General features: G+C 38.3%; 53 protein-coding genes (2 of these 53 cut by a window edge). 21 read left to right on the forward strand and 32 right to left on the reverse strand.

The annotated features are described in order from the left end of the window. Window positions 1-314, reverse strand: partial view of a hypothetical protein gene (locus IQ226_RS01485; protein WP_193891186.1) — the 5' portion only. Its footprint begins 61 nt before the window's first position; only the first 314 of its 375 coding nucleotides appear in the window; the start codon lies at window positions 312-314; its stop codon lies off the left edge, out of view. A 269-nt stretch (window positions 315-583) separates the two neighbouring features. Between IQ226_RS01485 and clpS the strand changes: the two genes are divergently transcribed. Continuing rightward, window positions 584-865 (forward strand): ATP-dependent Clp protease adapter ClpS, encoded by a 282-nt coding sequence (gene clpS / locus IQ226_RS01490; protein ID WP_168643381.1) that lies wholly within the window; start codon window positions 584-586, stop codon window positions 863-865. 203 nt (window positions 866-1,068) lie between these two features. Further along, a complete protein-coding gene (locus IQ226_RS01495) occupies window positions 1,069-1,914 on the forward strand; it encodes a CPBP family intramembrane glutamic endopeptidase (protein WP_193891188.1) in 846 nt (281 codons plus the stop codon). A gap of 248 nt (window positions 1,915-2,162) precedes the next feature. Here the strand turns inward: IQ226_RS01495 and IQ226_RS01500 are convergent, their stop codons facing one another. The 3 genes from IQ226_RS01500 to IQ226_RS01510 form a co-directional block, all read right to left on the reverse strand. Then, on the reverse strand, window positions 2,163-3,419 hold the full coding sequence (locus IQ226_RS01500) for a folylpolyglutamate synthase/dihydrofolate synthase family protein (protein WP_193891191.1): 1,257 nt from the start codon (window positions 3,417-3,419) through the stop codon (window positions 2,163-2,165). Window positions 3,420-3,539: 120 nt separating this feature from the next. Next, window positions 3,540-3,665, reverse strand: coding sequence for a photosystem II protein Y (locus IQ226_RS01505; RefSeq protein WP_193891194.1), 126 nt, complete (start codon window positions 3,663-3,665; stop codon window positions 3,540-3,542). A gap of 431 nt (window positions 3,666-4,096) precedes the next feature. Beyond that, window positions 4,097-4,600 carry a gamma carbonic anhydrase family protein gene (locus tag IQ226_RS01510; RefSeq protein ID WP_193891197.1) on the reverse strand — a complete coding sequence of 168 codons (504 nt, stop codon included), beginning with the start codon at window positions 4,598-4,600 and terminating at the stop codon, window positions 4,097-4,099. Between the two features lie 239 nt (window positions 4,601-4,839). Between IQ226_RS01510 and IQ226_RS01515 the strand changes: the two genes are divergently transcribed. The 5 genes from IQ226_RS01515 (at window position 4,840) to map (ending at window position 10,521) form a co-directional block, all read left to right on the forward strand. After that, window positions 4,840-5,355, forward strand: coding sequence for a TIGR02652 family protein (locus IQ226_RS01515; protein ID WP_193891200.1), 516 nt, complete (start codon window positions 4,840-4,842; stop codon window positions 5,353-5,355). Window positions 5,356-5,505: 150 nt separating this feature from the next. Next, window positions 5,506-5,934: a VOC family protein gene (locus IQ226_RS01520; RefSeq protein ID WP_193891203.1), complete on the forward strand. Its 429-nt coding sequence runs from the start codon at window positions 5,506-5,508 to the stop codon at window positions 5,932-5,934. 185 nt (window positions 5,935-6,119) lie between these two features. Further along, window positions 6,120-8,951 carry a pitrilysin family protein gene (locus tag IQ226_RS01525; RefSeq protein ID WP_193891206.1) on the forward strand — a complete coding sequence of 944 codons (2,832 nt, stop codon included), beginning with the start codon at window positions 6,120-6,122 and terminating at the stop codon, window positions 8,949-8,951. A 228-nt stretch (window positions 8,952-9,179) separates the two neighbouring features. After that, entirely contained in the window at window positions 9,180-9,578 is a 399-nt protein-coding gene (locus tag IQ226_RS01530) for a plastocyanin/azurin family copper-binding protein (RefSeq protein ID WP_370567063.1), read from the forward strand. Between the two features lie 115 nt (window positions 9,579-9,693). Next, window positions 9,694-10,521, forward strand: coding sequence for a type I methionyl aminopeptidase (gene map / locus IQ226_RS01535; protein WP_039200540.1), 828 nt, complete (start codon window positions 9,694-9,696; stop codon window positions 10,519-10,521). Window positions 10,522-10,577: 56 nt separating this feature from the next. Here the strand turns inward: map and IQ226_RS01540 are convergent, their stop codons facing one another. Continuing rightward, window positions 10,578-11,135 (reverse strand): peptidoglycan-binding protein, encoded by a 558-nt coding sequence (locus IQ226_RS01540; RefSeq protein WP_228039188.1) that lies wholly within the window; start codon window positions 11,133-11,135, stop codon window positions 10,578-10,580. A gap of 639 nt (window positions 11,136-11,774) precedes the next feature. Further along, entirely contained in the window at window positions 11,775-12,869 is a 1,095-nt protein-coding gene (cax, locus tag IQ226_RS01545; RefSeq protein ID WP_193891209.1) for a calcium/proton exchanger, read from the reverse strand. 509 nt (window positions 12,870-13,378) lie between these two features. Between cax and IQ226_RS01550 the strand changes: the two genes are divergently transcribed. Next, a complete protein-coding gene (locus tag IQ226_RS01550) occupies window positions 13,379-14,818 on the forward strand; it encodes an MATE family efflux transporter (protein WP_228039189.1) in 1,440 nt (479 codons plus the stop codon). A gap of 404 nt (window positions 14,819-15,222) precedes the next feature. Here IQ226_RS01550 and IQ226_RS01555 read toward each other — a convergent pair whose 3' ends face one another. Both IQ226_RS01555 and IQ226_RS01560 read right to left on the reverse strand, forming a co-directional pair. Continuing rightward, window positions 15,223-16,065, reverse strand: coding sequence for a class I SAM-dependent methyltransferase (locus tag IQ226_RS01555; protein WP_193891212.1), 843 nt, complete (start codon window positions 16,063-16,065; stop codon window positions 15,223-15,225). 63 nt (window positions 16,066-16,128) lie between these two features. After that, window positions 16,129-19,365, reverse strand: a complete 3,237-nt coding sequence (locus tag IQ226_RS01560; protein ID WP_193891215.1) for a non-ribosomal peptide synthetase — start codon at window positions 19,363-19,365, stop codon at window positions 16,129-16,131. Between the two features lie 626 nt (window positions 19,366-19,991). On the opposite strand from IQ226_RS01560, the gene IQ226_RS01565 reads away from it, so the two are divergent. Continuing rightward, window positions 19,992-22,643 carry a DUF3536 domain-containing protein gene (locus IQ226_RS01565; protein WP_193891217.1) on the forward strand — a complete coding sequence of 884 codons (2,652 nt, stop codon included), beginning with the start codon at window positions 19,992-19,994 and terminating at the stop codon, window positions 22,641-22,643. 128 nt (window positions 22,644-22,771) lie between these two features. Here the strand turns inward: IQ226_RS01565 and IQ226_RS01570 are convergent, their stop codons facing one another. From IQ226_RS01570 to recO, 4 genes are all read right to left on the reverse strand, one after another. Continuing rightward, entirely contained in the window at window positions 22,772-23,395 is a 624-nt protein-coding gene (locus IQ226_RS01570; RefSeq protein ID WP_193891220.1) for a transposase, read from the reverse strand. A 106-nt stretch (window positions 23,396-23,501) separates the two neighbouring features. After that, entirely contained in the window at window positions 23,502-24,650 is a 1,149-nt protein-coding gene (locus IQ226_RS01575; RefSeq protein ID WP_193891223.1) for a glycosyltransferase family 4 protein, read from the reverse strand. A gap of 598 nt (window positions 24,651-25,248) precedes the next feature. Next, on the reverse strand, window positions 25,249-26,868 hold the full coding sequence (locus IQ226_RS01580; RefSeq protein ID WP_193891226.1) for an MFS transporter: 1,620 nt from the start codon (window positions 26,866-26,868) through the stop codon (window positions 25,249-25,251). Further along, on the reverse strand, window positions 26,852-27,781 hold the full coding sequence (gene recO / locus IQ226_RS01585; protein WP_193891229.1) for a DNA repair protein RecO: 930 nt from the start codon (window positions 27,779-27,781) through the stop codon (window positions 26,852-26,854). Before recO ends, IQ226_RS01580 begins: the two co-directional genes overlap by 17 nt. A 112-nt stretch (window positions 27,782-27,893) precedes the next feature. Between recO and IQ226_RS01590 the strand changes: the two genes are divergently transcribed. Next, window positions 27,894-28,232, forward strand: coding sequence for a transporter (locus IQ226_RS01590; RefSeq protein ID WP_193891233.1), 339 nt, complete (start codon window positions 27,894-27,896; stop codon window positions 28,230-28,232). Between the two features lie 329 nt (window positions 28,233-28,561). On the opposite strand, the gene IQ226_RS01595 is transcribed toward IQ226_RS01590, so the two are convergent. The 3 genes from IQ226_RS01595 to IQ226_RS01605 form a co-directional block, all read right to left on the reverse strand. Next, window positions 28,562-29,083, reverse strand: coding sequence for an SET domain-containing protein (locus IQ226_RS01595; RefSeq protein ID WP_193891236.1), 522 nt, complete (start codon window positions 29,081-29,083; stop codon window positions 28,562-28,564). A 339-nt stretch (window positions 29,084-29,422) separates the two neighbouring features. Continuing rightward, window positions 29,423-30,109, reverse strand: a complete 687-nt coding sequence (gene deoC, locus IQ226_RS01600) for a deoxyribose-phosphate aldolase (protein WP_193891240.1) — start codon at window positions 30,107-30,109, stop codon at window positions 29,423-29,425. Window positions 30,110-30,222: 113 nt separating this feature from the next. Then, window positions 30,223-31,341, reverse strand: a complete 1,119-nt coding sequence (locus IQ226_RS01605) for a DNA cytosine methyltransferase (protein ID WP_193891243.1) — start codon at window positions 31,339-31,341, stop codon at window positions 30,223-30,225. Between the two features lie 811 nt (window positions 31,342-32,152). Here IQ226_RS01605 and IQ226_RS01610 point away from each other — a divergent pair. After that, entirely contained in the window at window positions 32,153-33,496 is a 1,344-nt protein-coding gene (locus IQ226_RS01610) for a DEAD/DEAH box helicase (protein WP_193891246.1), read from the forward strand. A gap of 168 nt (window positions 33,497-33,664) precedes the next feature. Here IQ226_RS01610 and IQ226_RS01615 read toward each other — a convergent pair whose 3' ends face one another. The 6 genes from IQ226_RS01615 to IQ226_RS01640 all read right to left on the reverse strand — a co-directional run bounded on the left by IQ226_RS01615 (window position 33,665) and on the right by IQ226_RS01640 (window position 42,051). Continuing rightward, entirely contained in the window at window positions 33,665-34,483 is an 819-nt protein-coding gene (locus tag IQ226_RS01615; RefSeq protein WP_228039190.1) for a hypothetical protein, read from the reverse strand. Further along, on the reverse strand, window positions 34,461-38,765 hold the full coding sequence (locus IQ226_RS01620) for an AAA domain-containing protein (RefSeq protein WP_193891249.1): 4,305 nt from the start codon (window positions 38,763-38,765) through the stop codon (window positions 34,461-34,463). The genes IQ226_RS01615 and IQ226_RS01620 overlap by 23 nt, the downstream gene beginning before the upstream one ends. Before the next feature lie 69 nt (window positions 38,766-38,834). After that, entirely contained in the window at window positions 38,835-39,158 is a 324-nt protein-coding gene (gene grxD, locus IQ226_RS01625; RefSeq protein WP_193891252.1) for a Grx4 family monothiol glutaredoxin, read from the reverse strand. Window positions 39,159-39,245: 87 nt separating this feature from the next. Then, entirely contained in the window at window positions 39,246-39,497 is a 252-nt protein-coding gene (locus tag IQ226_RS01630; RefSeq protein ID WP_193891348.1) for a BolA family protein, read from the reverse strand. A 77-nt stretch (window positions 39,498-39,574) separates the two neighbouring features. After that, window positions 39,575-40,186: a hypothetical protein gene (locus tag IQ226_RS01635; RefSeq protein ID WP_193891255.1), complete on the reverse strand. Its 612-nt coding sequence runs from the start codon at window positions 40,184-40,186 to the stop codon at window positions 39,575-39,577. A gap of 176 nt (window positions 40,187-40,362) precedes the next feature. Beyond that, window positions 40,363-42,051 carry an NAD(P)H-quinone oxidoreductase subunit 4 gene (locus IQ226_RS01640; protein ID WP_193891257.1) on the reverse strand — a complete coding sequence of 563 codons (1,689 nt, stop codon included), beginning with the start codon at window positions 42,049-42,051 and terminating at the stop codon, window positions 40,363-40,365. 201 nt (window positions 42,052-42,252) lie between these two features. Between IQ226_RS01640 and IQ226_RS01645 the strand changes: the two genes are divergently transcribed. Further along, window positions 42,253-42,711 carry a DUF29 domain-containing protein gene (locus IQ226_RS01645; protein ID WP_193891260.1) on the forward strand — a complete coding sequence of 153 codons (459 nt, stop codon included), beginning with the start codon at window positions 42,253-42,255 and terminating at the stop codon, window positions 42,709-42,711. Beyond that, window positions 42,686-42,877 carry a hypothetical protein gene (locus IQ226_RS01650; RefSeq protein WP_193891262.1) on the forward strand — a complete coding sequence of 64 codons (192 nt, stop codon included), beginning with the start codon at window positions 42,686-42,688 and terminating at the stop codon, window positions 42,875-42,877. Before IQ226_RS01645 ends, IQ226_RS01650 begins: the two co-directional genes overlap by 26 nt. 366 nt (window positions 42,878-43,243) lie before the next feature. On the opposite strand, the gene IQ226_RS01655 is transcribed toward IQ226_RS01650, so the two are convergent. The 5 genes from IQ226_RS01655 to thrS form a co-directional block, all read right to left on the reverse strand. Continuing rightward, window positions 43,244-43,579, reverse strand: coding sequence for a XisI protein (locus IQ226_RS01655; RefSeq protein WP_193891264.1), 336 nt, complete (start codon window positions 43,577-43,579; stop codon window positions 43,244-43,246). A gap of 3 nt (window positions 43,580-43,582) precedes the next feature. Then, complete coding sequence (locus IQ226_RS01660) at window positions 43,583-43,864, reverse strand: XisI protein (protein ID WP_255539948.1); 282 nt, start codon at window positions 43,862-43,864, stop codon at window positions 43,583-43,585. 41 nt (window positions 43,865-43,905) lie between these two features. Continuing rightward, a complete protein-coding gene (locus IQ226_RS01665) occupies window positions 43,906-44,322 on the reverse strand; it encodes a XisH family protein (RefSeq protein ID WP_193891269.1) in 417 nt (138 codons plus the stop codon). Window positions 44,323-44,360: 38 nt separating this feature from the next. Continuing rightward, window positions 44,361-44,609 carry a hypothetical protein gene (locus tag IQ226_RS01670; RefSeq protein ID WP_193891272.1) on the reverse strand — a complete coding sequence of 83 codons (249 nt, stop codon included), beginning with the start codon at window positions 44,607-44,609 and terminating at the stop codon, window positions 44,361-44,363. A 63-nt stretch (window positions 44,610-44,672) separates the two neighbouring features. Further along, window positions 44,673-46,493: a threonine--tRNA ligase gene (gene thrS, locus IQ226_RS01675; RefSeq protein ID WP_193891275.1), complete on the reverse strand. Its 1,821-nt coding sequence runs from the start codon at window positions 46,491-46,493 to the stop codon at window positions 44,673-44,675. A 394-nt stretch (window positions 46,494-46,887) separates the two neighbouring features. Here thrS and IQ226_RS01680 point away from each other — a divergent pair, with 394 nt between their 5' ends. Continuing rightward, window positions 46,888-47,202 carry a DUF2605 domain-containing protein gene (locus IQ226_RS01680; RefSeq protein ID WP_193891278.1) on the forward strand — a complete coding sequence of 105 codons (315 nt, stop codon included), beginning with the start codon at window positions 46,888-46,890 and terminating at the stop codon, window positions 47,200-47,202. Between the two features lie 243 nt (window positions 47,203-47,445). Next, window positions 47,446-47,766: a DUF2973 domain-containing protein gene (locus IQ226_RS01685; protein ID WP_193891281.1), complete on the forward strand. Its 321-nt coding sequence runs from the start codon at window positions 47,446-47,448 to the stop codon at window positions 47,764-47,766. Between the two features lie 88 nt (window positions 47,767-47,854). Here IQ226_RS01685 and IQ226_RS01690 read toward each other — a convergent pair whose 3' ends face one another. After that, window positions 47,855-48,289, reverse strand: coding sequence for a SufE family protein (locus IQ226_RS01690; RefSeq protein WP_193891284.1), 435 nt, complete (start codon window positions 48,287-48,289; stop codon window positions 47,855-47,857). Window positions 48,290-48,516: 227 nt separating this feature from the next. Between IQ226_RS01690 and psaK the strand changes: the two genes are divergently transcribed. The 3 genes from psaK (at window position 48,517) to IQ226_RS01705 (ending at window position 51,164) form a co-directional block, all read left to right on the forward strand. Continuing rightward, window positions 48,517-48,777 (forward strand): photosystem I reaction center subunit PsaK, encoded by a 261-nt coding sequence (gene psaK, locus IQ226_RS01695; protein ID WP_193891287.1) that lies wholly within the window; start codon window positions 48,517-48,519, stop codon window positions 48,775-48,777. A gap of 408 nt (window positions 48,778-49,185) precedes the next feature. Beyond that, on the forward strand, window positions 49,186-50,529 hold the full coding sequence (locus tag IQ226_RS01700) for a protein kinase (RefSeq protein ID WP_193891290.1): 1,344 nt from the start codon (window positions 49,186-49,188) through the stop codon (window positions 50,527-50,529). Window positions 50,530-50,669: 140 nt separating this feature from the next. Further along, a complete protein-coding gene (locus IQ226_RS01705; protein WP_193891293.1) occupies window positions 50,670-51,164 on the forward strand; it encodes an ureidoglycolate lyase in 495 nt (164 codons plus the stop codon). A gap of 56 nt (window positions 51,165-51,220) precedes the next feature. On the opposite strand, the gene IQ226_RS01710 is transcribed toward IQ226_RS01705, so the two are convergent. Then, the gene (locus IQ226_RS01710; protein ID WP_193891296.1) at window positions 51,221-51,628 is read right to left on the reverse strand and encodes an NUDIX hydrolase; all 408 of its coding nucleotides are present in this window, start codon (window positions 51,626-51,628) and stop codon (window positions 51,221-51,223) included. 240 nt (window positions 51,629-51,868) lie between these two features. Between IQ226_RS01710 and IQ226_RS01715 the strand changes: the two genes are divergently transcribed. Next, a complete protein-coding gene (locus tag IQ226_RS01715) occupies window positions 51,869-52,609 on the forward strand; it encodes a cytochrome c biogenesis protein CcdA (RefSeq protein WP_193891298.1) in 741 nt (246 codons plus the stop codon). 3 nt (window positions 52,610-52,612) lie between these two features. Beyond that, window positions 52,613-54,001 carry a cytochrome c biogenesis protein gene (locus tag IQ226_RS01720; RefSeq protein WP_193891301.1) on the forward strand — a complete coding sequence of 463 codons (1,389 nt, stop codon included), beginning with the start codon at window positions 52,613-52,615 and terminating at the stop codon, window positions 53,999-54,001. A 49-nt stretch (window positions 54,002-54,050) separates the two neighbouring features. Here the strand turns inward: IQ226_RS01720 and hisG are convergent, their stop codons facing one another. Then, window positions 54,051-54,695, reverse strand: coding sequence for an ATP phosphoribosyltransferase (gene hisG, locus IQ226_RS01725; protein ID WP_193891304.1), 645 nt, complete (start codon window positions 54,693-54,695; stop codon window positions 54,051-54,053). A 75-nt stretch (window positions 54,696-54,770) separates the two neighbouring features. Between hisG and rppA the strand changes: the two genes are divergently transcribed. Continuing rightward, the gene (rppA, locus tag IQ226_RS01730) at window positions 54,771-55,463 is read left to right on the forward strand and encodes a two-component system response regulator RppA (RefSeq protein ID WP_193891307.1); all 693 of its coding nucleotides are present in this window, start codon (window positions 54,771-54,773) and stop codon (window positions 55,461-55,463) included. 99 nt (window positions 55,464-55,562) lie between these two features. Here the strand turns inward: rppA and IQ226_RS01735 are convergent, their stop codons facing one another. The 3 genes from IQ226_RS01735 to IQ226_RS01745 all read right to left on the reverse strand — a co-directional run. Then, window positions 55,563-55,976 (reverse strand): secondary thiamine-phosphate synthase enzyme YjbQ, encoded by a 414-nt coding sequence (locus tag IQ226_RS01735; RefSeq protein ID WP_193891310.1) that lies wholly within the window; start codon window positions 55,974-55,976, stop codon window positions 55,563-55,565. Window positions 55,977-56,062: 86 nt separating this feature from the next. Then, window positions 56,063-57,136 (reverse strand): glycosyl transferase, encoded by a 1,074-nt coding sequence (locus tag IQ226_RS01740; protein WP_193891313.1) that lies wholly within the window; start codon window positions 57,134-57,136, stop codon window positions 56,063-56,065. A 344-nt stretch (window positions 57,137-57,480) separates the two neighbouring features. Next, window positions 57,481-57,671 carry the final stretch of an aminotransferase class V-fold PLP-dependent enzyme gene (locus IQ226_RS01745; RefSeq protein WP_193891316.1) on the reverse strand. It continues 961 nt past the right edge of the window, so 191 of the gene's 1,152 nt are visible here — the last part of the coding sequence; its start codon lies beyond the right edge, outside the window; its stop codon occupies window positions 57,481-57,483.

Consider the following 57,671-nt stretch of genomic DNA (forward strand, 5'->3'; position numbering starts at 1 on the left):
ATAAATAAATTAAATTGTTGTTTAGCTACTAAATCAGGCTCAAATTTTAGTTCTTTAGGAAAAAGTTGCCCTAAAAAGGCAATAACTTCTGTATCTAAAGCCGGTCTAAACAAATCTAGTGGCCAGAACAAATCTGATACACCTTGTAAATCAATTATAAGTGGTAATTCTGAGTTAGAGTTCACAAGCAGTAAAGGACGCACCCAGCACAATTGTCGGGAAACGACGATTTCAATGACTTCTGCATAAAGATGCTGATGGCTATAATCCAAGGATACAATTTGTCCCGGTTGAAATTTTGGGCTGATATCCATAACTATCTAGAGTAACTTCTGTGTGGCAGTTTCCTTAATTTTAATAATTCCCGTTGCCAGTGATGAGATAGAAAATAAGGGAAAATTTTTCTGTCCCAATTATTAATGTCAATTTCTTGTGTTTGTGCTATGATGTTATAGGAAAAACTTCTCAGTAACGCCAAAGGTATTTTAAGATGGAAATACGGCAATGCAGAAGTCAATAACTGTTAGGCAAATGCTGAACAGGATCATATTGTAGTAAATCAACGATAAAAGAGCAAAGAACCGTGTCAGTCGAAACCATTGAGAAGCGTTCTACATCCCGCAAGCTTGCGCCTCAGTATCGCGTCTTGCTCCATAATGATGATTATAATCCGATGGAGTATGTTGTACAAGTGCTAATGACTACTGTTAATAGCATTACCCAACCGCAAGCTGTTAGTATTATGATGGAAGCTCACCATAATGGGTTAGCTTTGGTTATTACTTGCGCCCAAGAACACGCTGAGTTCTATTGTGAAACCCTCAATAATCATGGTTTAAGTAGTACGATTGAACCAGAAGAATAGTTGTTATTCATTGGTCATTGGTCATTGGCAGAAATATATAATTAGGACTAATGATGATTGACTAAACTCTATTAGGACTTACGCAAGTGTCACACCAAAAATCTGTTGTAGGGTGCGTCAGACTGCATAAATCCTGCAAATAAACAGATTGTTGATGTCTGACGCACCCTACCAATGTGCCAGTTGCGTAAGTCCTGTCTATAATGAAAATTAATTTAGCCCAAATTGCCCAAAGTCCCGCCCCTATCAGGGTGGGCTGTTTTATCTTGTGTTTATTACTGTTATGGCTACCCCTGGCTTTACCAATTTATTTGCTAGTGGAAGATACTAATTTAGAAAGTATTTTGACTCTGGTTATATTATATGTAGAGTTTATTTTTCTGCTCAATATTTGGGGTAATCGAGTTTATCAACAACCAAAAATATTCAGCTATTATGGGTTAGAATTTACGCGCCTGAATGGAGTAAATGTGTTGCAGGGGTTGGCTATTGGACTAACTAGTGTTTTAGTTTTATTTGGTTTGGAAAGTGTGCTAGGTTGGTTGGTATGGCAGCAACCACAAGTGTTTTTGGGAAGAATAATTTTAGAAGGTTTATTAGTTAGTTTGGGTGTGGGTTTTGCAGAAGAATTATTATTTCGGGGTTGGTTATTGGATGAGTTACAACGAGACTACAAATTAAATATTGCTATGAGGATAAATGCAATTTTATTTGCTGTATCCCATTTTATTAAACCTTTGGAGGCAATTATTCATACTTTACCCCAGTTTCCGGCTTTGGTGTTGTTGGGGTTAACGCAGGTATGGGGAAAACGTTGGCGACGGGGACGTTTAGGCTTACCCATTGGTTTGCATGGTGGGTTGGTTTGGGGTTATTACATCATTAATGTGGGACAATTGACAAAATATTCGGGACAAGTTCCTGACTGGGTGACTGGTGTGAATAATAATCCTTTACAGGGGGTTATGGGGGTATTATTTATGGGTGGGTTGGCTTGGTGGATAGGTGGTCAGCAGGTGACAGGGAACGGAGAACAGGGAAGAGTATAGAATTTGGAGATTGACATTCCCCAAATGTAAATGAATCAAAGGTTTGAGGTTGATAAAAAGGAAAATAGGATTAATCTTTAACTCCCTTGGTGGTGCAGAAAACCCCTGAAACACCTATAAATAAAGGATTATACCCGAAACAATGGATTTGGGATTTCTCAAGACATCGAACGAGGTCATTGGGTTTCAGCTTCTATTTTAACCCTTCAGGCTTTTCATTGTGAAACTCAAAAAAGTTTTCTGCACCACTACGCTTTAACTCCTGACAAAAAATAACCAATTAAATACAAAGAACCACATAAAACAACTTGAGTATCTGTGTTTATAAAAGCAGTATCTAAAGCTGAAAATACATCTGAATAGGAATTACAAAAGTTCAAATCTGGGCAAATTGATGTTGCTAACTCAGTTAATTCTACCAAATCTGCTGAATTGCTATCGGGTACTGGCACTAAATATAATTTATCTCCTGGTTTGAGAAGTTCCTGAAAGATATCACCATGATCTTTAGTCGCCAGCATTCCCATTACCCAAGTGATATTTTTGGTATTGAGACTATCTACATAATCTCGCAAAACTTTTGCTGAGGCTGGGTTGTGTGCGCCGTCAATGAGGAGTTTATGACTTTTCCAAGTTGTCCATTGCATTCTCCCTGGCCACTTGGTTTTAGCCATACCATTAATCATAGCTTCCTCGGAAATTTGCCAATTTTGTTTTTGCAAAATTTCTAAAGCTGCTAATGCTAAAGCTGAATTATGTAATTGAATTTGTCCTTGTAATGGTAAAGGATATTTGATTGTTTCTGGACTGGCTATTTTTTGATATTCTGCCCAATTTTGATTAATTTGATCAGATGGTTGTGGGGTAAAAATCGGGCATTGTAATTCTATACTACGGGATTTTACCACATTTTCCGCATCTGCTGGTAATGAACCCACCACCACCGGACATCCTGGTTTGATAATTCCGGCTTTTTCTCTGGCAATATGGGCTACAGTTGGTCCAAGTTGCTGCCAATGTTCTCGACTTATAGAAGTAATGACTGTTACTAAAGGATGATCACAAACATTTGTGGCATCTAAACGCCCGCCTAATCCTACTTCAATCACTGCAATATCAACTTGTTGCTGGGCAAAATATAACCAAGCCGCAGCGGTAATGACTTCAAATTGAGTGGGTGATTCTTCGTCTGGATTAATAGCGGCTTGAACTTGGAGTATTAGTTCACACAGATTATCACTATCAATTGGCTGTTCATTAATACAGATTCTTTCTGTCCAATCTATTAAATGGGGGGATGTGTAGCGTCCGGTTTTATAACCAGCCTCAGTAAGTACCGCAGACAGGTAAGCACAAACAGAACCTTTACCGTTAGTTCCAGCTACATGAATAATTGGCACTTGGTGATGGGGATTTCCCAAGGTTGCCAGTAATTTGACAATTCGAGACAATCCCAAATTCACACCAAAGTGCTGAAAGGGTTGGAGTAGGGAATTTACGTTCATGGGTGATTGGTAATTGGTGATTAGTAATTGGTAATTGGAATAAACTTCTTACCTGTCCCCGTGGCGTAGCACCTGTAACCTGTAACCTGTAACCTGTCCCCTGTCCCCTGTCCCCTAAAATTACACTTCTTTGCTCAAAAAGTTTTGTACTTGTCTAAGGGCAGCAGCACCGATATTGAAAACAGCCCAACCCGCAGCGATCGCTACAGGTGCTAGAACAATTAGTACACGATTATCAAAGTCCATATCTAGAAATCCTCTCTAAATTCAAAAATCTTAAGTTTTATCAACAGTTCTCAACTTTTATTGTGATCTGAAGTGGGGAATTTTTTCAAGCTTATATGTAAAGTTTGATTAAAAGTCAGGGAAAAGGTGACAGGTGACAGATTACAGGTGACAGGTGACAGGTTACAGGTTACAGGTTACAGGTTACAGGGAGCAGGTTGCAGGTTACAGGTTACAGGTTACAGGTTACAGGTTACAGGTTACAGGTGACAGGTTATAGGTTATAGGTTACAGGTTACAGGTTGCAGGTTACAGGTTACAGGTTGCAGGTTGCAGGTTACAGGTTACAGGTTACAGGTTACAGGTTACAGGGAGCAGGTTACAGGGAGCAGGTAAGAAGTTTATTCCAATTACCAATTACCAATTACCAATTACCAATTACCAATTACCAATTACCAATTAGCAGCATGAAGAAGGGCTAATTGGTGGTATTTTTCGGCGTGTTCGATGAGTTCGGTGATTTCGGTGTCTGAGAGTTGACGGACTACCTTACCGGGAACACCCATGACTAGAGAACCGGGGGGAACGTTTTTTGTGACTACTGCACCTGCGCCGATAATGCTACCTGTGCCGACTCTGACGCCATTTAAGACGATTGCCCCAATACCAATTAAACAACCACGCTCAATGTGAGCAGAATGTACCACAGCGCGATGACCGACAGTGACGTGATCTTCTAAGATTGTGGGGACACCAGGATCACCATGAAGAATGGCCCCGTCTTGAATATTTGTACATTCGCCAATTTTAATTCGTTCTACATCACCTCTAACCACAGAGCCATACCAAATGCTGGCCTTGGCTGCTATGGTGACAGAACCAATAATAGTGGCGTTTGCTGCCACAAAAGCAGCTTGAGAAAATTCTGGAGATTTCCAGCCAGAAGAGATAGACACGATAGAATATGGATATGGTACCCAGGAACACTGGAGGAACTCCAACCTTTAGGGCTGGCGGCAAAACCAGAATATCACGACGTTGACCTTCTATCGTTAGGCGGTTGTGAAACTTGTTCTCAAGCACTATCTTCATTTTATGTAGCATTGAGCAAGTTATTTAAAGTAGTGGAACAGGAGTGTAAAGTTAAACCTACTGGTGCTGGCAAAAAACACAATATTATGTTTATACGCACTTCATGATAAATCCAGGCTTTCAGTACCCGATATTTGGCCCTGAAATACAGTGTCCTCACTGTCGCCAAACTATTTCGGCCTTGACATTGACGGATACTTATTTGTGTCCTCGTCATGGCGCATTTGAAGCTGAACCCAAAACGGAGGAATTGGTTCATTTACAGTCTGGTCGTCATTGGCGCAGATGGGATGGAGAATGGTATCGTCAACATACCCATCCTGATGGGATTCGGTTTGAAATTCATGAAGCTTTGGACAAGCTTTATACTCAGGGTTATCGGGCTACGAGGATTATTGTTGCTAACCGTTATCAGGAGTTGATGAGTGGCTATTTAGAAAGGAGTACACCTTGGCGTGCTGGACAAGGGGAAGTTGCTACAGGGGCGCGATTATATGGCTTACCTGTGGAGTTTAGTCCCGATTCCACTGCCGAACCTTGCTGGGAAGTAATTAACTTTGATTTGGATAAAGAACCTGGTGTGCCGGTGCGTTATCCATATTTTCGGTTGTTTGAGTAGGTAACAAGGCAAGAGGCAAGAGGCAAGGGGCAAGAGAGAAGAAAGTCTAAATAAATATCTTACTGTTCCCTGTTCCCTGTTCCCTGTTCCCCAATTTGGGTTTTAGATTGTAGATGAATCCAAAATCTCAAATCCAAAATCCAAAATTCTATGCACCATGCTTCTATTAGAACGGCAAATATCCATTTAGCGATCGCTTTTTATGAGCAGTTAGGGTTTACGGTGGGCGATCGCTTCACTACCGGTTATACTCTAGCTTGTTGGATGGAAGGTTTAGGGACTCGAATTGAACTCATCCAAATTCCCCAACCTAAACCAGCCCCAGATGCTTTTGATGATGAACATTATGTAGGCTATTATCATCTGGCGTTTGATGTGACGCAGATCACACCGGATTTACCAACTTGGTTGGAAAGGTTAAAAACACGGTTAGCAATAATAGAAAATCTACCACCCCTGAAAATTCTTTTAGAACCTACACAGCAGCAAATTGGCGATAACATTTTAGAAGTTGCGTTTATCGCTGATTCTGACGGGTTGCCTTTGGAATTTTTGCGGTTTTTGCACAAATTAACTTGAAAAGGGAACAGGTAATTGGTAATTGGTAATTGGTGAAAACTATTCTGCTTTCTTCTTCACCCTGAAATTCTGACTCCTGAACTCCTGACTCCTGACTCCTTCCATGAGGTACAGAAACATTTGCTCAATTTTCTCAGTCAATCAAAATATGTAACTTAAATTACATATAGCTATTCGCCAAAGATATGTCTTTTTTCTCTATCGCACAACGACATCGCTTTTCCTTATTCATCTTGAGTATCTGGGTAATAGTGGCTTTTATCTGCCATCAAGATGCTGGTTTTAGCGGAGAAAAGGCGGATTTCTCTCCCCGTCTCCACAACTTCGACTCAGAAAAATCTCATAAAACACTAGTCGCCAAGGAAACACCAAATCTCGCTATTACAGCAAATATTCGGAAAACAGTCCTTGATAATGGGTTAACTGTTCTCACTAAAGAGGTTCATAATGCTCCTGTGGTGACAGTACAGGTGTGGTACAAGTTTGGCTCAGGTCAAGAAGCACCTGGGGTAAATGGTATTGCCCATCAATTAGAACATTTGATGTTTAAAGGTACTAGCAATCGTCCTATTCAATTTGGGCGGTTATTTAGTGCTTTAGGCAGTGATTCTAATGCTTTTACCAGTTATGACCAAACCGCATATTACAATACGGCAGAACGGGATAAACTCACCGCTCTGTTGACGTTAGAAGCTGATAGGATGAAAAACTCGCTGATAGATCCTCAACAGTTAGCTAGTGAGAAGCGAGTGGTTATTTCTGAATTACAAGGTTATGAAAATAGTCCAGAATATCGTCTTAATCGCGCTGTGATGATGTCGGTTTTTCCTGATCATCCCTATAGATTACCGATTGGTGGCACTAAGGCGGATGTGGAAAAATTCACAGTTGCACAGGTAAGGGAATATTACCAAAAATTCTATAGTCCTGATAATGCTGTTTTGGTAATTGTGGGAGATTTTGACACCGCACAAACTTTGAAAAAGGTACAAACTTTTTTTGGTAAAGTTCCTAAACGTCAATATTCACCCCATAACCTCATAACTCCATCCCCAGCCGCTACTCCTGCACCTGTAATTAAATTACAAGAACCGGGGGGAAATCCATTACTACAACTAATTTACCCACTTCCTCAAATCAATCAACCAGATATCCCCGCGCTGGAAGTCATGGATTATATTTTGACTGCGGGTAAAAATTCTTACTTGTATCGGGAGTTGGTTGAATCGGGTTTAGCTAATGATGTTTCGGCAAATGTCGCTAGTTTACGCGCGGGTGGTTGGTATGAAATATTGGTGACATCTGCGGGAGGTCAGGATTTGACTAAGCTTGATGCAGCGGTAATCAAGGCTCTGGATAAACTTGCTAAAGTCGGTTTGACAAAGGAACAGGTAGAACGAGCTAAAACTCAATTAACGGCTTCAGTGATTTTAAATAACCGTGATATTACCAATCAAGCAATGCAGTTGGGTAATGATCAAATCACGACGGATAATTACCAATATACAGAAAATCACTTAGTAAATATTCGTAAGGTTCGAGTTACTGACGTGATTAATGTTATCAATAAATATTTGCAGCCAGCAGCGCGGAAGGTGGGATTTTTTGAACCGACTAAACAAGTAGTAACAGTTCAAAGTTCATCCTATTCAACCCCAACACAAGAAAATTTTGGTACTGATGTGGCTGTAGTTCCTGCGGAGGTTCAGCAATATTTACCACCTTTAGATATATTACCCAAAGCGGAGAAGAGACAAATACCCCAGCAATTACAACTTGCTAATGGGTTACGCATATTACTGTTACCGGACAAAACTACGCCAACAGTGACTTTAAGCGGCAATATTAAAGCGGGAACAGAATTTGAGTCCGATAATCAGGGAGGATTAGCTTCTTTAGTGGCAGCAAATCTGATGAATGGCACGAAAACTCAAGATATGCGGACTATTGCCCAAGGATTGGAGGCAAAGGGCGCAAATCTGAATTTTGAAGCTTATCGTGAAGGTGTGCGGATTAAAGGTAGTAGTTTGGCGGTGGATTTACCCATTTTGCTGGGGACTTTGACGGATGTAATCAGAAATAGTACATTTCCTGAAAAAGAGTTTGCTCTGGCGCGTCAACAAGCTTTAACTTCCTTAGATTCAGATTTAGATGATCCTGATAAGGTTGCAAATCGGATCTTTGTGCAGTCTATTTATCCGAAAAAACATCCGTTACATACCTTCCCGACTGCGGAGAGTATTAGTAAAATTCAACGTCAAGACGTGATAGGTTTCAGAGCGCAACATTATCGCCCTGATACTACAGTTTTAGCCATTGTTGGCGATTTTGATGTTAACAAAGTGCGATCGCTCATTCAAGCGAAATTAGGAGATTGGCAAGTTAAAGGCAAACCACCAAGGGTAAAATATCCCAATGTGGGGATGCCGAAAAATGTGGTTAATGTTAATCCGGTTGTTCCTGGTAAACCCCAAGCGATAACTTATATGGGTTATACCGGTATTAATCGTCAAGATAAACGATTTTATGCGGCAATGATCTTGAATCAAATTCTCGGAGGTGATACATTATCCAGTAGACTAGGGGCAGAAGTGCGCGATCGCCAAGGTTTAACCTACGGGATTTATAGCAATTTCATCACAGGTAAAAATGTTGGTACATTTCTCATTGAAATGCAAACCAGTCCAGAAGACGCACCCAAAGCGATTTCTAGTACCCGCAACCTTCTCAAACAAGTTCATCAACAAGGTGTTACCCCTATTGAAGTAGAAACAGCCAAACGCAATTTAATCAGCAATTATAATATTTCCTTAGCCAATCCCGAACAATTAAGCCAAAAAATGGTCATGAATGAAGTTTACGGCTTAAATCAGGTAGAATTGCGATCGTTTACCAGCAAAATAGAGCAAGTCAACCTCAATCAAGTCAATCAAGCTGCCCGTGAATTACTTCATCCTGATAAAATTGTGGTTGTCACCGCAGGTCCACCAATTCTTGCCCATAAAAAGATTAAATAAATCTTAGTCATGGATGATACAGCAGGAGTCAGGAGTCAGGAGTAAAACTGGCTTTTTGTATGGGTCTCAATTGAGATTCTGTACTTCCTAACTACGTAATCTGCCGCAAGAATAGATGTGATTTGCAAATCAAATATCTATTTAGCCATGAGTAACTTCTTAATTAAGGTCTACTACAATCTACCTCGCATCATCTGTATATTTTCCCTGCTAATCAGTCTGGTAATCATGGGTGTATCTCCAGCAACAGCAGAGAACCTATCTAATAATTTACTCAAACAACCAGCTATAGAAATTACAGTTAGCTTGGGTAATTCTAGGAACGAATTAAAATTTGAGCCAAATCATTTAGAATTTATCCCCGGCAACCGCTACAATCTCAAATTAAGTAATCCTAGTTCACAAAAACATTATTTTACAGCCAAAGACTTTGCCGATGCAATTTGGACGCAAAAAGTTGAAGCCGGAAATGTCGAAATTAAAGGTAATATTCACGAATTAGAACTCAAACCCGGTGCAGAGGCAGAATGGGTATTTGTACCTATGAAACCAGGCAAATACACTTTACGATGTACTATTGCTGGACACACAGAAGCAGGAATGAAAGGAGAAATTGTGATTAGGTGATCATCTATCCCTAGAGGCGCAAAATAAGTTAACTTAAAATATAGATATTTTTGGCAATAAATCTCAACAAATTCACACCTAATCGGTAAAGCGCCGCTAACTCCTAAACTTCATGATGAATATTTTTACCAACCTACTTTCCCAACCAGCACAGCCAAAACCCGAAAAACAACAACGCCGAGGGATTGAAATTAAATCAGCCCGTGAAATCGAAATTATGCGGCAATCAGCCAAGATTGTGGCAACTGTTCTTAAAGAAATTTCTGAGTTAGTGCAACCAGGAATGACAACGGCTGATTTAGACGCTTACGCCGAAAAACGCATCCGCGAAATGGATGCCACTCCCAGCTTTAAAGGGTATCATGGCTTCCCCGCCTCGATTTGCTCTAGTATTAATCATGAAGTTGTACATGGAATTCCTAGCCCGAAAAAGGTAATTCGGGCAGGAGATGTATTAAAAGTTGATACAGGTGCTTTTTATCAAGGCTTTCATGGTGATTCCTGCATTACTATCGCGGTGGGTAATGTAACAACTGAAGCCGCAAGACTGATTAAAATAGCGGAAGAATCTTTATATAAAGGGATTGAACAGGTAAAAGCTGGTGTACATTTGACGGAGATTGCCGGTGCAATTGAAGATCATGTCAAAGCCAATGGTTTTACAGTGGTGGAACAATTTACTGGTCATGGTGTAGGTAGAAATCTACACGAAGAACCAGCGGTATTTAACTACCGAACTCGTGAGATCCCCAATGTGAAATTGCGCTCAGGGATGACGTTAGCAATTGAACCAATTTTAAATGCTGGTTCTAAGAATACCCGAATTTTAGCTGATAGATGGACTGCGGTAACAGTTGATAATGCTTTATCTGCCCAGTTTGAACATACTGTATTAGTGACAGATAGTGGGTATGAAATTTTAACTGATAGAACTCATCTTTAACTATGATTCTTGTGATTTAGATGACAACTAACAACTGACAACTAACAACTGACAAATTACATTGTTAATTCCCACCAAGTTTTTTGACCAACTACACCATCTGTTGATAGACGGCGACGATTTTGAAAAGCTTTGACAGCAGTTTCGGTGACTGGTCCAAAAACTCCATCAATAGTTATTCCATAACCGTTAGCAATTAAAAGTTTTTGTAAAGCTCTTACAGATATACCTGAACTACCAAAACTAATCACCGGCATGGGTTGGTTCTGGGTTCTAGGGTATCTTGTGGATACCGGAATACCTGTTTTTTTTGTGATGGGGATATTACCAGCATCAGCTACTTCATAAGAAATGAGGGGCATCTGTTTTTGGGTTATTTGCTCAAAGATTTTGTGCCTTCGGAATGAGAGGATTGAAAGATGATTTGGGGAAGTTATACCGATTTGAGTAAATTCTGGCGGTGTAATTTGAGGGTAAACAACTAATTTATTGGATTGATGATTTGTTAAACCCATACCATTCTCTCTGGGAAAGATTTTCTGTGAGAGAAAATGGGGTATATTTAGTGGTTTTGGATTCAATATACCCATCATCAGCAGTCCGATTTCAGTCATTTTATTTTATCGCTGTGCTTATTTATAAAGTAGTAAATAGCAAAAGAAAAGTAGAGGCAATGTAGAATGGTACTGAGTTATTTAGAAAATTAAATATAATACCTGTATACAGGTATCCGAGCAAAGTTAATTGAATATCTGGGGAATAAATGGGAACAAATAAAAATCCCTATCCCCCACTCTCTTTTTTGTAATGATTCTCACAATAAATCTATAGTAATCCTATTTGAGTTATGAACTAGTTCTTTTAACGAACCACTCCAGACACAGAGGACACAGAGGTGGGAAAATAAGAGATGTGATACCTACGGCACGCTTCGCGAAGACATTTAATTTAGGATTGCTATAGTACACTGCGGCTTAAATAACCCAGCCATTCTCACTCGCTAAAAAGCTTATGACCTATTGCTTTTGATTTTTGACTTCCGCCTGGCGGTACTAGCGGTTGATATCGGAAGAATGATCTGATTTGAGACTATAATTATTATGAATTTTATTCATCTATCTTAAGGGAGTTAAAATTATCGAAAAAATACTTAGGTCTTGGTAAAGGATAAAAAATCCCAATTGATGAGATTGGGAATATCAAATCTTGAATAAATTTGTTGGGGTATTTGTCAGCACGGTAGCATAGTATAATTAACCCATCCCATTAGCAACTGGATGGAAGTAGAAGGCAAAACCCAAGACAGTATAAGCTGCTAGAAGTAATGTTCCTTCTAACCAATTGGACTTACCATCAGAACTAATGCTATTAGCAATTAAAACTGATACAGCAACAGCTACTAATTCAAAGGGGTTAAAATCTAAATCCATTGGTTGCCCAAATATCCAACCGGCAATTACTAAGACTGGGGCAACAAACAGGGCAATTTGCATACTTGAACCTACAGCGACAGACATAGCCAAATCCATTTTGTTTTTCATGGCTACGGTGACGGCGGTGGCGTGTTCAGCAGCGTTACCGATAATGGGAACTAAAATGACCCCGGTAAATAGTGCGCTTAAACCTAGTTTAGATGTGGCGACTTCTAAGGAATCAACTAGCAATTCTGACTCCCAGGCAACTAACAGGGTACAAACTAAGAGTACACCAGTCCATAACCAGACATTTGGTTTTTCATGGATAACTTCGTCGTCTTCTTCTATTTCTGCTACGCCAACTTCATACAAATAAGCATGAGTTTTCATGGAAAATAGTAGTGTTAAGCCGTAAACCAAAATTAAGACGATGGCTACAGCTAGGGAGAGATTTTGCACAGTTGCTTCGCTAATACCTATGGAGGTATAGTTCATGGCTGTTGGTAGCAAAATCGCAATTACCGCCAAGTTCATAGAGGAAGCATTCACTCGCGCTACAACGGATTCAAATGTTTGTTCTTTGTAACGAATACCCCCTAGTAGCATGGATAAGCCCATGACTAGAAGTAAGTTACTGATAATTGAACCTGTGATACTGGCTTTAACGACATCAATTAAGCCTGCATTGAGGGCAACTAAGGCGATAATCAATTCTGTGGCGTTGCCAAAGGTCGCGTTTAAAAATCCGCCTATTCCTGGACCGACGACTACGGTGATTTCTTCGGTAGCTGTACCCATCCACGCTGCTAGGGGGAGAATCGCTAATGCTGCGGTGATGAAAACTATTAAGTCTCCCCATTCTAAAAAGTGGGCTGCTAGGGATATGGGTATAAACAGCAGCAGCACGGTGAAAATAATGTTCTTGATTGACATTTTTACCTTTAGTTGAGGGGATTTTTACACAATGTCTAAAATATCATGTGCATTTGAATACCTATCATAAGCTGTTACGCAGCTAAATTTAATATTTTGTTAGAGTCTTTGCAGTCAGGCTTGGCGATGAAAAACTGGACTTCATAACAGCAGAAATTGCTGTATCTATCTGAGATGGTAATTGGTTATTGGTAATGGGCAATGGGCAACGCCGGAAAATTATACTCAACACGGCTTAAATCCAGGTTTTTCGTGATTTTACAAAAGTCCATGTCCTAACCGTTTTGAGTATAAATAAACAATTTCAATGCTTATTCGTTGCACCTAATTCACTTTTTTAACCCGGCAACTCTTAATATATCTAGGTTTTCGGTTGATATGTCCATAGCTTTAATGTTGTATTTTATTGATGCCACACGGACATTGTGTGTTATTGTTGTTATAGTAGGAATGGTAATCAACCTGGATGAAAGACTGATAAACTAAAAGTGTGGAAGTATTATTAATCAATGTCAATAAATACTACAGTAGTTAATTGGATGCGATCGCCGTCACCATTCCTGTCAGAAATTCGTAACACTCTGCAATTAGCAGTTCCTTTAGGAGGTATTCAACTAGCAGAAGCATCTATTGGTTTTATCAATACTGTAATGATGGGATTATTAGGTGTTCAGTCCCTCGCTGCTGGTGCCTTGGGTGCGATTACCTTTTATACCCTAACTTTGATTTGCATGGGAGTGGCCGAAGGAGCTAGTCCACTTGCAGCAGAAGCTTTCGGTGCCAACAACCTAGAGCGTATTCCCCGACTTCTTGCTCAAGGGATGTGGTTGGTTGTAATGGTTTCTTTACCCATGATGTTGCTTACTTGGAATTTAGACTCCATCTTAATGCTGTTGGGTCAAGAAAAGAATATTGTAGCTCTAAGTAGTACCTATTTAAGAGCCATTGTTTGGGGTTTTCCGGCGGCAACGGGCTTTTTTATCATGAAAGAGATTGCCACTGCTCTTAATCGTCCTCAGTTGATTAGTGCGATCGCGTTAATTAGCATTCCTTTAAATATTACGGCTAACTATCTTTTAATTTTTGGTAGACTAGGTTTACCCGCTTTAGGATTAGCAGGAATTGGTTGGGCTAGTGTATGTGTATTCTGGGTAAATTTCCTAGCTGCTACTGCCATACTGGGATTCCATCCCTGGTTTAGGGAATACAAAATTTTTAGTTCTTTAGGGTTCGATAGAGCCTTATTTGCCGAACTTTGGCGCAATGGTTGGCCTATTGGCTTGCAATACGCATCATCTTTATTAGTATTTACCCTCATTGCCTTGATCAGTGGTTATATGGGAACAACTCTGTTGGCTGCCAATGAAATTGTTGTGCAAATTCTAGAAACATCACTGATTGTACCCATAGCAGTTTCTTACGCTGCTATGACAAGGGTTGGACAAATGTTTGGTATGAATGACCTCAATGGGGCAAAAAGGGCAGGATTTGCATCAATTACTATTGGTTTAGGGGCAATAACCTTGGTTGCTGTTGCTTTATGGCTTTTTCCCCAACAAATTGTATCAATCTATTTAGATAGTAATGAGATAGATCATATCACCGCAATTAAGTCTGCAATCTCCCTGCTGAGAGTTGGGACATTTTTTTTAATGGCTTATGGCATTAATGTCATTGCTATGGGCATATTGATGGGAATCCAAGATACTCGCTTACCTTTATTGATTAACATAGGGTTTGAGTGGGGTATTGGCATTATAAGTGGCTATCTACTTTGTTTTCACCTAAATATGGGAAGTATAGGTTTGTGGTTAGGTTTAACGTTAGGTGTCACCCTCGCAACAGTGTTTTTAATATATAGTTTTTACCGTTCTATTTCTGAGATGATCCAATCTAGTGAAGATGAACAGGGGTTAAAGGAAACCCATATCTTAAATTTATTTTCTTAGTCTTTCTCACCAGATTTAACCAATAGACATCTCCAGAAATGAGGTTTTCGTCTAAAAAGTTAAGGGTTTTAGATTCTTTTTCGGAGATGTCCAATGAATCTTGAATTTCTTGAACGAAATTTCGCCCAACAATTTTGCATAAAAAATTCATATCTCATTCCTGGAGATGTCTAATATAACGCACATTTCGCACTCCCCAGTGTCACAATCGGTAATTATGGCTAACGCCACGCTCCGCTATCGGATTTTTGAAGACATTCGAGGATAATTTTGATACAAAATGATCTAAATTTTAGGTAGCGATAGCGAAGCGCTGCTGCAAGCAGTTCGCCAATCTCAAATCCCCAAATGACCATTTTTCGTTGTGTGACAGTTTAGGGTGCGGAAGGTGGGATATAAAGCCGTTATTCGCAACGACAAATTAATAATTGTCGTGGTGATTGGGAAGTAAAAGGTGTGAAATCATAATCACCATAACAATGTTCAATTGTAAACCCGTTATACTTTAAAAGCATTTCTAATTCTTTGGGAAAATATAACTTAATCTTTGTTTCTTCCAGAATTTCTTTTTTTCCTCCTGCTAATTTAAAAAATAACTTCCAAGTCCATATTTGTTGAGGCCAATCTACCTCATTTTCATTAGTTACTATGACAGTACCTTTTCCGTCTGGATCTTCATATATTGAATATAAATTACGAGTTTTGGATAATAAAAATTCTAGATAATCTTCACTCAAGTAATTTTCTAAATCAATAATAAATCTACCCTCTGGCTGTAAATGTTTACGCACCATACTCAAACAATTCTCAACTGATGGGAAATCCGCAAGATGTCCCAGGGAGTTAAGAGGAAAAATAATCAGGGAGAACTGCTGATCAAGGTTAAAATTTTGAACATCAGCCTGTATCCATTTTACTGAAGAGCATTTTCTTCTAGCATCTTCTAGCATAGATTGAGAAATATCAATTCCTGTTACCTGCCAACCTTTTTCTACTAAAGGAATAGCAATTCTACCATTACCACAACATAATTCTAAAATTGGATCACCATAGCGACTTGCCATATCTATCCAAAAAGGAATATCAGAAACTAAAAAATCGGGTTCAAGATAGTTCTTTTCATAAACTAGATTGTAATGTCTACCATCATAATGGATGGACTCATTATCAGAAATCTTGCTCACACTTTCAGAATCATTGTCAAATCTATCGAAAGTTGATGAAACTTGGTTTTCTTGACTACTCATTTGTAATTAGCTCCTGTTTTAATTGATGAAAATTTGCGATCTGAAATAGTTAAATTTGTCTGATTATATCTCAAATTCAGAAATCAATATTTCTGGTTTTGTAACAAGTTGTTGGATAACTTTCTGGAAACCACTAAAAAACTGCTCTATGGTTTCATCTGTTAATAAATTGGTGCTATAACATCCTAAGATTTTGATTTTTTGGGAGTCTTTATAGGGAGGAAGAATATAAAGTTCGAGGGGATCGGTATTTTCAGCCCAAAGTTCACCTTGATCCACAAATGATATCGGTTCTAATTCAAAGATTTCACCTTGCCAAGGCAGGGGAGGAGTCATACTAATGGATACGCTTTGCACAAATTTAAGGCTATCAGTCTGAGAATACAATCTGTGTATGGGAACTTTTTGATGAGTTATTGCTTCATGCAGAGTCTGTTGAACCTGTTCTAAAAGAGTCATTCCTGTTTGTGTGTTGTCAACATGAGAATACAAATAAAGGTCATTAATAAACCAACCCAGTATTTTCTCAATTGTGGGTGTTCGCCGATTAGCAATTGTTCCTACCACAATAACTTCCGTTTGTCCACTCAATTTAAACAAAAGTATCTTCACCACAGTGAGGATCATCACAAAATAGGTGACTTTTTGGGAAAGACTGAAGGCTTTAATTGCACTTCCCAGACTCTCTGATAAATCCAAAGAATATAAAGATGCATACCCCTTTTTTTTGTTTTGTCCTGGCTGTTTGGTGGGTAAAAGAGTGAGGGGTGTGGGGAGATTAGCCAGCTTTTTTTGCCAATAAACCAGATTTTTTTGGATTAGGTCTTCATTTAACCATTTTTGCTCCCAGAGAGTAAAATCCCCATACTGAACAGAAGGTTCAGGTAAAGGTGAAGGCTTACCCATAGAGAATGCACTATAGATGGTTCTTAATTCAGAGAGAAAAATGCTAATTGACCAGCCATCAATAATCAGATATTGCATGGTGATGACTAACTTAGATTCCTCTGGAGTTAATTGTAACAAGGTTGTATCCATCAGAGGACCAATTGCTAGGTTAAAATCGTACCTGGCTTTTTGCTCAAAAATTCTCTGAACTTGGTCATCTCGTTCTGGTTGGGATAGATTTTGTAAGTTAACGATATTTATGGGTAGGGTGAGGAATGGAGTAACAATTTGTACAGGTTCATCATCCACCACAGTAAAGGTAGTTCGCAAAATTTCGTGTCTGCGAATTATCTCATTGATGCTTTGTTCTAAAACCTTCAAAGAGATAGATCCCTTCAAACGGAGAGTAAAACAACAGTTATGATTGCAACTGTTTGGATTCAACTCTAATACCTCCCATAGCCCCTGTTGTGATAGAGATAGGGGTATAGGTTGGTCTCGATGAATAGGTATCAAAGGTGGTAAAAAAACATCCAGAGATCCACCTTGACTAAGATTTTCAATCTCCTGAGCGACTAAAGCAATAGTAGATGTTGTAAAGAGATAGTTTAGGGGGAGTTCTACCGAAAAAGCCTCCTGAATGCGGGAAATTATAGATATCGCCAATAAGGAATTCCCCCCCAATTCAAAGAAGTTGTCGTTAATACCTATTTGTTGCAGTCCTAAAACTTCACCCCAGATTACAGAGAGAATTTGTTCAGTTGGGGTACTAGGTGGGACAAAATTTTCTGCTAGTTCTTGGCGTATATTGGCTGGTACAGGTAAATTGATGCGATCTATCTTGCCATTAGGTGTTAGGGGTAGGGCGTTTATCTGAATTAAAGCACTAGGTATCATAAAATCAGGTAACTTTTGCCGAAGATAATCCCGCACTGTCCTATAAGACATTTTCCCTAAATCAGAGTTAGCAACAACATAAGCAATGAGCCGCTTATCACCGGGAATATCTTCTCTGGCAACAACTACTGCCTGTTCTACTTGGGGATGTTGTCTGAGTGCTGCTTCAATTTCCCCAAGTTCGATGCGAAAACCGGCAATTTTAACTTGATGGTCGATGCGTCCAAGAAACTCAAGCTTACCATCAGGTAAATAGCGAGCCAAATCTCCTGTTTTATATAATTTTGACTTTTGACTTTTGATTTCTGATTTGTCAAAAGGGTTAGGAATGAATTTTTCAGCCGTCAACTCCGGCCGATGCAGATAGCCTCTGGCTAAACCCACTCCTCCTATGTGCAGTTCTCCAGCTACACCAATGGGTACAGGCTGTAATTGTTGATCTAGTACATATATTTGGATATTAGCAATTGGTCGTCCAATGGGGATTTTTTGGTCACTAGGAACGCATTGGTTTACAGTCGCACAAACAGTGGTTTCTGTTGGACCATAAGCGTTAAAGAAACGTCGCCCGGTAGCCCATTTTTGAACCAAGTCAGCAGTGCAAGCCTCTCCTCCCACAATTATCGTTTCTAATGTCGGTAGTTCCTCTACAGGCATTACTGCTAACGCTGATGGTGGCAAGAGAACATGAGTAATCCGATAGTTGTGTAATCGCTTAATTAATTTCAACCCAGGGAGTAAAGCATCTTTAGTTCCTAAATACAGTGTTGCTCCTACTCCCAAAGCCATGAAAATTTCCCAGATGGAAGCATCGAAACTCAAGGAAGCAAATTGGAGAACACGACTATGAGAACCCAAGCCAAATATTTCGATTTGAGACTTTGCTAAGTTGTATAGTCCACCATGTTCAATCATCACACCTTTGGGTTTACCTGTTGACCCCGATGTGTAAATTACATAAGCCAAATTACCAGTTGATACTGTATTGACGAGATTTTCTGGTGGATATTCAGCTATTGCTTGCTCTGTCTGTTCCAGGAAAATAATTTGCGCCTTATGTTCAGGTAATTTCTTAGTTAATCGCCTTTGTGTCAAAAGCAGAGATACCTGGGAATCTGACAAAATATAACCTAGACGTTCTGGGGGATAATCTGGATCAAGGGGTACATAAGCACCTCCTGCTTTGAAAATACCCAATATTCCTACTATCATTTCTAAAGAACGTTCTACACAAATACCCACCAGTTCATCTGGTTTTACCCCCAAATCTTGCAGGTAATGTGCTAATTGATTGGCTTGATTATTCAGTTCTTGATAAGTTAGCTGTTCCTGTTCAAAAACCACAGCTACTGCTTCTGGTGTTTGTTCTACTTGAGTTTCAAATAGTTGATGAATACATTGATCCTGCAAATAATTCCGATGTGTATTATTCCATTCTACTAATATTTTTTGTCGTTCCGTTTCTGTTAAAGCTTGTTCTTCATAAATTTGCCCTTTAAGATGATTAATTAGCATTTGTTTTGGATTTACTTTGGTATTACTGGTACTTTAATGTTGATATCTTATATAAAGGTGTCAAAAGTGTCAAGGAATATTTGGAAATTCTCATCTAATTGGTTACTATAAGTCGCGGCTCTACGGACAAAACTCGCCTATTTCTTCTGTTCCGTAACGGATAGATGGGTTTCAAAACCTTAATTTTTTGTTAGTCCACACAGGTGGAATTTGCTTGTGTAGTAGGACTTTTAGGCGCACAAAACTTTTGAAATATCCTCTTAAGTGTTGATTAAAACTACCTAGCTCAATCCTAATGAGGTATAAATGATCTGGAAACCAAGATTATGTAAGTTTTAACCTCATCCAGTACAAAAAAATACGGATAAGATGCCATCCTTGTCTGTAGTTGTTTGAAAGTGATATTCAGAAAATTTAGTTTTGTTTCTTATGTGTTATTTCAATACCTTGGTCAAAACCCTGAAACCCTATTGATATCGTAACGATTTTATTGGGTTTCAGACCTGTATTGGGACAATTGACTAAGGTATTGTTATTTATAACTGATTTTGTGAGACAACAATTGTAAAAAGGTATATATAGTAAGAATATTCTGCAAAATTACACATTTATTCGGATAAAAGTATATGACTTTGGCAGCGGAAATACCAAGTAGTTATGACTCAATATTACCATTAGATCAAGAGGCTAAATCCAGTCCTGAACATGATCCCCTGAAAAATGCTCAGGGTGTTTATGTGACGGTTCATGGGCATTTTTATCAACCTCCTAGAGAAAATCCTTATCTTGATGCGATTGAACGTCAACCTAGCGCTAGTCCTTTTCATGACTGGAATGAGCGGATTCATTGGGAATGCTATCGTCCTAATGCTTTTGCTAGGGTCTTAAATGACCGAGGCGAGGTTGTGAAGATTGTGAATAATTATGAATATATGAGTTTTAATATCGGTCCAACGCTGATGTCGTGGTTAGAACGCTACGATGGGTCCGTTTATCAGCGGATTTTAGAGGCTGATGCTAAAAGCTGCGATCGCCTCAATGGTCATGGCAATGCGATCGCTCAAGTCTATAATCACATTATCCTGCCTCTAGCCAATGAACGGGATAAACATACACAAATTCGCTGGGGTAAGGAAGATTTCCGTTCTCGCTTTGGTCGTGACCCTGAAGGAATGTGGTTAGCGGAAACAGCCGTAGATTATGCCACCTTAGAAGCATTGGTAGGGGAAGACATTAAATTTATCATTTTAGCCCCTTCTCAAGCCCAGCGTTGTCGTCCAATCCCCACAGGAGATGATTCTGGTGGTCAATGGCATGAGGTGGGTGGTAATCAGATTGATCCAACTCGTCCTTACCGTTGTTATTTGGATAGTGACGAGTCTGCTAAAACATCAAATGCCTATATTGATATCTTTTTCTACGATGGTCCAATTTCGCGGGATATGGGTTTTAGTGATGTTGTTTACAATTCCCATCATTTTGCGGGACGCATTGGTGCAGCTATTCGTGGAGATCATCGTCAGTCTCAATTAATTTCTGTAGCTACAGATGGAGAAACTTTTGGACATCATAAAAAGGGTACAGAGAAGACTTTAGCCTATGCCTTTATTGGTGAGTTTCCCCGTCATGGTTGGACTGTCACCAATTTTGCCCATTATTTGAGTTTAAATCCTCCTTCTTGGGAAGTAAAATTAAAGTCGGTGACGGCTTGGAGTTGCGCTCACGGTGTGGATAGATGGCAAGATGATTGTGGTTGTGGTGGTGAAGGGGGTGTGTGGCATCAAAAATGGCGGCGACCGTTGCGTAATGCGTTAAATTGGCTGCGGGATCAGTTAATTGATGTCTATGAGGAATATGGCGGTACATTATTCCGTGATCCTTGGCAAGCAAGGGACGAATATATTCAGGTCATGGGCGATCGCACTCCCGCTAATATTCACCGATTTCTATCTCACCATCAAACTCGCAAACTCCAAGCTGCTGAACAGGTAGAAGCTTTGCGCTTGTTGGAAATGCAGCGTCACTCCTTGCTAATGTTCACCAGTTGCGGCTGGTTTTTTGAGGAAATTTCCCGTCCAGAGGGAACACAGATTTTGCGCTATGCCTCTCGCGCTTTAGAATTAGCAGGAGATGTGGCAGGTGTACAATTAGAAAAAGGTTTTCTTAAACGTTTAAATTTAGCTCCTAGTAATGTGGAAGAGTTTAAACATGGGGGAGAAATATATCGTCAGTTGGTGCTAACTGCCCAAATTGGCTTCAAAGAAGTTGCTGCCCATTACGCCATTACTTCCCTCTTTAATCATCACAAAAATACTGTTCCTCAACAACAAAACGATGAACATCCCCATAGTCATCATCAGCGTGTCTATTGCTATAATGCCCATGAGTTAGATTATCATAAGCAAAGCTTGGGTCCATTAACTATGGCAGTGGGGCATTTGCAGCTAGTGTCAGATATTACTTGGGAAAGTGAAAATTTAGTTTTTGCGGTTTTGCATTTGGGTGGTTGGGATTTTCATTGTTGTATTCAGCAGTTTGCCGGACGACGTAATTATAGTCAAATCAAGGAAAAGCTGTTTACGTCCCTACAACAGGCTAGTATCGCTCATGTAATTTTGGTGATGACTCAATTATTTGGGGACGATACCTTTAGTTTACAGACTTTATTTGCGGAAGAACGTCACCGGATTATGCGGTTGTTGAGTCAGGATACACTGGCACGATTAGACCAGTTATATACTCAGGCATATCGTGACAATTACGGTGTGATTATGGCTTTTTATCGAGATGAGTTGGAAGTACCACGAGAATTACAGGTAGCGGCGGAAATTGCTTTGGGGTATCGTTGTTTGACGACGTTGAAATCTTTAGAACAAGATATTACTGAATTGCAATTAAGCTGGAATTTGATGGGAGAATTGGAGGCGATCACCACTGAAGCTAAACATCTGCGTTGTCAATTAAATATACCCGATGGTAATCGAATTTTAGAACAATTAATAGTCCGGTTATTGTGGCAATTATTGTATGCTGACAATAGCAAGATAGATGCAGATATTCAGCGTTTAGAACGATTAATTGATATTGGTCATGAATTACATCTCGGCATTAATTTAAACCATTCCCAAGAACTCTATTGGACTTGTTTACACAGTCAAATATTGCCACGCATTACCAGTATTGAAAGTGAAGTAGAAACTATCCAATGTCGTCAATTACTAAAACTAGGGCAAAAATTAGCTGTTGATGTCAGTCCTTATTTGGATAAGTTGCCGTAAATTTGTAGGGTGGGCATTCCCCACCATTGCATCATTATTAAATTAGCTTACTAATTTACTGATTGCGCTTATGCACTCAGGATAGTTCTTCCTCATCGGTTTCATAATAACAAATTTTTCGCTTCGTGTCAATAGCTTTGACTCAATTTACGGGGGTGATGAGGATCTTTATCCCAACGGAAAGGATTTTGAAAAATATATTGACGAGCAAGTTCTAAAATTTTTTCATGACGAATAATACGATCATAATAATTGCGTTGCCATACACGCACTCCAGGGGTATCATCAACTTGATTAATAATTTTCGTTGTTTGATATTTGTAATAAGCAATAACCTGTCCCAATGTCGTTTTCCGTAGGGGCGGGGTCTCCCCGCCCTCTGTATTGTTCTCCCCGCCCTCTGTATTGTTCTCCCCGTCCTCTGTATTGTTCTCCCCGTCCTCTTCGTGATTTTGTTGATGTTTCCCACCTTCATGAAAATTATCATTAATCACAATAATCCCATGAACATGATTAGGCATAACAATAAATTCGTCTAATTCAACATTAGGAAAATGGTCAGGTATTTTTGACCAAAATTCATCAATAATAAAACCCCTAACTGTGAATTTCATTTCCCCATTCATGATTTCGCCCAAATTACATTCACGATTTTGGGTACACAGGGTAATGAAATATGCTCCCGGTTGTGAATAATCATAACCCCGTAGGCGAATTGATTGGCGATGATGAATTTTGGGGTTATATTTCATGGGATGAAAGAATAATACCAAAGAGATACAAAGGGCGGGGAGATTTATAGATAAAGGGCGGGGAGATTTATAGATAAAGGGCGGGGAGACCCCGCCCCTACGGGGTTTAAATGCCCCAACTTAATGTTAATGGGCGCTGGGCAAGAACTTGACTATAAAGTTCTTCTAATTGGGTGATATTATCATTCAGGGTATAGCGCTCTAAAACTCGCTTTCTGGCTTTTTCTCCCAACAAGGTGGTTAACTCTGGATGATCTTGGCATAGTGGTAAGAGGGTTTTTAACTGCGATCGCACACTGCTTGTATTAATAGCTACGCCAGCACCCTTTTCTAAAACTTCCCCGTCAGCACCCACATCAGTTGCTAAACAAGCTACACCACAGGACATCGCCTCTAACAAAGATAGGGATAAACCCTCTACCAAAGAAGGTAAAATAAATACATCTGCCCCTCGTAAAATTTCGATGCGACGATTTTCATCGGCGATAAATCCTAACCAGATGATGCCATGTTCTCGCCCATAGAATGACTCTAGCGAAGGCTTTAATGGACCATCACCGACAATCAATAATTTGCTATTAACTCCCATTTCTGACTGCTTCCAAGCCCGCAAGAGAGATTCAACGTTTTTCTCTTGGGCGATTCTCCCTTGATAAACAAACAAACGTTCAGCCCCAAATTCGGCTTTAACCTGAGAAACACCGGGAGAATACTTAACAGGATCTACACCATTAGGAATCACAGCAATTTTGCCTTCCCCCACCCCCATACTTGAGAGTAATTCCCGTTGAATTTGGGAAAAAATAATTACCCGATCATAATGATCTAAAAAAGGAGCGTAAAGTTGATAAGCTAAAAGTTGGGTACTAGATATTAATTTTGCGCCCTTCCCGGCAAATGGAGTGTGGAAAGTGGCAATGAGGGGCAAATTTAACTCTTCGCAAATTTCTGGTAAAACAAAATCTAAAGTTGATAGAGTCAGAGAAGCGTGGACTATATCCGGTTTAATTTCCCGTAGGGAATCTTTCAAAACCTTAGTTGCTTTAAAAGAGGGAATTGTGTAAACCTGAGACTTGTAGATAAATGGTAAAGGAACTTCTTGAAAATTAGGCCAATTGTCAGTTGTCGCCTGTTCTTGGGCAAAGTGCAGAAAACTAACCTCGTGTCCTCTGTCTAGGAGTCCGTTGGTAATTTCTCGACTGTAGGTGACGTTACCGCAAAAGGGTGTTTTTTTTCCAATCCAAGCTATACGCATTCTTCGGTTATCTATAAAAAAGCGAGGGTAAGATATACTGTTTTTATTATGGAGTTGTTATAGCCGAATTTTTGGTGTTCACAAAAACTCAGATATCTCTAACTTTAAAACCTAAATAATCTGGGCAATTAAACAATTAATAGCTTTATTGATAATGCTATTAATTTATAAAATTTTTAACTTGATTACAAATTAATATGCTGATTATTTAGTTGATTCCTAGCAAGTATTTTCCATCTTGCTGGATTAAGTTTAGCACGAAACCCAATAGTTTGATGCAGTTATTCCGGCGAATATAACTCGCTACTATACAAACAAAGTCCACCTGCGTGGACTAATGAAAAGTCAAGGCTTTTGAACCCAGGTATCCCTTACGGGACCGAAGGAATACCTGAGTTCGGTGTTAGGAGTTTCTCCTTCGGAGACGCTACGCGAACGGAGTTATGATTTTTTCAACGAGATCATAAGGGTTTGAGACTCATACTTGGGGCAGTTTTCCACAAATTATCTTATGTCGAACTCAGGTAAGGAATAGGTGGGTTTTGTCTGTGTAGCCGCGTTCGCGTTAGCGAGACGGGGGCATCTTTCCAATCGCTTTTCAAACAACCTCTGAGGATTTCCCAGAATTATACCAAGTAAAGAGACCGCCAACTAAGACGATCGCAGCTAAGGTAAAAAATACTGCTTTTAAGCCGATAAAAGTTTCCGCCACACCAGCTAAAGCCAAGGGGAGAGAAAGGGCAATATTAATCACGTTATTTTGCAGTCCAAATACCTTACCTCGCATAGCTGGAGGTGTTTCGGTTTGGATTGCAGTTTGCATAGGGATACCCACCAAAGCCCCAAATATTCCCAAGGAAGCTATAAATAGCAGCACGGGTAAAAGTTGCGTGGTGAACAGTGATAAACCAATTAAAGATCCTGCCATGCCTAGACAACCCCAAAAACTCAGTTGTTTATAGGAAAAGCGTTGTCCAAATTGTCCGAGAATTGTCGCCCCAATTGCCACACCAACACCGGCAGATGCTAATAGAAAGCCGAATTGAGAGGCTTTCATATTCGGGATAATTTCTGCCATACGAACTGCCAGCACAGTTAGGGCAGCAAAGACAGAAAATAGGATAATTAGTTGTAATAAAGCATTGCGGATGCGATGATTTTCTTGGAGGTAACGGAACCCGTCGCGCAAGTCGGAGAAAACATGAGGAAATTCTGTTTCCGGGGGATGGGTTTTTTCATTAGTTTGGAGTAGAAATAATATTAACCCAGCGATCGCATAACTGCCACCCACCAAAATTTCCTTACCCAATCCCCCACCACCACCTAACTGCGTCCACAGTCCATCTGCTAATGCCAAAACTGGTTCTCCTACCGCAAAACCCACAATCACCGAGGCCATCATTGTCGTTGTATAAAGGGAATTAGCCGAAAGCAAATCCTGTTCTTTGACTATTAAAGGAATAGCCGATTGTTCTGCCGGCGCAAAAAATTGTGTTAGGGTAGAAACCAAAAAAGTCACACCTAAAATAATCAAAAAACCCACTGGTAAAACACCCACAGGCCGCCAATCATGGGTTAACCATAATAGAGTAGGAAGAAGTAAAACCAGAATACCACGCCAAATATTTGATGCTACCAAAACAACTTTTTTTGACCAACGATCTACAAATACCCCCGCTACAGAACCAAATAATACGGCAGGAATTGTAAACGCCATCATTAAAGCCGAAACCCACCCGCTAATACTTTGATCACTAGCTTGAAACTGACTATTAATCAAAGCAATCATCAATACTAAATAAACCTTATCTGCTAGTTGACAGAAAACTTGACCCGCCCAAAGAGCGAGAAAATTAGGGTTTTTTAACACAGGTAAAAACCCCGCCTGTTGATTGTTTGTAGAATCCGTACCCCCAGAATCGGCATCCATTAATGGCAATGTTTCCGGCGTTAAATCCGTCGTTAATTTACCATTCGATTCCGTACCTTTTAATAATGGATCAGATTTTATTTCTGAGGCTGGAGCAATATCAGTTAATGGAATTTCTGCTGGACAATTCCCATCTTCAGAAACATCTTTGAGTGACATTTCTGGACTATGAATATGACTAAGTGTAGGAACAGCAGCAACATTATGATCTAATGCTTTATGCTTTTTTTTAGCGTCGCTAGGTGAGTGAGTTCGGCTTTTTTTATCTAAATCAGACGATTGTATCATGGTTGGCGGCAAAATAGGAGTCAATCAAAGTGGCAGAGCGAATAGGTTGTCCTAAATGATACTGAACATACTGGCGTAAAATTTGCTCAACAGCTAACCATCCAGAATAGTCGGCTACATCTATTTGTATTATCTCTGTTTCCGCCAGGTGTTGAAGCATAACCAGTTGTTTCCCATTTAACCGACGAGAAATAATTGGTAACTCCTGCTGGTGAAAAACCGTTTCGTAGCTAGGATTAGAGTCCCAGAACAGGGAATGGGAAACATTTGTCTTGCTTATTTCCTCCATTTCCCTATTTTCCCGTTTCTCCTGCTCTATTTCTGTTCGCAAGGTTTTCCAAGCGTCTAAACAAATTATGCCACCAGAAGGGATGCTAAATCCAACTTGCCAATGGGGATTTGTCCAGTCTGGGGTTAAAAGCTGTTGAGTTAAACAACAAGACTCTACTTGTGGTGTTAGTCCCGCTAAGGATAAAAGTTGAAACACAGCTTGCACTAAATAAGCAATTACAGAGTTTACTTCTGATTTGGGTATATCCTCTAGCCGTTGCAGATGCTCATTAAATAACTCATAAAGTTCTGTTTGCGGTTGTTCGCTTAACGCTTGACACAAAACCATTTCCGCTAAATACTGACTAGCCGCTAATTTACCCAAATGCTTAGATAAACCTGGATACGTCTTGATAGTTTCAGCTTGAGTAATTCTATCGAGATTTCGTCCTTGGGAAATGAGTAATTCATTAATCACAAACATCCCCATTCTCCCCCCCAAGCTGGAGTTTTGTTTCCGCACTCCTGTCGCAACTGCCCGAATTAACCCAAATTCTTGAGTTAAAATTGTAACTATTTGATCAGATTCGCCCAATGCTTGCGCCTTGAGATTAATACCAGTTGCTTTATAGGTTTTACTCATTTCCCTGCTTTCAACCACCCTAATTATAAATGATACTCATTTAAGTAAAAAACTGGTATACTATATAAATATCCGGTGCGAACAGCACTTAATTTCCAATCGTTCCAATCTTATGAACCAAACAGGTATAGCTGTTTTAGCCGTGATTGCTTTAAGCTCACTTGGTGTTATTGGTGATTACTTTCTGAAAGTTGCTAGTAACAATGAAATCTCATTAAAAACAAGTTGGTTTTTTATTGGACTACTTATTTTAGCTTCTACATCTTTTGGATGGGTATATGTAATGAAGCACATGAAACTAGCCACATTAGGCGTAGTTTATTCCGTTTCTACAGTTTTATTACTAGCATTTGTAGGTGTTATTTTTTTTCAGGAATCTCTCAATGCTTATGAAATTAGCGGGATTGTTTTGGCGATCGCCGCGCTAATTTTACTTTCAGCATTTTCTTAGTAGCCTGTTATCACAGGAGTCAGGAGTAAAAACCTGTTGTGGGCGGAGTTTCATGAATACTTACGGTACGTTGACACGAACAATTCATGCTATCACCCAAAAATGAAGAGATCCGAAACTAGGAAAAGCAGGAGAAAAATATAGGCTTTTTGTCTATCATTAGTTAGGGTTTGCTGAATAAGTTTTTTAGTGATGATAGAGGGAAGTTTTTTTATCCGTCAAACAAAAATGCTTTCTTTTGTAAACCTCTCCTAGCCAAAACCTTGCACTTTATTGATGTATTATCTGTGATTATTTCTACCTTTTTCAGCAAACCCTAATTATCTTTATTAAAGTTGATTATTAAAGTTAATTTTGCTCATTAACTCATGTTCAGTGACAATGAATTTCTGTACTATACCTAGTTCTAGATATTTTTGTTTAATACTTGATGGCAAATAATGAAAATCTTTCACTATTTTTCGACAATTAGTTGCGGAACAGCCACATTCCATTGTCCATGAATTCTCACTCATAGTAGTAGAGTAATCGTAGAAAATCTCCTCACCCTTACAAATATCAATCAAAGCTACTAGTGTATATGTATTGATAATTCCGGCATTGGGATTGCAATGATGATTGACAATCACACCAGGTTCTTCTATGTCTATATATGTTTTAGTATCTATTTGCAATGGATTACCTGATTTTTCTCCCTTTGATAAAGCTTCATCCAGGGTAATTATCCTACCAGAGAAGGTGAGAATCACTTCGCCTTGAGCAATATTCTCAGCAGCAAACACTCCCCTGCCAAAACTGCATTTGTCAATGAAAATATTTAGACAATTACTACTTGGTGTCTTCAGTGTCATATTCTTTGAGTATTTGTTTGCTAACTACAGGATTATGTATGAATTTATATATAACCCTCTTCCGGGAAACTGGGAATCAAAAAAATAAGTTCCTAATTTTTAAATTCATATATAGAAATAATATTTGATTTTTGAAAATGATGGAAGAGGGTTACATAGTGTAACCAGGACAAATCTTACAATAGAAACTAATTATTGTCTAGTCAATTTGTGAAATTACCTGATCATCCAGTAGGTAAGCTGTTGTGCATTTAGTTTGTATAATTCTAGCGGGCAAGATGCCCGCACTACAAAGTTCAAGTAAATTATGGTTATCAAATTTAGCTGCGTAACAGCTTATCAATTAATTATTTCTTTATCCGGGTAATTGCGTTGACGAAGTAAATCCACACCGCGGGATGTGCCTAATCTAGTTGCACCAACCATAATTAACTCTAAAGCATCATTATGAGTGCGAATACCTCCTGATGCTTTGATGCCTACACGATCTTTTGCTATCTCTTTTAAAAGCTTCACATCAGCTACAGTTGCGCCACCATTCCAACCTGTACTAGTTTTTAAGAATGCAGCGCCAGCATCCATAGCCAGTTCCGCAGCGATTTGTTTCTCTGTATCCGTAAGCAAGCTAGTTTCTAAAATTACCTTGACAGGTTGTCCAGCTTCTTCACAAATTGTGGCAATTTCTCGGTGAACTTCCTCTGTTTTTCCCGCCTTTAACCAACCTAAATTAATCACTACATCCAACTCAGTCGCACCATTGTCTACTGCTTCTTTGGCTTCATATAACTTGACGGCTGAAGTATTTGCACCATTGGGAAAACCAATAACTGTACAAACTTGAGGATTTTTTTTATACAGAAGTTCTGCTACTTGCTTGACATAACAAGGATTCACACAAACTGCTGCAAAATTATATCTATATGCTTCGTCGCACCATTGACTAATCTGTTCTGGAGTAGCAATTGGTAATAGCAGAGAGTGGTCAATAAATGGTGCAATATCAATGTTTGGATAGTCTGCTGCCATCGTTTTTTTGGTGTAAAGTTTATTAAACTTGATGAAAATTAAAGTATTTCTTATATCTTAAACCACAATAACCTCAGATCCCCGACTTCTTTGAGAAGTTGGGGATCTTAATCTTACGAACCAGTGTTTAAAAAGTCAAGAATAGTTTGCGCTAAAGCTTTTGCGGCTAAGTAGGGAACACCATTACCAACGGTTTTAAACATATTCGTAAGTGACATATTTTCTGGAAGGGAAAAATCTTCAGGTAAGGATTGAATTGCTAAGGCTTCGGCTATAGAAATGCGTCTAATTTTATAAGGATGTAAATGGACTTCATTATTACCATAGCAAGCCGTAGGAGAATAACGCCACCTGTGTAAACGTTTAAATGATTTTTTGGAATCATCTCCTTCAGGAATAGTAGCAAATTTGATTTTACCTGCCCTTGGTTGAAAATGATGTTGAGCATTAGGATGGTTGAGAACGTGATTTTTTCTAAACCAATATTCAACAGTGAGTTTTTCAGGAATATTTTCAGGACAAGGAATTATGGAATCTTCTTGAAATGGTTGGCTTTGATGCCAAGCATAAGTAAATACTTGTTCTTGAGGATATAAAATATGTTTTTCCCAAGGAAAAGTAAATTCATCTTTGATTTTTATGTCTTTGAGAAATTTAGCTTGAAAGCCTATTAAAATAATTCTATCTCTATCTTGAGGGACACCATATTCAATAGAATTAATTAACCGTTCTGTTAAGATATAACCGAATTTTTGTAATTTTATTTTTAGCTCCTCAAAAAATAAACGATGTTTTGTGGTTCTCCATAAACCTTTGACATTTTCAAATAAAAAGAAATCGGGTAAATTTTGACAAATTAATTCAACATAAGCAGATGAAAGTTTACCATTATCACCTAAATGTCCTTTATTTTTGCCACCAATAGAAAAATCGGGACAGGGAGGACCACCAATAAAACCAATTATATTATTTAATTTTCGGGAATCTTTGACTAATTCATTTAATCCTTGTGCTGGTGTTCCTACTATTAATTTACTTACGTCTGCGGCTTCTCCTTGATGATATCCATATTCAGGTTGGGGGAGGTTAAGTTTTTCCCGTGAATAGCGATATGCAGACATGAATGGAGGGAAGATTTCGTTGACGTAAGCGATGTGATAACCTGTGGTTTCAAAGCCTAAATCGAGGAATCCCGAACCGGAAAAGAAGGAGAAGATAAGGGGGGTAGACATTTGACATTATCAACGGTTTAATTTTTTGTTTAACTTTCTTAGGAATTATATTGATTGTAACGGTGCGTTATGAAGTGGTTTAGGTAAATACACAGCGAAATCCAACCTAAGATTTTTTCACGCACTGTTATTGAGTGAGGCATAAGGTATCTTTTATTCACATCTTCTGATTATCCCATAATCCGCCAGGGAATTAATTCCCTGTCTAATAGCTCAAGTCTACTAAAGTAGACTAAAGATTAATTTTTGGTCCACTGAAGTGGACTTTGGCTATTAGACTGCGATTTTAATCCTAGGCGGTTTAGTTGCATAGTGCAAAATTTGAATCTTTAGAGGGTGTTTGAAAAGTCTAATTTATTACTTGCAAGGGCGACTAGAAGTCGCGGAACCACACAGACGAAACCCACCTATTCCTTCGGTCCCGTAAGGGATACGTGGGTTCAAAAGCCTTGATTTTTCGTTAGTCCACCCAGGTGGACTTTGTTTGTGTAGTAGCGATTTCTAATCGCCGGAAACTTTTCAAACATCCTCTTAGATTAATCACTAGATTCTATATTTTGTAATCATCTAAATCATTACTAAAATGGATAAATTACAAAGAATATTCAACGTATTTATATTACTATTGGTGCAAGTAGCACAAGGGATAATTCCTATAGGTTCAGATTTTACCATAATTCTGCTATGATGGGGGGCTGTGGGATTTGCTCCTAGTCTTGGTGCTTATTGCCCATTTGTGTATTTTAAACCATTCGTCCGCCTAAGACTGAAGCCGTGATTGGCGACAGGCCGATGTTATTCTTGGAGTCCTATGTCTTTTTCTAATCTCGGCTTGTCCCCGGAAATTGTTCGTGCTGTCACTGAGCGGGGATATGGTAAACCTACACCAATCCAGACACAGGCTATCCCTGTGGTATTGTCTGGTGGTGATATTATGGCTGGAGCGCAAACGGGTACTGGTAAAACTGCCAGTTTCACTCTGCCTTTGTTACATCGTTTGTCTGCAAATAAGGGCATTTCTAGTAATTCCCATGGATTTCCGCCAATTCGCGCCTTAATTCTGACTCCTACCCGTGAACTCGCTGCACAGGTGCAAGAAAGTGTCCGTGATTATGGTAAATATTTGAATTTGAATTCAATGGTGATGTTTGGGGGAGTGAGTATTGGTCCCCAAAAACAGAAATTGAGAACCCGTGTAGATATTTTGGTTTCAACTCCAGGACGATTGTTAGATCATGTCCAACAAGGGACTGTGAATTTGTCCCGTGTGGAAGTGTTGGTACTGGATGAAGCAGACCGAATGCTGGACATGGGTTTTATTCATGATATCCGGCGGATTCTGGCACTTTTGCCTAAACAGCGGCAAAATTTGCTATTTTTTGCAACTTTCTCTGATAAAGTTAAAACTCTTGCGGCTGGGTTACTAAATAACCCGACTATGATTGAAGTCGCACGCCGAAATGTGACTGCGGCAACGGTATCACAAAAAGTTTATCATGTGGACAGAGAACGGAAGCGGCAATTACTGTCTCATCTGATTCGAGAAAACAAATGGTATCAAGTATTAGTATTTAGCCGCACCAAGCATGGCGCTGACCGGTTGGTGAAGCAGTTGGGTGAAGATCGAATTCAAGCGCTCGCTATTCACGGTAATAAGAGTCAGGGAGCGCGGACTCACGCTTTAGCAAAGTTCAAGGATGGGACTTTGCAGGTATTGGTAGCAACGGATATTGCTGCCCGGGGTCTTGACATTAGCGAACTACCGCACGTTATTAATTACGATTTACCTAATGTCCCAGAGGATTATGTGCATCGCATTGGTCGGACTGGACGCGCTGGGGCGGAAGGTCAAGCGATATCTCTTGTATGTGTTGATGAACATCACTTGTTAGCGGATATTGAAAAACTAATTGAGCAACGTTTACCGAAAGAAGTGGTAGATGGTTTTGGAGTCAACCCGGAAATTAAGGCTGAACCAATTCCCAATGGACGTAAAGCTCCTTCTGGTGGTGGTGGAAATCAGCGGACTCGTCGTTCTGCGCCTAAATCTGCTGCTCACAAATCCTCCAGACAGTCTTCTTCACCCACAGCCGCAGGGGATAAAAAGCTTGGTTCTAGTTCTCCTACACCACGTCGTTCTAGTAAACGCAGGTAACATCTAATTTTTCCTAGGTTGGGTTGTACTTTGTTCAACCCAAAACCAAAATAACTACTTAACCCAAGTTGCTATTTATTGGGAAGAGCGATCGCATTGGGTCAATAAAGCAATAAAATCTCCTCCAGGAAGAAAAAGAGGAGGGGTGTATGTTAAACGAAATAATTGCTATAGAGGTGCCGGTTTTACAGATAATTGACACAACTCTTCTAGGGATATCTTTCTTTCATTGTATACTTCTTCAATCTTCTTGGTAGCAGCTTCTAAAATTTCCTGACCACTTCTGATTTCGATGTTTAACTTATTTAGATTTTCATCAAAAATCACAAATAGGGAGATATTTTTTGCCATAGTTTGTGTAATACCTCGCACTTTAAAATCAGTAATAAATTTACCTTCTGTGGGGACATGAAGAGGTAAATTGGAAGATTGAACAATTTCTTGAATCTCTGCAAGTTGTAAACTAGAAATTGCTGGTTTTTTTTGTTCAAGATTCACAAATTCTGCTAAATAGGGCTGATTAATTACAACATCTTCTAATGACTCATATTGAAATGTAATTTTCCCGGCTAAATTATCAGTAATTGCATAAATTTGCATAGAGTATGGAGGTTTAGGGACAGAACCCTGTGCGTAGAATAAACTTCCCTCTGTTGTGACAGTGATTTGAGATGTATCTGCTAGAGTTTGTAAAGATTGGAGATTAGCAATGGTACTTTTAACGAATACAGAATCTAGTCCTAAAATAGATGCTAAATCATTAGCTGTAGGTGGGGGATTAAACTCCATACCAGCACGAATAATAAACTCTTCTAAGACATTAAATTTGCGAGATTCTTTAATAGTTAATTCTAAGGAATTTTGAGTTACAGTATAGCCAAATTGACGCGCAGCTAAAACTAACAAACCAGAACTTTCAGCTTCAATTTTCTCAACTATATATTTGAGATTTTCATCAATCTGTTTAACTACAGAAGCAGGAAACATCAATAAAACCTCCATGATAATTAACCGTGTTGGCAACTTCAGAATACATATTACCAACTGTACCGGGTTTAGCGGTAAATAAATCGTGACAACCGACAATTACTAATAATTCTTGAGCGCGGGAAAAAGCCACATTTACCCGTTCTGGTTTATTGGCAAATCCCACGTCTCCTTGCTGATTATTCCGCACCATACTGACAATTACAACTGGTCTTTCCATACCTTGAAATCTATCAACTGTACCTGTTCTGATTTGTAAAGAAGGGAAAAGTTCAGATTGCAACCGTTCATCAATTTTCCGTAATTGAGCACCATAAAATGTAATTACAGCTATTTCTTTTTTTGGTTCTCCATTTGCAACTTTATTCATCCAAACCTGCTCAAATTGCTGACAGATACTTTCAATTACATCAATTTCTTTAGTATTCAAAAATGAAGTGCCATTGCGTTCTTCTTGAAATTCATTTTCTCTAGGCATTTTCACCCAACATAGATGATGATACGGTTGAATAATTTCCCCCGCTAAATTATGAGCGCGTTTTGTGTCAGGTTCTAAAATCCCACATTCCAATTTACCATGATAAAATTGATTAATTGCGCCCATAATCATTGGGTGCATTCGATATTGAGTATTCAACATTTTTTTAATGCTTTTATCAGCTGTTTCAAACTGACTTTTAAATAATGACTCTTCTAAAAATTGCAATTCTTCTCTGGTATTACCCATAGTTTTCGCAACTTCTTCCACAGTGCTAGTATCAAGCATAGGTGGTAATTGCCGATGATCTCCTACCATGACTAATTTTTTACCTTTCAAAGCCGGAATTAGCAATTCTGGAGGAGTGCATTTACTAACTTCATCAATAATTACAACATCAAAAGATTGAAATTCTTCTGAGAAATTATAATTTGCTGCTTGAACGCAAGTAATCCCGACAACGTTAGCATTATCTAAATAAATCCCCCTTAGATCTTTACTATCTTGTTCTGAAGGTTGACGGAGTTTTGCAACCCAATCTTGCACAAAGTTTTGATATTTTTGCAGATAATTTTCTTCACTTTTTAGCTGTCGTTTCCATGACTTAAATTTATTTTGAATACTGCATAAAGAGTCTGAGTCAAATAAATTATCATTAGATAATTCTGGTTTGAGTTTATCTGGGATTGTTTGCCAAATTGACTGCCACCAATTCCGTTCGCTAATTAAACTATCTGATACCTGTAATTGTAATTTCTGTTCTAAATCAGATATTTTTATTTGTAATTCTGCAATCTCTTGTTGATAAATATTAGCTTCTGCTTGCAAATTTATAAACTCCTGATTTAAAGAGTTTTTAATATTTTCTAAAATAGTAAAAGGTGCTAAAGAGGAAATCAGAGTTTCCATTTCATTGACGCGATTTTCCCAAAATTTGACTTGCTGGGAAAATTCCTGCGGTTGTTCCCAAATATTTGCTTGTCTAGTCAGATATTTTTCTCCAAGAATCCTTAATGGACTAGGAATATTTTGCTGTTTATGAAATGCTTGTAAGTTATGAATAACTTCTGCCAATTTTAAATTAGCAGCTTCTTTGCTTTTTTTTACCTGAGATTTAGCTTCAGATATTTGTTCTGGAGAAATTGCATTTTGCGGAAGTTCTTGAAATTGCTGGTGTAAGATTTGTAATTGTTGTTCAGCTTCAGTTTTAACTCTTAAAACACATTGACGGGCATGAACTAAGATGATATCTAGTAATTCTTGGGTAATGCGGGTAAGAGTAGCTTCAATATTGTTCCATTCAAAGGCATTACCATAAGTTTTTTCCAATCTAATTAAAAATACTTGAGTATTTTCAACTAATAATTTTCGCTGTTTAGGGTTGAGGAGTTGATAATTTTGGAGTTTTTGATAGGTTGTTTGCCATTGAATTTGATCTGGTTTTGATAATACTATCGGAATTTGACTAAAACTTTGCTGTAAAAAATAACTAAAATCATGTTTTTTACCTTTTCTATCTGTAAAGTTACCTTCTATTTCATAAGTTATGGCTTTTGTTAATACTCCCCAATCTGGTAAACTGATTCGATAATTTTTAGGAACAATAGTTAATTTTAATGTCTTGGCAAACATTAATAAGCCTAATGGTAAATCTACCATGTTTTCTGTTAAAACTAAATTAGATTGTTGACATTCTTTTAAAACTTGATACAAGTTGTTGTTAGCTGTAGATTTCCATTCGACAATGGCTTCAATAATATAATCAATTTCCCGTTTGCGATTTTCCCAAATTTGGATGGTTGGCTGTAAATCGTTTTGGGTATTAAATTTCTGATAATCTGTTTCTAATTTTTCCAAGGATACAGAATGCTGTTGAAAAATATAAACTAATTTGGCTACTTCGGAAATAGCTAAACCGACATCATTAGCATTTTTTAATCCTGGTTTAAATCCAGAAAGATGAGTTGTGATATTTTCCTGTAACCAAACTGCTAACCCAAATGCACCAAATCCTGGACGGACAAAACCCAGTTCTTGAATACATTTGATAGCTTGACGCACATTTTCTCGAAAATCTTCTACCTGTTGGTTATTTTCTGTATAAGGTTTAATTTGTGGTAAAAAATTGTTAATTTCTGAAGATTCCCAATCTATATTTGTGGGATTTTTGAGGATATTTTCTAAACCAGTAATTAAATATTCAATTTCTTTTTTCTTGACTAAAGTTTGCTGATGTTCAAGCTGTTGATTTTGATAAGCTGCTTCTAAATTTTGTTTTTCGGTTTTGAGTTCATTCTGTTGCTGATTGATTTCCGCTTCTGCTAGAAAATAGTCTGTGAATCGTGGTAATAATAGTAATAATTGATTGAGAATTTTGATATTTTCGTGACGTTGACTGAGATTATTTTCACAGTCAGTGGCGGTATTTTGTAGCCATGTACCAATGACTTGATCTTCTAAAAATGGCTGTCCTTCCTCTCCCACTTTTTCGGCTCGTCCTTTTCTAATAGCGCGAATAACGGGATTATGCACTAAGCGACTGAGGGCGTTATCAACGGCTAAATTGGCTTGAGAGGTAATTAATGTCCGTCCTCCACGCAAGGCTACCTGATAGCAAATTTCCGCAATTACGGTAGTTTTTCCTGTACCTGGTGGTCCTTGAATTAGCACTAAATCTTCTGCGGACAGGACTTTTTCAACTGCGGCTTTTTGTCCAGCATTTGCGGAGGATAATAATAAGTCTTTTGAGTTAAGTTTAATTCTTTTGATAATCGGTCTAGCTTGGGAAGAGTCGAATAAAAAGTTACCTAAATAGGGATTTTGAGTGCGTCCTTGTCTTAATTGTTCTAGGGCTTTTTCTTTGCGTTCGATTTGTTTGATGTCTCCGGCAGCATCAAAAAATAAGTAGCCTTTATTGGGAAGTTGATAATTACCTTTGGATATATATTCGATTAGTTCTCGTTCTAGGCGAATATGAATAAGATTATGTTTTTGATCAATTTTTTCAATAGTTCCTAATTGACGACTGTGGCGACGATTTTTATCTGTAGGTACGGAATCAAGAAAGTTAACTTCCTGGTTTTTGGCTTTTTTGACTCGTTCCCAGAAATTCTCCCCACCTAAAATATTCTCTTCAGAACCATCTAATGTGGCTGAGTTAACTTTAATTTCTAACGCGATTTGTCGAGAATTTGAGCTATTGTTAGCAAGCAAAAAAGATACACAAAATTGGCGTGATTTAGCAATCCGTTCTTCTACTTTTAAGAAGGCTTTCCAGGCTTTAAGTTGATCTTCGGTGGGGACATGATTGCCGCAAATTGGCATATTTTTTATTTTTGCCAATAATGGTTTAGGAATGTCCAAACGATGTTGATGATTTGGGCTTAGTCGCAACCAATAGGGTAAGGCGTAGCCGTCAATATTTCCCCGTAATTCATGTAGTAAATAAGCTGATAAAATTTTAAATCCGCCGTGTCCATCTTGACGAATGGCAGCTTTAAATGCTAAAGTCTTTCCTAGGTTTTTTAATTTTTTGGGAAGTTGAAAGTTATCTTGGTCTGTGGCTATAGTTAGTTCCCAAATCTCTTCTCCTGATTCTTTTCCTGTGCCTTGACGACGAATATAAAACAAGCCAGGTTGTTTACCAACTAAATCAAATAATAATTCATTGGCACGTTCTCGCCGTTCTCTAAAGTCAGGATACAATTGTAGAGATGATTGACCTTCAAAATGGCGAACTAAATTATCAACGGCTGAACCTATGAATGTATAACCACAATCTTCTATCTTCGTTTTATTATTCATAGTTTTTGTAATAAGGAATCAGATCCCCGACTTCTTAAAGAAGTCGGGGATCTTTATCTTGTGTTGATATTAAGAAGCTAGTGCTACTTCTACCAACTGTTGTAATTCTTTGTTGTTGTACATTTCAATCAAAATATCAGAACCGCCAACGAATTTACCATTAATGTATACTTGAGGAATTGTTGGCCAGTTGGAATATTCTTTGATGCCTTGACGGATTTCTTGATCTGCAAGTACGTCAATGGTTTCAAAGGGAACTCCTAATGCATTGAGAATTTGGACAACGTTATTAGAGAAACCACATTGGGGCATTAATTTGTTGCCCTTCATGAAAACCATAATTTTGTTTTCTTCTACCAAAGTATCAATTCTTTCTTTAAGTTCTGGGGTCATGATTAGTTATTTCCTTATGTTACTGAAATTCAAGAGTTGATACGATTTTAGATTTTGTTTTCTTAATCCAAAATCCCAAATCTAAAATTAGTTTGTTGCTTGCCAATTTTCGGGGGTGTAGGTTTTAAGTGCTAAAGCATGAATCGCTTCCGTAGACATGGCTTCTTGTAATGCGCTATAAACTAGTTGGTGTTGTTGCACCAGTCCCTTATCTGCAAACTGCGATGAAACTACTGTTACCTGATAGTGATCACCACCACCAGTCAAGTCTTGTACTTGCACTTGGGCATCTGGCATTTCTGCCTTGATCATTGCCTCTACCTGTTGCGGACTTATCATCGCCATTCCTGAAAAACTTACTTCTCTATTATTAACAGATATGTAGCGGTTGGCTGTTGCCTGTTAGCATTTGCCGATTATTTTTTACCTTGACGAGGAAAGGGGACATCTACAAAACCTAGTTCAAATAATTGTTGGTATGCTTTTGTGCCTAGTTCTCTGGTAGGGTTTTGACTTTTGATGACTTGCACTAGTAAAGGTATGGCTAATTCTGTCCGATTTTGCGCTCGATGTACTAGGGCTAATTGATAGGTGGCTTCATCGCGCTTTTGGGCAGTTGTTAAGGCATTTTTGCGGTAGGCATCGGCAGCGCGAATGTCAATACCTGCAAAACTAGAGTTGAGGTCTTGGTAAAAGGTGGATAATTGATTATAAACTTGACGGGCTTCTTGGAGTTTTTTGGCTGCTAGGGCGTAGTTTTGACTAGAAACTGCTTCGGTTGATTCTTTCATCAAGCGATCGCCCCCCTCTATACTTAAAAGATTATTACTTGTTCCTGTGGGACTCAGGGTATTAGGTTGATCTGTATCAATAGGTTTCGGTTGTTCCGTTGGTTTTGGTTTTTCAGCAGGTTTGGCTTGACTAACAGGATTAGATACCTTTTTTCCCTTAGCATAGGCAGGTGATAGCAGTCCCAAAAATACTATGAGTGATAAAGATGTCAAGCGAATTAAGGTAGCAGCATTCATGAGTTTAATTAGTACAAAAATTCTATAGAAAAAGTTGGGAAACTTTGTGTATCTTAACTCTCTTTGTCCTAGAGATAAAGTTAGTCACTCGATAACTATTCAAAAAGCTGAAGAAAAAATCCCCCAACTACTGCTAGAGGATATATTCTCCACACTTTGTGTTAGTCGTCAGTTACCTATTTTAAAGTTCCCAAAACAGGTGTTAACTCAGTCGCTGGAATCTGCGGATTTAAGAATCCACTCGCATAAATATGAGGATTGGTTTGAGAAATAATGGTATAAGATTGGCGAACATGAGCATTGACAGCCACAGTTTTCGCATCATACATTTGCATAGCCACCTTGGGGTAGAAACCAATGCCAATAATCAGCAACAGAAAACAGGCAGCAATAAACACTTCACGGGGTCTGGCATCAGTGTATACAGTTTCCGTTGGTAACAGGCAATCTGTCCCAAAACAAGCCGTTCCTTCATCTTCCTGATTTTCTAAATTAGCATTGTTAATATCGCAAATCAGGGCTGCACCAGAACCATAAAATACTTCACGCAGCATGGAAAGTAGATAAATAGGTGTGAGGATGACTCCCACAGCAGCTAAAAAGACGGTAACGGTGCAGAATGTAGAGGTGTAAACATCGCTAGTTGTGATACCCACAAATACTGAAAGTTCGCCCACAAAGCCACTCATTCCCGGTAAAGCCAAAGATGCCATAGCCCCCATTGTAAACAGGGCAAACACCTTTGGCATAGCTTGACCAATACCGCCCATTTCTGCCATTACCATTGTGCGGGAACGGTCATAAGTTACACCAGCCAAGAAGAATAACACGGAAGCAATTAAACCATGGGATATCATCTGCAACATTGCACCGTTGATACCCAAATCGGTAAAAGAGGCAATTCCTATTAATACAAAACCCATGTGAGAAATTGAGGAATTAGCCAAACGCCGTTTCATATTCGTTTGGGCAAAGGAATTTAAAGCACCATAGATAATGTTGACAACACCGAGAATAGCTAGAACCGGGGCAAAGTAAACATGAGCATCGGCAAGTAGGTCAAGATTTAGGCGAATTAGTCCATATCCGCCCATTTTCAACAGCACACCCGCCAAAATCATGGATACTGGAGAAGATGCTTCACCGTGAGCATCCGGTAGCCAAGTATGCAAGGGGAAAATCGCCAATTTTACGCCAAAGGCAATTAACAAACCTGCATATAGTAGTAGTTGCAGAGTCAGAGGATATTCTTTATGGGCAAGTTCTGCAACATCAAAAGTTACATTTCCGCCGCCATATAGCCCCATTGCCAGGGCTGCTACCAAGATAAATATAGAAGCCGCTGCGGTATAAAGTAAAAATTTTGTAGCTGCGTAGCGTCGCCTTTGTCCACCCCAAATACAAACGAGTAAATATACAGGGATGAGTTCGACTTCCCACATAATGAAAAATAACAGCAAGTCTTGGGCGACAAATACCCCAACCTGTGCAGAATACAACACAAGCATGAGAAAATAGAACAGCTTTGGTCTCCGGTCAACTTGCCAAGCCGAAAAAATCGCCAGTGTGGTGACAAATCCCGCCAAAAGTACCAAGGGGGCGGAAATACCATCCACAGAAACAGCCCAGTTTAAGCCCAACTGAGGCATCCAGACATAATTTTCTACCAGTTGAAAATTCGCATTACTGGCATCGTAATGTTGCCAAAAGGCATAACACATGAAAATAAAGTCAGCAATACCTATGCCAAGTGCATACCATCTGACAAGTTTGCCATCTTTATCTGGCAATACAGGGATGAACAAGGATGCTACAAGTGGAAATAGGACAATCGCGGTAAGCCAAGGAAAATGATCCGCTATCATGTCAATAGGAAAAAATACTTATTGGTTGATGATGTTATTGTACTAAACTTTTTAACAATTTCTTTATAAGTTTTTCCCCCAGTTTAGCATAAGAGAATATATACCTAAATAAATCTTATGCTTAGGATTGAGGAGATTGAAACTATTTTCCTTTGTCTCCCTGATGATTTAAAATAAGTTATTAGATGTACTGTTAAATCAATGACTGAAATTCAATTGGCTCAAACAGGTCTTGACAATCGAGATCAGTACCTCTGGTTAGAGGAGACAATCCTAAAACTCAAGGCGCGAGATTTTCACGGTTTGGATGTGGAACATTTAATTGAGGAGATGGAAATCTTGGCGAGTAGGGATAGGGCTGAGGTTGAAAGCCGTCTAATTGTGCTATGGGTGCATCTATTAAAACGGATTTATGTTAATAGTGAATATGATCATCGTGGCTGGGAAGTGACAATTCGAGAACAACGTCGTCAATTAAGAATTCTTCTTAAACAATCCCCTAGTCTGAAGCGATATTTTACAGCAGTATTAGATCAAGCTTGGCAAGAGGCGCTGATGGAAGTGAGGGAAGATTATCCTAGTTTTCAGTTTCCTGATGTATGGGAGTTTAGCCTGAATGTTGATGTGCTTTTGAGTGAGAAGTTTTGGGAATATTCTTAGTCAATTTATCATTTATTGGCAGTTCAGCGAAGAACAAAAAGAATTATTGCAAAAATATCATGATGCCAATAACTTTCTACTAGAATGCTTAAATAGTGATTGTTATGTTAGCCGTGATGTGCGCCAGTATATAGAAGATACCTTACTAGACATCTCCAGAAATTAAATATGCGTATCCTAGAACCCTTGTAGAGGCGTTCCATGGAACGTCTCTACATTCTTTTTTGGAGATGTCTATTGCAGAAATCCAACCCTATCGGTAAATGTTCCGCACAGAAAAGAGATCAGCAATTTACAGATAGATTTTTTTGTCAGAATCAGGACACCCTTCGGGAAGTCAAAAGTCAAAAGTCAAAAGTCAAAATTGAGAATTAAAAAATAAAAGATTTACAGGATGTATTAATGCGTAATTTATAATTTGAAAATGTCTGTTACCTGATGCTGTCAGAATCAGGATGTCCAGGATTCAAGGATTAACAGGATTTAGGATGTATTTTTTTCTCCTAATTAACATTAGAGATTTCTCTAAAATTCAAGCTACTGCAAAACCTGTATATTGTCTGATCTTAGGTTGGTGAAATCCTAAAACAATATTTTCTTTGGGTATTCCTGCTGCTAACAAGTCTAAAGCGATGCCATCTTCTGTACTATCACTTTGAATCCAGATTTTATCATCAATAATATCCAGATGAATAATACAAGCATGAACTCTAGCCTCATCTTCCCATCCTGATGTAATCACCAAATAACGGTTTTCATCTTTGCTAATAATTAATTCTGCTTTTAAATCTCCATAATGATAGGGAATAGCAGCATATTCAGTGAGAATTTTTTCAATAACTTGACGATAATTAGTTAATTTATCCATAATTCAAGCTACTGCAAATCCTGTATATTGTCTAACGTTAGGTTCATGAAATCCTAAAACAATCTCTTCTTTAGGAATACCGGATTGCATTAATTCATTAGCAACACCATATTCTGTATTATCACACTGAATCCAAATTTTATCATTAATTATCTCAATATGAATTAAACAACTATGCAAGTGTTGTTTTTCTGTCCAACCTTCAGAAATAATTAGATATTCATCGTTTTCTGAATCAAATGCTGCTCGGTTACGAATATTAGCATTAGCATAGGAAATATTCAAATAAGATTTAAGAACATTGCGAATTATATTTCGATAAGTTTCTATTCTATCCATTGGGTTATTTTCTCCTCTTGTGAATCAAATACAATTAATTTGATTGTGTTGTCTTCTAATAAAATTTTGCCAATCTCTTCTGTAAAAATTTTGTAGAATACAGTATCACGAATTGCTAAATAAAGAACTCTATCTGATTCTATCCTTTCTAATATTTTTTCATACAATATATATTGTCCAAGGGCATTTTTGAGGTCTTCTACTTCTGATAAACCGATAAAACTTTTAACTTCAACAGCTATTTTTTTTCCTTGTTTCTCTGCTGCTAACAGTTTCTCAGCAGCTAAATCAATAAAGATATCTTTTTTGCCGATTTTAAGAGTTAATGGATCATCTGTAATTATCCAATCGTCTTTTTCCAGAGCTTTCCTGACACTATCGTGATAAATATCCTTAGCTGGCATAATTATAATCTTAATCTAATATTATGGAACTTTCAAGATTATTCTTCCTCAAGATAAGCTAAGGCTTGATTACGATCTAGCAATGATGTATTCATAGATTCATCCATCGCTTTGTTCAGACAATAATCTTCTACTGCTACTTGTGAAATAGTCCCCTCTTTATCAGCAATTTCTAAACCACGACGCACTTTTTCAATTACATATAAATGATATTGAATATCCTCAATTGAGCAATCATCTGGAAGTTGCTGTAAAAGAGATTGTACTTGTTCTTTTGTGGTACTCATAGTTTAATTTTGAGTTAATTTGTTGATTGGCTGGGAATTACCCAGCCAGGTTTTTTAGAAGTTTTAGAAGTTGCTAAAATTAGTAATCGCTTCTTGTATTTTATTCACAACTTCATCCACAGATATCACTCCCAATTCCCCAGAAGCACGGGTGCGGATACTCAAGCTGTTGGCTTCTACTTCTTTCGCACCAACCACCGCCATGACAGGTATTTTATCCTTTTCGGCGTTACGAATCAACTTACCCAGGCGATCGCCACTCAAATCCACTTCCGCCCGAATCCCTAACGCAACCATCCTCGCTGCCACTTCTTTGGTAAAATCTAACTGAAGATCACCTACAGGTAATAACCTGATTTGCACAGGCGCTAACCACAAGGGAAAATCACCCGCATATTCTTCAATCAAAATCCCAATTAATCGTTCTAAAGAACCAAATGGTGCGCGGTGAATCATTACTGGACGTTGACGCGAACCATCTTCAGCCACATATTCTAAATCAAACCGTTCAGGTAAATTATAATCTACCTGCACCGTTCCCAATTGCCATTCTCGTTCCAAAGCATCACTGAAGATAAAATCAAGTTTTGGACCATAGAAAGCCGCTTCCCCAATGCCTTCAAAATGCTCCATTCCCAATTGTTGCACAGCGCGACGAATCGCCCCTTCCGCTTTATCCCAAACTTCATCCCCACCAATATATTTATCACTGGCCGGGTCGCGGAAACTCAATCTAGCTTTAAAATTCTTTAATTGCAGACTTTTGAAAACACTCAAAATCAAATCTACAACATTCAGAAATTCGCTGTCTAGCTGTTCAGGAGTCACAAACAAATGAGAATCATCAACCGTAAAACCGCGCACTCTGGTTAAACCACCCAATTCTCCCGATTGTTCATAACGGTAAACTGTACCAAATTCCGCCAACCGCATCGGTAATTCCCGATAAGAGCGTAATTCACTCTTGTATATTTGGATATGGAAAGGGCAATTCATCGGTTTCATGACAAAACCCTGTTCTATGGCTCTTGCTTCCTGATCTTCAGCCATCAAAGGAAACATATCTTCTTTGTATTTCTGCCAATGTCCTGATGTCTTAAATAAATCCACCCTAGCAATGTGGGGAGTTACAACAGGCAAATAACCCCGTTTTAACTGCTCTTTTTTGAGAAAGTCCTCTAAAATCGTTCTTAACAAAGTCCCTTTCGGAGTCCACAAGGGTAAACCAGGACCGACTAAATCGGAAAAGATAAATAACCCCAGTTCTTTACCCAGTTTACGATGATCACGGCGTAAAGCTTCTTCCTTGCGGCGTTTGTACTCAGCTAATTGTTCGGGAGTTTCCCAAGCCGTAGCATAAATACGCTGCAACTGGGCTTTTTTCTCATCTCCCCGCCAATAAGCACCAGCAACACTTTCTAATTCTATAGCTTTGGGATTTATTTCGCTGGTATTTTCCAAATGTGGACCAGCACACAAATCCCACCATTGATCTCCCAAATGGTAAATCGTGATAGGTTCTTGTTTAATGTCAGCCAGAATTTCTAGCTTATAAGGTTCTTTGATAGCTTCAATGCGGCGTTGTGCTTCTTCTCGGCTGACTTCTTCCCGAATTAACGGCAATTTGCGATTAATAATCTTCACCATTTCTTTTTGAATGGTTTTCAAATCCTTATCACTAAAGGGTTCTGGACTATCAAAGTCATAATAAAACCCATTCTCAATCCAGGGACCAATTGTGACTTGCGCTTTGGGAAACAGCTTTTGTACTGCCATTGCCATAATATGGGAAGCTGTATGGCGAATCTTTTTTAAAGTTTCTGACTCGCTGGTCCGGGGTAAATAGATTTTTTCGACTACTTGGATTTCTTGATTTGGCGACATTGGCTGTTAAACTTTTGGCGAAGTGTTAAAAATAAACTTGACAAAAAATATCTTTACAAAATAAATAATAGTCCACTAGCTATGGTTTCTCCTAATTTAGCTCGATCGCAAGCTTTTAGTCATTAGTCATTGGTCATTGGTGAAAACTATTCTTCTTTCTTCTTTCTTCTTTCTTCTTTCTTCTTCCTCCTGACTCCTTGACTCTCTGAATTTCTTCCTTTAGAGGTATCAACACTTACCCCCAAAGAAAGTTACAAAACTGTTGCCAAATTTATATAATCATGCCTTAGACACCAAGTTACAGAGTTTTTGGTGTGGGAAGTCATGAATTGATTGTTAAGAATCGTAAATAACGTTAATATAAAAAAAGAATTAGGAAATATGCTTCTCATATATGGGAGACTCAAATTTACCAAGTGCTGATTTACTGAAATCAGTCTTAGAACCGCTGTTAGAGGATTTTCAATATTGGTTTGAGCGATATCGTCACATCCTGGAAAATGAGAAAATCCGATTCATGAGTGAACAAGAGCAACTAGACTTACTAAAACGAGTCAAAGATGCACAATGTGAACTGAATACAGCCAGAATGTTGTTTACAGCAATTGAAAAGCAAGTGGGAATTAATATGGCAACTGTCATGCCTTGGCATCAATTGGTTACAGAATGTTGGGGTGTAGGAATGCGTTTAGGTCAATTCAAGGAATAATAAATCCCTGGCAAAATCTAAATGAAGTGGAAATTGTAAAGATACTAGACAATTCTTAACATTGTTTTCATAAAAAAATAATGTGTCTCATGTTACCTTAATCTGAATATAAGGATTGCATCAGATAACATAGGCGCACAAGTAAGGAATTTTACATTCTCTTTTACCGCGAATCGTTTATTTGCGGAGTTTTAAGTTTTACGAAATAACATTTTAACCTGTACTGTTTTGGAGGAAAATTCAATGCTACACCTACTATATATTTTAGCCTTTACCGTTTTGGCATTTATGGCTGTCGGTAATTTAATTCGGAATCTGATCATGTTCAGTTTCGATAGAGAACGGACATATCCAGCCAACCAATCATCACAAGGTGGCTTTGGTTATTATGCAGCCAGAAAGCAGTATGTTTCCCATCCTGAATTGTTAGATAGCGCAGGTAACATGATTAAAGAACCACTGTTAGTCATGCGCTCAATTAATATTGAGGATGCACGGGAACAGTTAGATGCTCTTTACGAATCCTCTCCTAGTCAAAAAAGCGATCGCTCAGAAGGAGCATAATTTATCAATTGTAGAGGCAACCCCCCGTGGTTGCCCCGTGTCTATTGTAAAGCCTGAAAAAGTGTTCGCGTTGTCGAATCTCCTGTCCCTAATTTTCTAATTTACATTCCAAAGCTTTTTTTTGCATTGTTTTGAAAATATTGTAAAAACCATTAGCGCGGGAAGGAGTCAAACTCACATTTAAGCCAGTTTCTTGAATAAAATCAGGAGTAAGCTGGACTATTTCTGTAGGTGTTGATCCATTTAATCCTTCTATTAATAATGCTAACAATCCCTTCGTTAACTGGGAATCAGAATCACCCTGAAACATGACTTTATCATCTTCTAATGATGCCGTAACATACACCTGAGAAACGCAACCTGGAACTTTATTTTCGGGAATTTTTCTGTTTTCAGGAAATTCTTGTAGCTTTTGAGCGTACCATATTAACTGCTCATAGCGTCGTTTAGGTTCTGTAGCGCGTTGAAAGCGGTGGACGATTTTATTCAGTGCTGGCGGTAAGGAATCAAGAGTTGAGGACATGATCAATCCAGGAAATAATTACCCTTATTTTAGCAATTACCAGCCATTCCAGATACCATCAAGACAGCGGCAAATATCAAAAATTGTGATTAAGTACAGCAGTTGTCTCTATTAAGAAGTAAAAACAGATGTTAAAATTTGCTACAAAGTAAGCAGTTATATAGATTTTTATTACTCAATATTTGGATGATATTGTCAAACATCCAAAAATATCAGGAGTAACTCAGATGTTGACTTCAAGCTTACTAGCTACAGCCACCACATCTCTAGAATGGAGTCCTAATATTGGCATAATTATGATTATTGCCAATATTTTCGCTATTGCTATTGGCAAATTTACTATTGAGCGTCCTAACGCTAAACCAGAATTACCAGCACCTCAATTTTTCGGTGGTTTTGGTTTACCTGCGGTATTAGCAACTGCTTCCTTTGGGCATATTTTGGGAGCAGGTATTATTCTAGGATTACACAGTATTGGTAAAATCTAAGTTCTGCTGATTAAAAATTAGGGAGAGAAATATATTTTTCTTCTCCCTTTTTTATAATTTAGCTTTAACTATAGCAGGTGACAGTGCTAAAAGTCTCTTAGTGTCTAAGTTTTAGCATTGGTAGATGTCCTAACCGCCTTGTCCGTTGCTATAAATATATGCGAGTAAATTTTGAGTATAATTTATAACTTATCCAATGACAATCTAAGCATTCATGAATCTGTTATGCTATAGAAATTAACGGCGTTGCTGATTAAGGGTATGAATTTTAGTTTCACGCAAAGGCGCACAGACGCACTGAGGTTGGAGTTTTAAAGGTTTAATTTGGGAATTTCATACCTCAATTCAGCAACGCCAAATTAACTTCCCATAAGCACTAGTTCAAGTTTGAATTATTAATTATTAAAAATGCCATCTAAAATTATACTTACCATCACACAGGGTAAACTTTCTAGAAAACAATATGTTTTTGAATCTCGCAGCACTTGTATTGTTGGCAGAAATGATGACTGTAACTTGCAAATAGCTGATAAGGTGGATATGACCATTTCCCGCTATCACTGTTTACTTGATATTAACCCTCCAGATATTCGTGTGCGAGATTTAGGAAGTTTAAATGGTACTTTTGTAAACGGTAAAAAAATTGGCCAAAGACAAAGGCAACAACCTGCCCAAGAAGCTGTAAGATTAAGCTTTCCCGAATACAATTTACAAGACGGTGATGAAATTAAACTGGGTGATATTCTTTTTAAAATTGGCGTACAAGTAGAAGACCAATTAAACAAAATACCAGATTTACCTGTCCCAGAAGAAAACGAACAACAGAACTTTTTAACCGCTGCTAAAAAACTTATAAATTTATCTCAAAGTGGTCATGCTAGTCTTCAGAGTATCTCTGGCTATAGTTTAACCAAGTCATTAGGTAAAGGTGACTTTGCAGAAGTATTTGCAGCCAAGGATATTCAAACCAAGAAATCCATCGCTCTTAAGATTATGTTACCTGCGGTTGCGAATCAAAAAAATCGGATAGAAATGTTTTTGAGAGCAACAGAAAACATCAAGATTTTACAACATCCTAATATTGTGCAATTGTTAGATTATGGCTTTGTGGAAAATACTTTCTTTTTCACAATGGAATATTTTTCAGGAGGTAATGTTTGGGACTTTATGCAAAGATCAGGGTGGCGTTTACCTATTGATATTGCCGTAGATATAACCTTACAAGTTCTCGATGGTTTAATATATGCCCATCAAGTCGAAATTCCCTACATTAAATCAGTTGATGGCATAATAACTAAAGGTAAGGGGTTAGTTCATCAAAACTTAAAACCAAATAATATTTTCATCAGTAAAATCAACGATAAAATAGTTGTAAAAATAGGAGATTATGGTTTATCCAAAGCATTTGACTTAGCTGGGTTAAGTGGACAAACTTTAACCGGGACAAAGATGGGAACACCTGCATTTATGCCCCGTCAACAGGTGCTAAATTTTAAAGACGAATTGCCAGAAATTGATATCTGGGCAACAGCAGCCTGTTTATATAATATGCTGACGGGATATTTTCCCCGTAATTTTACAGGTGACCCCTGGTTATCAGTTTTACAAAATAGTCCTGTTCCTATTCTTCAGCGTCATCATGGTATTCCCCAAAAGTTGGCAAAGGTGATAGATTTAGCTTTGCAGGAAAAACCACAAATTTATTTTCAAACAGCAGCAGAATTTAAACAGGCTTTATTAGATTGTCTGTAAACTATCAAGTAAGTAGGTGAACACAATAAAACCAATCTGTGTAAAGAAAAGTAAAATCGCCCAAACCCTCTTCACTTTTGCCTCTTGCCTCTTGCCTTGCCATAACGACGATTTTCAATGCTAACCTACTTAAATAAGTTATGAGTGCATTATCAACAATACAAGAACTACCATCTCAATTGATTACACCAGAAAATTTTCAACCTTATGGCCAGGTAATATATGCAAGTCAAGATGGGAAAAATTTTGATCAAGAAGATGCACAGTTAAATTTACAAAATGGTATTCCCCGTTTTTATATTATGCGATTGCAAAAAAACGGCCGGAAATTTCACCAAATTACTCGTCATATCAAATGTACTCAATGTTTAGGTTCTCTAGATGGTAAAGATTGGTTAATGGCAGTTTGTCCACCTAATAATGAGATGAATGAACCTCTATTATCAAAACTTACAGCTTTTCGCATTCCAGGAAGTTGTTTTATTAAATTAAGTGTAGGAACTTGGCACGCAGGACCATATTTTGATCATGAGTTTGTAGATTTTTACAATTTAGAATTGAGTGATACAAATGTAGTAGATCATTTTACTCATAATTTTCTCAAAAGTCATAATTTAGCTTTTGAGATGATTTAAAGTAAGATCCCCGACTTCTTAAAGAAGTCGGGGATCTGGATATTCTGGATAGGTGTCTATATCCATGAATTTTGAATAATTTTTTTGAGTGAAGTTTCCTTGACTAATTCGGCGGCTTCATTAACCTCTAACCATTTTCTTTCTCTGGCGGTAGCTTCTGGCCAATCTTCTAAGATTATTTCTACAGGTAATAAAAATAAATTTACTTGATAGATATTCCCGCGTTTTCGATATTTATAATTACCTAACTCTTCAGTTGTGACTCTACCGACAACTCCCGCTTCTTCCCACGCCTCCTTCGCTGCTGAATCATGGGGACTCATCCCTTTACAAAGTCCCCCTTTAGGAATTACCCAACCTTGACGGCTACGAGTGGTAATCAATAAAACTTCAACTTTTCCGTCGTTGATTCGATAGGGAATAACTCCAGATTGTTGTAAGATCTTGTTGGCTTTGCGAGTCATGGTGGTAGATTCCTTCTGAATGAGTATTGTTAATTTTAAATGTGTATTTGATGATAATGTGCCATTAAGGCAAATGTTAGAACAATTAATCTGATTTCGGGTCATCTCTACTATAAATTCATTAATTTTTCACAAAAATCCGGAAGTATGATTTGCACTATGCTACCTAATTTTATGACTTCATCACCCAAAATAGGTTAAAATGCAGACAGAGTAAGCGTTTCCTCCTTAAACATCCTCATGCTAGAAACTCTAGAAACCCAAATTTACGAACTTGAGCAATTTGCCAACACCCTTGTTGCAAACCAACTCACTCACCTGAGTTTCGTCAGCATTGGCATTATTTTTCTGGCTGGCTTGCTGACCAGCCTCACGCCCTGTATGCTGTCTATGCTGCCCATTACCATTGGTTATATTGGTGGTTATGAAGCTAAAAGTCGTTTGCAAGCAGCAGCCCAATCAACTTGGTTTGCGTTGGGATTAGCAACTACATTAGCAGGTATGGGAATCCTCGCAGGTTTAGTTGGTAAAGTCTATGGACAGATAGGAATTGGTTTACCAATTATTGTGAGCATTATCGCTATTATTATGGGACTAAACTTATTAGAAGCATTACCCATACAATTTCCTACTTTGAATGAAACAAATTGGATTTCTCCAGATTTACCTGCCGGAGTACGTTCATACTTGATTGGTTTAACATTTGGGTTAGTCGCTTCCCCTTGTAGCACACCAGTGTTAGCCAGTTTATTAGGTTGGGTTGCTAATACTCAAGATTTAGTGTTAGGTGCTGTTCTACTACTTTCTTACACAGCCGGATATGTAACTCCATTAATTCTAGCAGGTACATTTACTGCTGCAATTAAAAAACTATTAGAATTGCGCCGTTGGTCTGGTTGGATCAATCCTGTTAGCGGTGTATTATTAGTAGGGTTTGGTGTTTTTTCTCTACTTTCTCGCATTCCTATTGGTAGTTTCTAAGCAATGACTTCAGATCAGACAACATCCACAGAATTAAGTTGGTGGTTAATCCCCGGACGATTTATCCGCCGGGAAATCTTACCTGTATTAACTGATTTACGGTTGGCAATTATCCTATTACTGGTTATTGCCTTATTTAGTGTTAGTGGTACAGTCATTGAACAGGGACAATTGCCTGATTTTTACCAATCTAATTATCCAGAACATCCTGCTTTATTTGGTTTTCTTTCTTGGAAAGTTATTCAAGTAGTTGGATTAGATCATGTATATAGAACTTGGTGGTTTTTGAGTTTATTAGTTTTATTTGGAACTAGTTTAACAGCTTGTACCTTTACTCGGCAATTACCAGCCCTCAAAGCTGCTCAAAAGTGGAAATATTACGAAGAACCTCGCAACTTTACAAAGTTAGCTTTGAGTGCTGAGTTAGAGGGTGTTTGTTTGTCATCAATTCCGCCAATTTTGCAGCAAAAGAGTTATCGCATATTTCAAGAAACGAATCCAGAAAAAGATGATATTCTCTATGCCCGTAAAGGGATAGTTGGGCGCATTGGTCCGATCATTGTTCATATTGGTATTGTGGCTATTTTGCTGGGAGGAATTTGGGGTGCAATGACGGGCTTCATGGCTCAAGAAATGATTACTAGCGGCGATACATTCCAGGTAAAGAATATTGTTGATGCTGGTGCTTGGTCATCGAAAGATGTGTTAAAAGATTGGTCTGTGCGTGTCAATCGCTTTTGGATTGATTACACACCAACGGGGGGAATTGACCAATTTTATTCAGATATGTCTGTGTTGAATAATGATGGTCAAGAAGTTAACCATGAGAAAATTTATGTTAACAAACCTCTCCGTTATCATGGTGTCGTTTTCTATCAAACAGATTGGGGAATTTCTAATGTTCGGGTGAGGTTAAATAAAAGTCCAATTTTTCAATTACCAATGGTACAATTAGACACCAAAGGTAGAGGGAGAATTTGGGGAACTTGGATTCCGACTAAACCTGATTTAAGTGAAGGTGTTTCTCTCTTAGCCAAGGATTTGCAAGGCATGGTATTAATTTATGATGCTCAAGGTAAATTAATTAATACTGTGCGTGCAGGAATGTCTATCCCTGTAAATGGCGTAAATTTGCAAATTATTGACATTATGGGTAGCACGGGGTTACAAATCAAATTTGATCCTGGTATTCCTATTGTTTATACAGGTTTTGGTTTGTTGATGTTGGGTGTAGTTATGAGTTATTTTTCCCATTCCCAAGTTTGGGCTTTACAAAAGGGCAAAACTTTGTATATTGGCGGAAAAACTAACCGCGCTCAAGTTGCATTTGAACAAGAGATTTTAGCAATTTTAGATCAACTTAGTTCTGTCAATAACGTCAAAAAGTCCTAAATTTCAGATCCCCGACTTCTCCAAGAAGTCGGGGATCTGAGAAACTAAATTAAACTGCTGTGAGAAGTCCTAATCGCATTTGTTCAATTAATTGATATAAATTACCTGTATTCAACCGATAACTTAAAGGGTGAACAATTAAGCGGGCTGTACTTTCATACAAAGTCGCAATTTCAATTAAACCATTTTCTTTTAAGGTCTTTCCTGTGGAAACTATGTCAACAATTGCTTCCGACATTCCGGTAATTGGACCTAATTCCACAGAACCGTATAAGGGGACAATTTCTATTGGTAAATCCAAACCTTGGAAATATTCTCGCGCACAATTTACATATTTAGAAGCAACTCGACCATGAGCAGGTAGATCTAAAGGAGATTTGTAGGAACTGGTAGCTTTTACAGCCACAGACATCCGACAATATCCAAATTTTAAATCCACTAATTGGGCAACTTGGGGCTGTTTTTCTCTCAGGACATCGTAGCCGACAATTCCCAATTGTGCCTGACCATATTCCACATAAACAGGTACATCTTGCGCTCGGACTAACAACGCTTTTGCCTGTCCAGTGGCATCAGGAATTTGTAATTGGCGGTTGCCTGATTCTAAAAAAGCACTAAAATCTAATCCTAGAGATTGTAATATGCGGAGACTAGGTTTAAGTAGTTCTCCTTTGGGTATTGCAACAGTTAACATTCTTTTTTTGGTATTCTTGATGTGTTTGCAGTTCACTATATTGAGAATATATCTATATTGCTCACTACTAACATAATGAAAATTTTATTGGTTGATGATGAAGTCGAACTAACTGAGCCTTTAAGTCGTCTGTTAACTCGTGAAGGTTACAGTGTTGATGCTACTGATGATGGAATAAGTGGCAGTAATTTAGCAGCAATAGGCAGTTATGATTTACTGATTTTAGACTGGATGTTACCGGGAAAAACGGGGTTAGAGATTTGTCAGCAATTACGTCGGCAAGGGAAAATAGTTCCTGTGCTATTTCTAACGGCAAAAGATACTTTGGACGATAGAGTGCAGGGTTTGGACGCGGGTGCTGATGATTATTTAGTCAAACCTTTTGAATTACGGGAATTACTGGCAAGAGTCCGGGCTTTGTTACGTCGTACTGGTACAGAATCTTATAGTAGTACAAAAGGAAAGTTAGTTGTAGCCGATTTGGAACTGGATATAGAAAATCAAATAGCTTATCGTCACGGAAGAATTATAGAACTCTCTCAAAAAGAAAGTCAGTTGTTACAATACTTTATGGAAAATTCAGGACAACTACTGACTCATGCTCAAATTTTGCAGCATTTATGGCAAAATGAGGAACAACCTAATAGTAATGTGATTGCGGCTTTAATTCGTCTGTTGCGTCGCAAGCTAGAAGGAGTGGGTAAAACACCAATGATTCATACTGTTTATGGTAAAGGTTATCGTTTTGGTTCGACTGGAATTGAATAAACCAGGACATAAATTCTCTGTCTAAGTAGGTTAGCATTGAAAATTTGATAAATTATTTGAATGTTTGATCACAATTTAATTCTGGTTGATATACTAAATCTATCCAGAAATATGAACTACTAACTCTCTCACATTATTCTGTTGACGATGTTCCCAAACATAGATTCCTTGCCATGTTCCTAATACCAAATGACCACGATTAATGGGAATTTGTTCGGAGGTATGGGTTAAAACTGTGCGGATATGTCCTGGCATATCGTCTGGTCCTTCAGCATTATGAATGTAATGGTTTCCTTCTGGAACTATTTTAGCCATGAAATTAGCTAAATCAACTAATACATCAGGATCAGCATTTTCTTGAATTACTAAACTAGCTGAGGTGTGACGTAAAAATAAACTACAAAGCCCAGTTTCTATACCAGATTCGGCAACAATAGCTTCAATTTTGGCGGTAATATTGTGAAATGATTTTCCATTGGTGGAAACTCTTAATAGTTTTTGGTAGTGGGTCATAATCCTCATGGTGTAATATCCCCGACTAATTTTTCAATGATATCAATAAATAATGAATCAATGGTAGAAGTAGGGGATCTGAATACTTACAAATAATCTATCACAGCTTGGGCTATTGTTTCATTCCCATCTTTGGTGATCATGTTAGGCAGCTTTGGTGCTTGGGGTGATTGATCAAGAAAATTCCAATCTCCTTGAAAAAATTCTGGTGCTGTGAGAATTTGATGATGATTGTAATTAGTAATTCCGGCTAACATGAAAGCTGCTTCGGCAAAATCATCACGGGGAATAGTAACAACTGGTATTTCTAGACGGGTAGCTTCTGAAAATGTCCCATATCCAGGTTTAGAAATAATTCTCCCACAAATCGGCATAAAATCCACAGGACGATATTGATGATTTGTAACTTTAATTAAGTTAAGTAAATCTGGGGCTGAGGTATCAAAAGTAATAAATTGCCAATCAGGAAATCTGCTGATATTAGTGTAAGGAATTTCTTGCAAGCCTAAACCACCAAATGTCAGTAAAATGGTTTTTTCTGGTGGTGTACTTATTTCCCAATTAGTGCGTAATTCATCAATAGTAAAATCGGGAGAACCACCAGTTAAACCGACATCTGTAATGTTGGTAAATGCTGACATAGGTTCATGGAAAGGAAGACGAAATAGGCGATCGCATTTTCTATACCAATTACTAATCCAATCAGCCATTTCCGTAAATTCTCCCCCCCAATCTCGATAGATAAAATCCCAACCAAAGTTACTAACCATCCAGCAAGGAATATTCGTAGCTTCAGCAAATCCAGCAGCTAGAAAAGGAATATCTGCTAAAATTAAATCAACGCGATTTTGACGAATAAAATTAACTTCTGAAGCAATTAAGGATTGGTGATTTTTTTGAATTTCTCGCAGTTTTGCTAAAGTTGCTGGTTTATCCATTGTCAAACTATCAGCTTGAATTACACCTAAATCAAACGCCCGTTGACGTAAAATAAAATCACCTTCTATATAAGATTCCAGTAACCAACGAGGTGCAGTGGTGACTAGTATTAATAATACTTCAGGATATAATTTTTGGATGGTGTTAGCGATGGAAGCTGTGCGGGTAGCATGACCAAAACCGTGATTTGTGATGGCTATATATATAGTTGGTCGTTTCATGATTTAAAACAAAGTTAAAAAGAGTATTGGGCGATTAGAAATCACTACTACACAAGCAAAGTCCGCCGTCGCGGACTAATATAATTTAACCCACAAAGGTGGGTTTTGTCTGTTTAGCAGTGACTTCTAGTACAAAACGGCGTAAATAAACCAACCATTCTAAATCCTCCAAAAGCCTATACTGTCTTCATTTTGACTTTTGACTTCCGCCTTGCGGTACTAGTAGTCTGTCAAGAACTAATTGACGGGTAAATAAATTTTCCTTCTTTCCTTCTTCCTTCCTTCGTGTTCTTCGCGTCTTCGTGGTTCATTCCTTTATCCGTCAAAATTTATTTGACAGACTACTAGTCGCCTTCTATAGCTGCTATTAATTTGTCAATTTCTGATTCTAATGTTAAATAATGAACACTTACACGAATGCAATTAGGATGGGCAATTGTTCGTGTTAAAATATTCTCTGACTCTAGAGATTGTACTAATTTAGAACTAGGCTGATTAGTTAATTGAAAGGAAACCAATCCACTTCCTGGAGGTG

Source organism: Dolichospermum sp. LEGE 00240, from assembly GCF_015207875.1.
Classification (GTDB): domain Bacteria; phylum Cyanobacteriota; class Cyanobacteriia; order Cyanobacteriales; family Nostocaceae; genus Dolichospermum; species Dolichospermum gracile.

Excerpts from the sequence above, each read along its gene's own strand:
- IQ226_RS01495 (WP_193891188.1), top strand. The coding sequence starts at position 1,069 with ATGAAAATTAATTTAGCCCAAATTGCCCAAAGTCCCGCCCCTATCAGG.
- IQ226_RS01500 (WP_193891191.1), bottom strand. The coding sequence starts at position 3,419 with ATGAACGTAAATTCCCTACTCCAACCCTTTCAGCACTTTGGTGTGAAT.
- IQ226_RS01505 (WP_193891194.1), bottom strand. The coding sequence starts at position 3,665 with ATGGACTTTGATAATCGTGTACTAATTGTTCTAGCACCTGTAGCGATC.
- IQ226_RS01515 (WP_193891200.1), top strand. The coding sequence starts at position 4,840 with ATGATAAATCCAGGCTTTCAGTACCCGATATTTGGCCCTGAAATACAG.
- IQ226_RS01520 (WP_193891203.1), top strand. The coding sequence starts at position 5,506 with ATGCACCATGCTTCTATTAGAACGGCAAATATCCATTTAGCGATCGCT.
- IQ226_RS01525 (WP_193891206.1), top strand. The coding sequence starts at position 6,120 with ATGTCTTTTTTCTCTATCGCACAACGACATCGCTTTTCCTTATTCATC.
- IQ226_RS01530 (WP_370567063.1), top strand. The coding sequence starts at position 9,180 with ATGGGTGTATCTCCAGCAACAGCAGAGAACCTATCTAATAATTTACTC.
- map (WP_039200540.1), top strand. The coding sequence starts at position 9,694 with ATGAATATTTTTACCAACCTACTTTCCCAACCAGCACAGCCAAAACCC.
- IQ226_RS01540 (WP_228039188.1), bottom strand. The coding sequence starts at position 11,135 with ATGACTGAAATCGGACTGCTGATGATGGGTATATTGAATCCAAAACCA.
- cax (WP_193891209.1), bottom strand. The coding sequence starts at position 12,869 with ATGTCAATCAAGAACATTATTTTCACCGTGCTGCTGCTGTTTATACCC.
- IQ226_RS01550 (WP_228039189.1), top strand. The coding sequence starts at position 13,379 with ATGTCAATAAATACTACAGTAGTTAATTGGATGCGATCGCCGTCACCA.
- IQ226_RS01555 (WP_193891212.1), bottom strand. The coding sequence starts at position 16,065 with ATGAGTAGTCAAGAAAACCAAGTTTCATCAACTTTCGATAGATTTGAC.
- IQ226_RS01560 (WP_193891215.1), bottom strand. The coding sequence starts at position 19,365 with ATGCTAATTAATCATCTTAAAGGGCAAATTTATGAAGAACAAGCTTTA.
- IQ226_RS01565 (WP_193891217.1), top strand. The coding sequence starts at position 19,992 with ATGACTTTGGCAGCGGAAATACCAAGTAGTTATGACTCAATATTACCA.
- IQ226_RS01570 (WP_193891220.1), bottom strand. The coding sequence starts at position 23,395 with ATGAAATATAACCCCAAAATTCATCATCGCCAATCAATTCGCCTACGG.
- IQ226_RS01575 (WP_193891223.1), bottom strand. The coding sequence starts at position 24,650 with ATGCGTATAGCTTGGATTGGAAAAAAAACACCCTTTTGCGGTAACGTC.
- IQ226_RS01580 (WP_193891226.1), bottom strand. The coding sequence starts at position 26,868 with ATGATACAATCGTCTGATTTAGATAAAAAAAGCCGAACTCACTCACCT.
- recO (WP_193891229.1), bottom strand. The coding sequence starts at position 27,781 with ATGAGTAAAACCTATAAAGCAACTGGTATTAATCTCAAGGCGCAAGCA.
- IQ226_RS01590 (WP_193891233.1), top strand. The coding sequence starts at position 27,894 with ATGAACCAAACAGGTATAGCTGTTTTAGCCGTGATTGCTTTAAGCTCA.
- IQ226_RS01595 (WP_193891236.1), bottom strand. The coding sequence starts at position 29,083 with ATGACACTGAAGACACCAAGTAGTAATTGTCTAAATATTTTCATTGAC.
- deoC (WP_193891240.1), bottom strand. The coding sequence starts at position 30,109 with ATGGCAGCAGACTATCCAAACATTGATATTGCACCATTTATTGACCAC.
- IQ226_RS01605 (WP_193891243.1), bottom strand. The coding sequence starts at position 31,341 with ATGTCTACCCCCCTTATCTTCTCCTTCTTTTCCGGTTCGGGATTCCTC.
- IQ226_RS01610 (WP_193891246.1), top strand. The coding sequence starts at position 32,153 with ATGTCTTTTTCTAATCTCGGCTTGTCCCCGGAAATTGTTCGTGCTGTC.
- IQ226_RS01615 (WP_228039190.1), bottom strand. The coding sequence starts at position 34,483 with ATGTTTCCTGCTTCTGTAGTTAAACAGATTGATGAAAATCTCAAATAT.
- IQ226_RS01620 (WP_193891249.1), bottom strand. The coding sequence starts at position 38,765 with ATGAATAATAAAACGAAGATAGAAGATTGTGGTTATACATTCATAGGT.
- grxD (WP_193891252.1), bottom strand. The coding sequence starts at position 39,158 with ATGACCCCAGAACTTAAAGAAAGAATTGATACTTTGGTAGAAGAAAAC.
- IQ226_RS01630 (WP_193891348.1), bottom strand. The coding sequence starts at position 39,497 with ATGATAAGTCCGCAACAGGTAGAGGCAATGATCAAGGCAGAAATGCCA.
- IQ226_RS01635 (WP_193891255.1), bottom strand. The coding sequence starts at position 40,186 with ATGAATGCTGCTACCTTAATTCGCTTGACATCTTTATCACTCATAGTA.
- IQ226_RS01640 (WP_193891257.1), bottom strand. The coding sequence starts at position 42,051 with ATGATAGCGGATCATTTTCCTTGGCTTACCGCGATTGTCCTATTTCCA.
- IQ226_RS01645 (WP_193891260.1), top strand. The coding sequence starts at position 42,253 with ATGACTGAAATTCAATTGGCTCAAACAGGTCTTGACAATCGAGATCAG.
- IQ226_RS01655 (WP_193891264.1), bottom strand. The coding sequence starts at position 43,579 with ATGGATAAATTAACTAATTATCGTCAAGTTATTGAAAAAATTCTCACT.
- IQ226_RS01665 (WP_193891269.1), bottom strand. The coding sequence starts at position 44,322 with ATGCCAGCTAAGGATATTTATCACGATAGTGTCAGGAAAGCTCTGGAA.
- IQ226_RS01670 (WP_193891272.1), bottom strand. The coding sequence starts at position 44,609 with ATGAGTACCACAAAAGAACAAGTACAATCTCTTTTACAGCAACTTCCA.
- thrS (WP_193891275.1), bottom strand. The coding sequence starts at position 46,493 with ATGTCGCCAAATCAAGAAATCCAAGTAGTCGAAAAAATCTATTTACCC.
- IQ226_RS01680 (WP_193891278.1), top strand. The coding sequence starts at position 46,888 with ATGGGAGACTCAAATTTACCAAGTGCTGATTTACTGAAATCAGTCTTA.
- IQ226_RS01685 (WP_193891281.1), top strand. The coding sequence starts at position 47,446 with ATGCTACACCTACTATATATTTTAGCCTTTACCGTTTTGGCATTTATG.
- IQ226_RS01690 (WP_193891284.1), bottom strand. The coding sequence starts at position 48,289 with ATGTCCTCAACTCTTGATTCCTTACCGCCAGCACTGAATAAAATCGTC.
- psaK (WP_193891287.1), top strand. The coding sequence starts at position 48,517 with ATGTTGACTTCAAGCTTACTAGCTACAGCCACCACATCTCTAGAATGG.
- IQ226_RS01700 (WP_193891290.1), top strand. The coding sequence starts at position 49,186 with ATGCCATCTAAAATTATACTTACCATCACACAGGGTAAACTTTCTAGA.
- IQ226_RS01705 (WP_193891293.1), top strand. The coding sequence starts at position 50,670 with ATGAGTGCATTATCAACAATACAAGAACTACCATCTCAATTGATTACA.
- IQ226_RS01710 (WP_193891296.1), bottom strand. The coding sequence starts at position 51,628 with ATGACTCGCAAAGCCAACAAGATCTTACAACAATCTGGAGTTATTCCC.
- IQ226_RS01715 (WP_193891298.1), top strand. The coding sequence starts at position 51,869 with ATGCTAGAAACTCTAGAAACCCAAATTTACGAACTTGAGCAATTTGCC.
- IQ226_RS01720 (WP_193891301.1), top strand. The coding sequence starts at position 52,613 with ATGACTTCAGATCAGACAACATCCACAGAATTAAGTTGGTGGTTAATC.
- hisG (WP_193891304.1), bottom strand. The coding sequence starts at position 54,695 with ATGTTAACTGTTGCAATACCCAAAGGAGAACTACTTAAACCTAGTCTC.
- rppA (WP_193891307.1), top strand. The coding sequence starts at position 54,771 with ATGAAAATTTTATTGGTTGATGATGAAGTCGAACTAACTGAGCCTTTA.
- IQ226_RS01735 (WP_193891310.1), bottom strand. The coding sequence starts at position 55,976 with ATGACCCACTACCAAAAACTATTAAGAGTTTCCACCAATGGAAAATCA.
- IQ226_RS01740 (WP_193891313.1), bottom strand. The coding sequence starts at position 57,136 with ATGAAACGACCAACTATATATATAGCCATCACAAATCACGGTTTTGGT.